Source organism: Dactylosporangium cerinum, assembly GCF_042653625.1.
Lineage (GTDB): Bacteria > Actinomycetota > Actinomycetes > Mycobacteriales > Micromonosporaceae > Dactylosporangium > Dactylosporangium cerinum.
This window is the reverse complement of record NZ_JBHSIU010000010.1, coordinates 252,264-306,854: the sequence shown is the minus strand read 5'-3', so window position 1 is coordinate 306,854 and position 54,591 is coordinate 252,264. Positions and strand designations below refer to the sequence as shown.

Sequence of the window (54,591 nt, the reverse complement as noted above, 5' to 3'; positions counted from 1 at the left end):
GACGATCCGCGCGTGCAGCGGCGCCGCGGCCAGGACGCCGTCGATCATGCCGGGCACGCCGACGCACTCGAACACCACGGGACGCTTCGGGCTGGTCGCGCCGACCTTGTCGAGGACCCGCCACGCCGCCCACCACGGCACCGGCAGCCGCGCCAGGCCCTCCATGGCGTCGATGCCGGCGGTGTACTCGGCGGGCATGTCCGTCACGAACCCGTGCCCGCCGATCGCGTCCCACGGCGAGCCGGTGGCCGGGTCGACGACGACGTCGGCGCCGCACCGCTGCGCCAGGGCGCGCCGGGCCGCGGAGTAGTCGCTGGCGACCACCAGCGCCACCCCGCGGGCCTTCAGCACGGCGATGACGGCGAGCCCGACCGGCCCGCAGCCGAGCACGACCGCGACGTCCTTGCGCGTCACCTCGCCCCGGTTGACGGCGTGCCAGGCCACGGCGAGGGGTTCGGTGAGCGCGGCGAGGTCCGGCGCGAGCCCGTTCGGCACCGGCATGGTCAGCGACTCCTGGACCACGACGTGCTCGGCGTACCCGCCGGGGGCGTGCTCCGACAGGCCGATGCCGTCCACCTGGCCGTCGCGGCGCACCAGCGGAACGGCGACGACGGCGGTGCCCGGCCGGAGCCGGCCGGTCGTCGCGGGTCCCCGCTCGACGACCTCGCCGTAGATCTCGTGGCCCAGCACCACCCGTTGCCCGGACCGCAGGTACCTCGGATAGCCGCAGACGTCGAGCACGTCGGCGAGTTCGTCGGCGTGCCGGCGGGCGTGCAGGTCCGAGCCGCAGATGCCGCACCGCCGGACCTGGACGAGCAGCTGGCCGGGGCCGGGCCGCGGGGTGGGCAGGTCGGCGAGTTCGAGCCGGCCGCCGGTCAGGGTCACCGCCTTCATCGGGTCTCCCCCGCGCCCGTCAGGTCGTAGGCCCGCGGTCGCCAGCGGACGGCCTTGCGGCGGAACCGGAACGTCCAGTCGGGGTAGATCGTCGCGTTGCGGCCGTTGGCATCCTGATAGAAGGTGCGGCAGCCGCCCAGTTCCCACACGGTTCTGGCCATTTTGCGGTCGAGTTCGCAGTTGTACGCGTCGTGCACGTCCCGGCGTACCTCGATCGATGTGGCACCGGCCCGGTCCAGCGCGAGGACGGCATTCTTCACGTGCTCGGCCTGCGCCTCGATCATGTACACCATCGAGCTGTGCCCCAGGCCGGAGTTGGGGCCGAGCAGCATGAAGAAGTTCGGGAAGCCGGGCATGGCCACGCCGAGGTACGCGCGGGGCGAGCCCGCCCACACGTCGCTGAGCAGCGCGCCGTCCCGGCCGCGGACCTTGCCGGCGAACGGGATGTCGGTGACGTGGAAGCCGGTCCCGAAAACGATGACGTCGACGTCGCGCGCCACGCCGTCGGCGTCCACGACGCTGTGCTCGCGGATCTCGCGCAGCGCCAGCGGCACCAGCTCGACGTTGGGCCGCTGCAGCGCCGGGTACCAGTCGTTGGACGGCACGATCCGTTTGCACCCCAACGTGTAGTCGGGGGTGACGGCGCGGCGCAGCCCGGGGTTGGCGACCTGCCGCTCCATGTGTTTGCGCGCGACGCCTTCGAGCAGCCGCATCAGCCGTGGGTACTTCGCCATGCCGAGGACCAGCAGCTCCTTGCCGACGTACACCTTGCCGCGCTCGACCTTCTGCCGCCACGGCTGGCTACGAAATCGATTCCGTTCGGCGTCGCTGATCGGCCGCTTGTCGTGCGGCGTGATCCACGGCGCGCTGCGCTGGAACACGTAGAGCGTGCCCGCCTGCCTGGCGAGGTGCGGCACGTACTGGATCGCCGAGGCGCCGGTGCCGACGGACGCGACCCGCTTGCCGGTGAGGTCGTAGCCGTGGTCCCAGCGCGCCGAGTGCATCATCGCGCCGCGGAACCGCTCGATGCCCGGCACGTCCGGCAGCTTCGGCTCGGTCAGCGGCCCCATGGCGCTCACCAGCACCTGCGCCGTCCACGTCCCGTGGTTCGTGGTGACGTGCCAGCGCTGTCCGTCCTCGTCCCACCTGGCCTCCTCGACCTCGACCCCGGTGCGCAGATGCGGGCGCAGGCCGAACTGGTCCACGCAGCGCCGCAGGTACGCGCGGATCTCCGGCTGGGGAGAGTAGGTGGAGGACCAGTCGGGGTTGGGCGCGAACGAGAACGAGTACAGGTGCGATGGCACGTCACAGGTGCAGCCCGGGTAGGTGTTGGTCTGCCAGACCCCGCCGGTGTCGGGTTCGCGTTCGAGGATGACGAAATCGGTTTCGCCCGACGTCCGCAGCGCCCGGCCCAGCGCGATGCCGGAGAACCCGCCGCCGACGATGACGACCGTTGCATGCTGTTCCTCCGTCATGCCTGTGCCCCGGCCAGCATCGCGTCGCGGTCGGCCTTGACGAACCGGGCGGCGAGCAGCATTCCCGCCGCCGCGACCGCCAGCGCGAGTGGCACGGCGATCAGCATCGCGGTCTTGAGCCCCTGCGCCTCGGCTGCCGCCCCGCCGGCTTCTCCGCCGGCCAGGGCGTCGGAGACGATGCCGACCACGATCGGGCCGCCCGCGCCACCGAGGAGGTAGCCGACCGCGCCCATCAGCCCGATCGCGCCGGAGCGCTGCGCGGGCCGGATCACGTCGGCCATGACCGGGACGGCCGCGGCGAGGTAGATGACGCCGAGCAGGTAGCCGAGGCTCAGGAACAGCACCAGCTGCCACAGCGCGTCCCGGCCCGCCGCGAGCCCGGCCGCGGTGAGCACCGCGGCGCCGGCCAGGCTGAGCACGGCCACCTGGACCCGGGCGGTGGGCGACCTGCGCGCCGCCGCGTCGAGGGTCCGGCCGCCGATCAGCAGGCCGACCAGCCCCGTGATGCCGATGACGACCCCGCCGACGGCGCCGGCCTGCACCAGGTCGAGGCCGTAGTACCGCTGCAGCACCGGGGTGAGGAACGTCCCGATGGCATACGCGGCGAAGTTGTATCCGGCGAACGCGAGGATCAGCCCGTACACCGACCTCACCTTCCACACGCTCGGGCCTTTCGTGGTGGCCTCCACGCTCACCGGCTCGGCGGCGCCCCGCTCCGGTTCCCGGATGCGCAGGACGAGGAAGGCGACGACGATCCCGGGCACGGCGGCGATGAGGAACGGCGCCCGCCAGCTGTCGAACGCGACGGCGAGACCACCGGCGGTGAAGAACGCCAGCAGCGTGCCGATCGGGAAGCCCAGCATGAACACGGCGTTGGCCCGGGAGCGGCGTTCGCTCGGGTACAGGTCCGACAGCAGCGAACCGGTCGCCGGCGCATAGCTGGACTCGCCCACGCCGACCCCGACCCGCGAAGCGAGGAAGCCCCAGAAGCTGGTCAGTACCCCACCCGCCGCGGTGAACACACTCCACGCGAACAGACCCCATCCCGCCACGGTCCGGCGCGGGATCCGGTCCGCCAGCCGCCCCAGCGGCACCCCCGCGATCGCCGCGACGAGCACGAACGCCGACGCGAGGATGCCGACCTGGGTGTCGTCGAGGCCGTACTCCTCCTTGATCGGCTCCAGCACGACCGCGGGCAACGCCCGGTCGTAGAAGTTCAGGAGGTTGCCGGCGAACAACAGCGCGAGCACATACGCCGCCGATGACCGCTCCTTGACCGGACCTGCCACCTGGGCCGCCTTTCACTGGATGGCGTACGCAACAAACGCCGCCATGAGGTGCATCACAGTGTGGCGGCGCAGCGGCAGCGCAGCTACGGCGTGCAAACCAAGCTCGATGCCCCGACTTTGTGCTGGATTCCAAAGTCGTGCCCTACGCTGGACCGATGACCAGCCCGTTTCCGTTTGCGTGGCCGGCCCGTCGCGGCATGCCGGACCTCGCCAGCCTCGACGAGCCGACCCGCCGCACCATCGCCAGGGCCGTCGAGCTGCTGCGCGCCAAGCAGGACGCGTTCGGCCACCGGTTCCTCAAGCTCGCCCGCGCCCACCTCCCCGGCTACGGCGTCCTCACCGACGAGGAGATCCGCGCCACCGCCCAGCTGTTCATGGACACCCTGGTGTCGGAGCTGTCCTTCCTGCGCGTCCCCGACGGCGCGCTGCGGGAGCTGCTCAACCGGTTCGCCGTCGAGCGGGGCGCCCGCGGTATCCCGCCCGAGGTCCTGGCGGCCGGATACCAGATGGGCTCCCGGGAGATGCTCACCCTCCTCGACGAGGTCGGCCTCGAGGTCGGGCTGCCGGCGGACCTGCTGCTCGCCGTGCACGACAGCACCTGGGAGTTCTCCAACGAGGCATCGTCGGTCTTCGCCCGCGTCCAGCACGACCTCGCCCTGGAGCGCGCCCACTTCGACGCCGAACGCCGCTCCACCTTCGCCGCCGGCGTCCTCAGCGGCGCCTTCCCCGCCGAGCAGATCAACCGCGACGCGCACCTGTTCGGCCTGGATCCCCGGGCGCGCCACGTCCCCCTCGCCGCGCGGGCCCCGGCGCCGGCCTCCCCGGACGGCGCCGACGCCATCCGCCGCGGGATCGCCGCGGCGCTGCGCATGCCGGCGGACCGGCTGCTCTTCGCCGAAATCGGCACCTGCCTGGGGTTCATCGCCCCGGCGCCGCCGGACCAGCTCACCGGTCACCTCGTCGCCGCCGGCCCGCCGACCGTGCTCGACCAGTTGCACGACGGTTTCCAGGAGGCGGTGCTCGCCCTGGCCACCGCCGAGCAGTTCCGCCAGTCGGGCCTGGTCCGCCTCGCCGACCTCGGCCCGCGCCCCCTCGTCCTGTCCGGCACCCGCATCGCCGCCGGCCTGGCCGCCCGCCACCTGCACGCCCTGGACGCCCAGGCCCGGGCGACCACCGACATCGAGGAGACCACCCGCGTCTACCTCGAATGCGACCAGCAGGTCCGCGAGGTCGCCCAGCGCCTCGCCGTGCACCAGAACACGGTGCGGTACCGGGTGCACCGCTTCGAGGAGCTCACCGGCCTCGACCTGCACCACACCGAGGACCTCGTCACCGCCTGGTGGCTCCTGAACCGCCGCCGCCCACCCGCTGTCATGCTCAAGGAGTGAGGGAGCGGCACAGCATCAGACGCATCAAGCCCCCGGACCTGCGCCCCCTCGCCGCCCACGAGGCCACCGTCATCCTGGACGCGGCCGTCTTCGCCGATCCCGCGCCGGTTGCCGCGCTGCTGGCGCCGCGGCCCGACGTCGCGGTCCAGGTGAATCTGGGCTGGGACGCGACGGACCTGTCCGGCCTCGCCCAGCTGCCGCCCCTGCGCCGGCTCACGGTCCTGTTCGCCGAGGAGGTCCGGGACCTGGCGGGCCTTGACCGGCACGCCGACAGCCTCGTCTCCCTGCATCTGGAGCTCGGCGAGCACCGCGTCCCGCTCGCCCCGCTGGGTCAGCTCACCCGGCTGCGGCAGTTGTACCTGCGCAAGCCCGGCCGGCACCGGGATCTCGAGCCGGCTGGAGGACCTCACCCTGCACAACGTCACCCTGGCCGGCACCGCCTGCCTGTCCGGCCTGCCGAGCCCGCGCGGCCTGGCCCTCAAGCTCGGCGCGACCCGGGACCTGTCCGTCCTGCCCGGCCTCCCCGGCCTTGAGTTCGTCGAGCTGTGGCAGGTCCGGGCGCTGGACTCGATCGACGTCCTCGGCGCCTGCCCCCGGCTCACCACGGTGTTCCTGCAGGCGCTGGCCCGGGTGCAGCACCTGCCCGACCTGTCCGGCACCCGGCTGGCGCACCTGCACCTGGAACGCCTGACCGGGCTGAGCGACCTCACCCCGCTGCGCAGCGCCCCACTGCAGACCCTCTGGCTCATCGACATGAACCACCTGCGGCGGCCGCATCTTGAGCCCCTGATCGGTCATCCCACGTTGGGTGCGGCCGTCTTCGGCCTCGGCTCCGTCGCGCGCAACGACGAGGCCGAACGCCTGCTGGGACTGCCCGAGCCGGACCACGCCCCATTCACCCGGCACGCGGCCGGCGCGATGGCCCTGCCTCCCCTGCGGGACGAGCCTGAGACGGTCGGCTGAACGCCCGTCCGCTTACTGCTCAAGAACGGTGGACCGCTTACGAACGGTGGACCGCGCAGCGTCCTCCACCGGTCGCCACCCCGCACGGCGTCCCGCGTTTGGTGGGCGCGCCGCACAGCACGGCCGGATCGTGAACGTGGCACAGCCCGGACGGCCGCGCCGCGATCGGGCACGGCTTGCCGGACTTCGTGGTGGACTGACAAAGCCCGTCGCCGCCAGGCGAAGCGGGCCGCGTCGAAGCGGGCCGTGATGCGGCAGGGCGTGGTGCGGCGGGCTTTTCGGCCACGCCCAGCGCCTCCCGCAATCCCTTCGCCGCGAGCCGGTCGGCTCGCTCGTTCTCCACGTGCCCGGCGTGCCCCTTGACCCAGTGCCACACGACCTCGTGCCGGCCGACCGCGGCGTCCAGCTCCCGCCACAGGTCCTCGTTCTTGACGGGCTCACCGGCCGCGGTCCGCCAACCGTTGCGCTTCCACTTCGCGACCCACGACATGATGCCGTTGCGGACATACGTGCTGTCGGTGTGCAGATCGACCACCGAGGTGCGGGTCAGCGCGGCCAGGGCCCGGATCGGCGCCGTCAGCTCCATCCGGTTGTTCGTCGTCGGGGTGGCCTCGCCGCCGCAGAGTTCCTTCTCCACCTCGCCGTAGCGCAGCAACGCCCCCCAGCCACCGGGGCCAGGATTGCCGCTGCAGGCGCCATCGGTCCAGATCTCCACCCGGGACGTCATCCAGCGAACCTACGCCACAGTCCCGGTCTGTCCGGTCCCGGCACCGCGGCCGACGATTTCTGTCGTACCGCGCTGGCATGCTGTCAGCCATGACACCGTTGACCATCATCAAAGGCGACGCGACCAGCCCGCAGGCACGCGGGCCCAAAATCATCACCCACGTCTGCAACGACCAGGGCCACTGGGGCGCCGGATTCGTCCTTGCCGTGTCGCGGCGCTGGCCCGAGCCGGAGCGGGATTACCGGCGGTGGCATCGGGAACGCGCCGGCAACGACTTCGCCCTGGGGGCGGTGCGTCTCCTGGAGGTCCAGCCGTCGATGTGGGTCGCCAACATGATCGGGCAGCACGGCATCAAGACGGGCAGTTCCGGCCCACCGGTGCGATATGAGGCGATCGGCCGTGCCCTGACGACGGTCGGCGACCGGGCCCTGGAGCTGGGCGCGTCGGTGCACATGCCGAGGATCGGTTGCGGCCTCGCCGGCGGCCGCTGGGACCGGATCGAGCCGCTCGTGGTCGCGGCGTTGAGCGGTCGCAACGTGCCCGTGACGGTCTATGACCTGTGATTTTCGTTGCGCATGGGGGTGTACGGGGTAAGCCCGCCCTCTGACGTGCCCGGCGCGAAGGGGTGACCGGCTGCCGCGGCGGCGACCTGGACGGGTCGCCACCGCGGGATGCCACCCGCCCTGGTCATTGGCGTGGTGTGGTCGCCAGCGGCGCGGTCATGAACGAGACCAGCAACGGGACGTCGGCAACCGCCGTGCTCGTCGAGGTGGTGGACTCGACCGCGGTGGGCCCGGCCGCTTCGAGCGCTGCCGCTACGGGCGGCGTTGCCGCACGCGGCGTCGTTGCCGCGGCCGCTGCCGTTTCGAGCGCTGCCGCTTCGGGCGTCGTTGCCGCGGGCGCTGCCGTTTCGAGCGCTGCCGCTTCGGGCGTCGTTGCCGCGGGCGCTGCCGCTTCGGGCGCTTTCGCTACGGGCGTCGTTGTCGCGGGCGCGGGTGGCGGGGCGGTCGGGTCGATGCCGTCGATGAAGGCGGTGGCCTGGCGGGCGAGTGCCGCCGCGCCGATCGCGGTGGCCCACCGGGCGATCTCGGTGGCAAGGGCGACCGCGCCCGCCTCGTTGCCCACGGCCCGGGCGAGGACGGCCAGGAGGAGCTGCTGTGACAGCGTGCCAGGGACGTTGCCAGCCGCGGCGCCGAGTTCGGTCGCACGGCGCCACCGGTCGAGGGCGACCTCATCGCGGCCGGCGTCATGGTCGTGGCCGCCGAGGTGGCGCAGCGCTTCCCGGGCGAGCAGCCCGTCGCCGCGATCAGGCCCGGCCCCGGCCCGGAGTGCGGCGTGATAGTGGTCAGGGGCCACGTCAGGCTGGTCGAGGAGGTTGTCCGCGATCAGGCCCTGATACATCGCCGCCCAGCCCTGGCGCACCGCGTCCGGTGCCGTGGCGCGCAGATCGGCCGCGAGACCTTGGACCGCTTCGGGGGACGTGCGAGCCGATCCGTCCGCCATCAGCAGCGTCCGGTACCCGTGCCGCAGCTCGACGAACGCGAGATCCCAACGTCCCGCATCGTCGAGACCCGCGGCGAGCCGGGTGGCGGTGATGAGCCGGTCGGCGGTGGTGGACGTGCCGGCGAACCAGTCCGACTCGACGGACACCTGCGCGGCAGTGAGGGCCAGCAGTGGGTCTTCGGGTGGTGCGGCGGCGAGCAGGGCCGCCGCGTCGTGCCACCGCCCGGCGTGGGCAAGGGCACGTGCCGCGGCGGCCAGGGCCTGCCGGGAAACTGCGATGTCGGTCATGATGGTGACAGTAGTAATCGAAAAAACTATTATCAAGAAAACTATCTGGCACAGCGGGAGCGGCGATGAAGGACGACGTCGAGCAGCACATCGGCATCTGGGAGCGGGAGCTGCCCTGGCTCGACCCGGTCAAGGAGGCCATCTTCATGCGGCTGAGCATCCTCGCCCGGCACACCCAGCAGCTGCGCCGCGACACCCTGGCGGAGGACGGCCTGCCGCACTGGCAGTACAAGATTCTGATGAAACTGCGGCGGTTGGGTCCACCGTACGCCGCCAGCCCGTCCGAACTCGCCGACGAACTCGGGCTGACCCGGGGCGCGCTGTCCGCGCGACTGGCGCCGATGGAGGAGGCCGGACTGATCACCCGCGCCGGCGACACCACCGACCGGCGGCGGGTCCACGTGCGGCTGACGGAGGCAGGCAGCGCCGCGTTCGAGCAGCAGGCGGGCCGGGAGGACCACGGCGAGGCAGCCCTGCTGGAGGCGCTCACCGCCGACGAGCGTCTCGTGCTGGCGGACCTCCTGCGCCGGCTGGTCCTCGCGGCCGAGGAACGGTGACCCTCACCACCGGACAGCGTGCCCGAGGAGCCGTGACCCCCACCACCGGACAGCGCGCCCGAGGGCCGGTCCAGCGACGCCCGGCCCAACCTCGCAGCGCCCACCTCCTGCGGATGCCCCTGTCATGGATCCGGCCAGCTGTAAGCGAAAGACAGCGAGAAGGTCCGACCGATCCAGTCCCTGGCCGGCTCTCCCTGCGCCGGCCCCGGCGTCGTGTCGGCAAGGCGCCGGCGCACCTCGGCAAGCTCGGCCGACCGGTCGGCTGCCGCGGTCAACCGACCTTCGTCGAAGGCCAGCTCCCAGACCCGGGCAAAGCCGTAGGCAGGGCGAAACCCCATGTGGAGCCGGCCGATGTCAACCACCTCGGCACCAACCAGGAGCCGCCCCGTAAAGTCAACCGGCGCACCGATATCCACATAGGACAACCGCCCGCGGAACACCTTCGGATACGCCGAGCGTCCAGGCTCGACACCGAACAACGCGACGGGGGCCGTTCCTGCCGGGGCACCGATCTCCGCGGCGTCCAGCACCAGCCGCCGCCCCTCGAGCCGGTATCGGCAGACGCTGCCCCGGTAGCACGCCGTGCTGATGACCGTGGGCTCGAAGCCGTGCGCGGCGACGTCGAAGAGACCGGTCCCCTCAACGGCGGTGATGCTGTGCCAATCACCGTCGTGCATGACCTCGTCGGCAATCTGTCCCGTCACCGCCCCATCTTCCCCGACCGCCACCAACTCATCCCCACGCAGGCCACACCCACCGAACGCCGCCAGCCCGAAGGCGACTACGCCCCGCGGCACTGCTGGGGCCGGCACGCGCGGGGTCGCGTCCGCTGACGTGATGGACGTCCGGCCGGGCCGCTGCACGGGGCGAGAACACCCCGAAAGCGGCCAGGCCGCGGGCCGTCAGGCATTGTCGGTCACCCCACCAGGTACGTCAGGTGGGTGGCGTCGGTGGTGTGCTGCGGCTCGAGTGGGGTCAGCGCGACCGGGCCGCCGAGATGCGCGAACAGTGGCGTGCCCGCGCCCAGCAGGACCGGTGCCACGTGCAGGCTGAGCCGGTCGACGAGGCCCGCCCGCAGGGCCTGCTGGATGATGCTCGCCCCGCCCATGACGTGCACGCGGCGGTCGCCGGCGACCGCCGCCGCGGCACGGATCGCCGGCGGGACCCCGCCGGTGACGAACGTGAACGTCGTCGTGCCGCGGGTCACGGGCTCGTGCGGCCGGTGCGTGACGACGAAGACCGGCATGCCGTAGAGGCCGTCCTCGCGCTCCCAGCCGCCGGTGGCGTCATAGACGCGACGGCTCGTCACGACGGCGCCCGACGCGGCGAACGTGTCCGCGAGCAGCGCCCTGCCCGCGTCCGTCCAGACCCAGGTGTGCAGGCGCTCGCCGCCCGCGCCCAGCCCCGGGTGCCCGTCCAGGTCGGGACCGGTGACGTACCCGTCGACTGACATCGAGATGTTCGCTTCGACCACGGCCATGGTGTCCGGTGTACCGACGCCGGGGCACGACGAAACATGTCGCGGCGGGACCGATGAGTCCGGCACCCGCCTGTCGTCAGTACGAGGGCACATGACCGAAGGACACGACGGAAGGACCGCGCGTTGAACAAGATCATCTTTATGATGTCAGTGTCGCTGGACGGCTATTTCGAGACGGGTGGGCACAGTCTCGCCTGGCAGAGCATCTCCGAGGAGCTGCACACCCACTTCAACGAGGAGCTGGGCGCGGCCGGGGCCATGCTCAACGGCCGGGTCACCTACGAGCTCATGGCAAAGGCCTGGCCGAGCGCCGACGAGGACCCGGCCGCGCCGAAGTTCGTGGCGGAGTTCGCCCGCATCTGGCGTGACATGCCGAAGGTCGCATACTCCCGCACCCTGCGGGAAGCCGGCTGGAACACCACGATCGCCCGTGAGGTCGTGCCTGCCGAGGTCGAGGCGCTCAGATCAAATGCCGGAGGGGACCTGTTCATCGGCGGGCCCGACCTGCTGACCACGTTCCAGCGCCTCGACCTCGTGGACGAGTACCGCATCTACGTGCACCCCACCGTCATCGGCGCGGGCAACCCCCTCTTCCGCCCCGGCACGACCCTTGACCTCGCCCTGACCGGGTCGCGCCAGTTCGCCAACGGGGTGGTGCTGCTGCGGTACCGGCCGGCTCAGGCCGAATAGCCACCGTCGGCGTTCAGCGTCGCACCGGTGACGTAGGACGACTCGGGCCCGGCGAGGTAGGCGACGAGACTCGCCACCTCGGCCGGGCTGCCGTACCGGTCGACGGCGATGTGCGGGCGGGTGAACCCGGCGAACGGCCCGTCCGCCGGGTTCATGGCCGTGTCGACGGGGCCGGGCTGCACGGTGTTGACGGTGATGCCGCGCGGCCCGACCTCGCGCGCCGGGGCTCTGGTGAATCCCGCGATGCCGGCCTTCGTGAGGGCGTACACGCTGCCGCCGCCGAAATGCACGCGGTCGGCGTTGACGCTGCCGATCGTGATGATCCGCCCGCCGGCCCCGAGGTGTCGCAGCGCCTCCTGGCTGGCGGTGAAGACGCCGGTCAGGTTCACCGCGACCGAACGGTCGTAGACCTCGTCGGGAAGGTCCCCGATCGGCGCGACGACGGCGACGCCCGCGTTGTTGACCAGGATGTCGAGCCGGCCGAAGCGGTCCACCACCTGCCGCACCCCCTCGCGGACCGCCGCCCGGTCGCCGGAGTCCACCCGCAGCGCCACCGCCCGGCCGCCGGAGCCGGTGATCTCCTTCGCGACGAGTTCCGCGGTTTCATTGCTGCTGTGGTACGTCAATGCCACCGCTGCCCCTTCGGCGGCGAGTCGTCGGGCGATGCCTTCGCCGATGCCGCGTGAGCCACCGGTCACGATCGCGACCTTGCCGTCGAGCTGTCCCATGGCCGTACCCCCTCCTAGTTTTTGAATGCCCACTCAACATGTCACGCGGAGCGCCGCCCTGTCAGTGATATATTGATCACACGTTCAAGAAATGGGGTGGCGGGTCATGGCGATGGGCAGGCCGCGCGGGTTCGACCCCGACGCGGTGGTCGACGCGGCCGTCGAGGTGTTCTGGCGCAAGGGCTACGAGGGCGCGAGCATGGCCGACCTGTGCGCCGCCACCGGCCTGCGACCCGGAAGCGTCTACGCGGCGTACGGCTCGAAGCTCGGCCTCTTCAGTGCCGCCGTCGACCGGTACGTCGACACCGTCTTCGCCTACGGGATGAGCGCCCTCGAGGCACCGACGGCCGCCGAGGTCGTGCGCACGTGGCTGCTCGGGTCCGTGGCGGCGACGACCGGCGCGACGACCCCGGCCGGGTGCCTGCTGGTCCAGGGCGCGCTCGCCACGGGCGAGTCGGCCGCCGAGGCGCAGGAGGTCCTGGCGGCGAAACGCCGGGCCGGCGAGCACGTCCTGGCGCAGCGGCTGGCCAGGGCGCGCACCTGCGGGGATCTGCCGGCGGACGCCGATCCGGAGCTCATCGCGCGGTTCGTGCTGACGGTCGCGGAGGGTATTGCGGTGCAGGCGGCGTCGGGGGTGGACCGGGCCGCGCTGCTGGCAGTGGTTGACCTGGTGACGGCGCGGCTGCCGTGGTGAGCGGGTCCACCGGTGGCCGGGCACGGGTCAGCAGGGCGGCGGCCAGCAGCAGGGCGACGCTCTCGGCGGCGAGGATGAGCCGGTAGTCGAGGACGGCGAGGAGCGCCGCCCCAGCCGCAAGGCCGGCCGTCTGCGGGCCCGTGACACAGACCTCGAAGGCGGCGTACACCCGGCCCTGCAGCTGCAACGGTGCCAGGCGCTGCAGCAGTGAGATGATCGCGATGACGATCCATGGCACGGCGGCCCCGGCGACCACGTTGCCGGCGAGCACGACGGGCAGCGACGACGTCGATACCAGCAGCGGCGCGGCGGCGAAGACCGCCAGCGCGACGACGGTCGTGCGGACCTCGCCGAGCCGGCGGATCGCGGCCGCCGCGGACAGGCCACCGGCGATGGCGCCGATGCCCTGGACCATCTGGGTCACCCCGGCGAACTGCGGTGGGCGGTGCAACCCGAGACCGATCACCGCGTACATCGTGGAACCGCCGAGACCGACGGCGAGGGTGGCGACGGCACTGGCGACGGTGAGCCGCCGCAGCTGCGAGGTCGCGGTGACGAACCGGAACCCCGCGCCGATGCTGCCCGTGACGCCTCGGGTCCGGGCTTCGGTGTGCCGCAAGGTCGCGACGAGCACGGCGGCGACGACGAAGGTGGCCATGTCCAGCAGTGCCACCGCACGGCCGCCGAGCAGGCCGAACAGCCCGGCGCCGGCGAGCGGGGCGAGGACCCGCAGCCCTTCCTGCGTGGTGCGTAGCGCGGCGTTCGCGTCCGTGCGCAGCTCCGCCGGCAGCAGCGTGACCAGCAGCGCCGACTGCGCGGGCGCAATCAGCATGGAGAGCCCGCCGTGCAGGACCATCACCACGTAGATGAGCCAGACGTCCTCGCGGCCGTCGACGAACAGCAGCGGGACGAGCATCGCCGCACCCGCGAGATTCGCCCAGACCAGCAGCGGCCCGCGGCGCACCCGGTCCACGAGCAGCCCCAACGGCGGCGCCAGCAACGCCGGCGCGGAGAAGCACAGAAACGTCAGCGCCGCCGCGGTGTTGCTGCCGGTCAGGGTCTTCACCCAGATGCCGCAGGCCAGCCACATCGCGCTGTCGCCGAGCAGGGACAGCGCCTGCGCGGACAGGTACCGCCGGGCGTCGCGATGCCGCAGCAGCCGCCTCATGATCCCTCCCGCCGCGGCCCGTCGACCGGATACACCCCGTAGAACGTCTCGACGGGCAGGGCCCCCTCGGGCTGCTCGGTGCGCCCCGCCCACCGGGTCCGGAACCGCTCGGTGACCTCCTGGTAGGCAGCCGCGAGCTCGGCCGTCTCCGCCGCGGTCAGGTGCAGGATCGACGTGTGCCCCCGCGCCGCCGCCTGCCACTGCGGTGAGTACGTCGGCACCGCGTCGATGAACCGCCGCATCCGCGCCACCTGCCGGTCCAGCAGCACGTGGTCGAGGACCTGCACCGCGCGGGTGAACTCCGGGTCGTCGGGCCGCGCGGGCGCGCTCCAGCCGACGTGGGTGAGCTGCCACGGTCTGGCCCGCCCGCGCCCGCCGCCGGTCTCCTCGACGAAGCCGTATCGCGCCAGCTGCCGCAGGTGGAACGAGCAGGTGGTCGGCGACTCGTCGATCAGTTCGCCGGCCTGCGTGGCGGTCAGCGGTCCGGCCAGCAGCGCCTCGAGCAGCGCCAGGCGGACGGGGTGGCTCAGCGCGCGCAGGCTCCGCGCATCGGACAGCGTGCGACTCTTCTCCTCGGCCATGACTTCGAGAGTAGTCTCTCGACACTTTTCTGTCGAGAGAAGTCTCTCATCACGGGTGCAGCAGCCGCAGCGCGGCCTGGTCGGGGGTGTCCGGGTCCGCCTGGAACGTGACGAACCGCTGCCCGTCGACCGCGGTCAGGATCTCCGACGTCAGCTCGAGCCGGCCGGCCCGCGGATGCTGGAACGTCCGCCGCGCACCGCTCTTCTCCCGCACGTCGTAGTGCGCCCACAGGTCCGCGAACTGCGCGCTGTCCCGGTTGAGCTCCGCCACCAGCGCGGCCCGCGCCGGGCTGTCGTCGATCGACCGCAGGTGCGCCACGCAGTCCTCCGCCATCCGCTGCCACGACACGAACACCTCGCGGGCGTTCGGGTGCGTGAACACGTACCTGACCAGGTTCCCCGGCACGGTCAGGCCGGCGAGCAGGCTCCCGCCCTCGGGGTTGGCGGCGAGCAGGTCACTGGTCTGGCTCAGCACGTACGCCGGCGTCGGCCGCACCATCTCCAGCAGCCGGGCGAGGGCGGGCCGGACCACCGCCGGCTCCGCTGCGCCGGCCTTTCGGGGCCCGTCGGCGTGCGCCAGCCGGTGCAGGTGGGACCGCTCGTCGTCGTCGAGTCGCAGCACCGTGGCGAGCGCGTCGAGCACGGCCCGCCCCGGATTGGTGTCCCGCCCCCGCTCCAGCCGCGTGTAGTAGTCGACGCTCACCCCGGCGAGCGCGGCCAGCTCCTCCCGGCGCAGTCCCGGCGTCTGCCGCCGCCCCGCCCCTGCGGGCAGCCCGACCTCCGCGGGGGTGACCCGGCCACGACGGTTGCGCAGGAAGTCCCCGAGAGCCACCAGCCCATTCTGCAACGACGCACGCCCGTCGGGGGTGGCCCTGGCAGGGCCCCTCCTGAGCCGGTTCTCCCGCCCGCGCCGCGGACGCATGAGGCTGATGGACATGACAAACCAGCACGTACTCGTGATCGGCGGCAGCTCCGGGATGGGCCTGGCCCTCGCCGCCCGCCTGCTGCACACCGGCCACCGGGTGACCATCGCCGGCCGCTCCGCCGCCCGCCTCGCCACCGCCCACCGTGAGCTCGTCGCCCCGGACGGCGCGGCGGCCGGGCGGCTGGCGACGGCCCAGGTCGACGTCGGGGTGGAGGACCAGGTCGCGGCACTCGCGGCGCCCGCCGGTGCGCCTTACGACCACGTGGTCGTGACCGCTGTCGACGCGGTCGGCGCGTACGCACCGCTGCCCGAGTTCACCTTCGAGGCGGCCCGCGCGGTGCTCACCACGAAGATCCTGGGCCCCTGGCTCGTGGCGAAACACCTCGGCACCGCCCTCCCGGCCGGCGGCTCGCTGGTCTTCACCTCGGGCGCCGCCGCGTACCGCCCCGGGCCGGGCGCCAGCATGATCGCCACGGCCAACGGGGCCCTGGAGTCCCTGGCCCGGTCGCTCGCGCTGGAACTGGCACCGGTCCGGGTCAACGTCGTCTCGCCCGGCTGGGTCGACACGCCCATATGGGACACCCTCGCCGGCACCGCGAAGGGCGACCGGTTCGCCGCGATGGCGGCCCGCCTGCCCACCGGCCGGGTCGGCACCCCCGACGACATCGCCCAGGCCATGGTCGCCCTGATGGACAACGGTTTCATCACCGGCACCGTCCTGCACGTCGACGGCGGCCACCGCCTCGTCTGACCGTGCGCCGCCCCTGACGCCTCGCCGGTGATCGAAGTCGCGTGCCGGCCACCCACACAGCCGGCACACGACTTCGATCACAGGATGCGACGGCGGCCGGCACGGACCGGTGGGGGCAGGTCAGGTCGGGGATGCCGGGACGTTGAGCAGGCCGAGCAACGCCCGGCGTTCCGCGCCGAAGCCAGGGGCGTCCACGGCCCGCGGCGCGGGCAGGGTCACCGGCCGGTCCTCCGCGATCCGGCCGCCGTCCAGGACCAGGACCCGGTCGGCGAGCAGCAGCGCCTCGTCGACGTCGTGCGTGACGAACAGGGCGGCGAAGCCGTGTGTCGCGCGCAGCCGGCCGAACAAGGCCTGCATCCGCAGGCGGGTGAGCGCGTCGAGGGCGCCGAACGGCTCGTCGAGCAGGAGCAGGTCGGGCTCGCGGACCAGGGCCCGGGCGAACGCGACCCGCTGCGCCTGCCCGCCGGAGAGTTCGGCCGGCCAGGCGTCGCGGCGGTCGGCGAGACCGACCTCGGTCAGGGCGGCGTCGACACGTTCGCGCAGGGAGCCGCCGCGCACGCCGAGGGCGACGTTGGCGGCGACGCGCTTCCACGGCAGCAGCCGGTGCTCCTGGAAGACCACGGCCGTCGAGCCGGTCGTGGTGACCGCGCCGGTCGCGTCGCCGTCGAGGCCCGCGAGGATGCGCAGCAGGGTGCTCTTGCCGGAGCCGCTGCCGCCGAGGAGCGCGACGACCTCGCCTGCGCCGATGGTGAGGTCGACGCCGTCCAGGACGACGGTGTCGCCGAAGGAACGCCGGACGCCCTGAGCAACGCTCACCTGGCTCGCAGTCCGTGTCGCCATGCCAGGAGCCTCCTCTCGCCGAGTCGCAGCAGCAGGTCGGAGAGCAGGCCGAGCAGCGCATACGTGACCAGGCCCAGCACCACCACGTCGGTCTGGCTGAACTCGCGGGCCTCCATCATCATGAACCCGAGGCCGCCCTGCCCGTTGACCTGCTCGCCGACCACGAGGCTGAGCCAGCCGGCGGCGAAGGCGAGCCGCACGCCGAGGAACAGCGACGGCAGCGCGCCCGGCACCACGACGTGCCGGACCCGTTCCAGGGCGGTCAGTCCACAGGTGCGGGCGGCCTCGACGAGCCGCTCGTCGATGTTGCGGATGCCGGAGTACGTGTTGAGGTAGATCGGGAAGAACGCACCGAGCGCCACGAGGGTCACCTTCAGCGACTCGCCGATGCCGACCCAGATGATGAGCAGCGGGACCAGGCCGAGGTGCGGCAGCATCCGGGCCATCTGCACGGTCGGGTCGACCAGGTCGTCGCCGAGCCGGACGAGCCCCGCGAGGGTGCCCAGCGCGAGGCCGAGCAGCCCGCCGATGAGCAGCCCGAGGACGGCCCGCTGGACGGAGTCGAGCAGGTACTCGCCGAGGGTGCCCTCCAGCGCCAGCCGCCAGCCGGTGGCGAGCACCGTGCTCGGGGCGGGCAGCTTGTCCGGGTCGAGCAGCCCGCCGCGGACGCCGCCCTCCCACGCGGCGAGCAGCACCAGCGGGGTCACCGCCCGGAGCCAGCGCCGACGGGAGACGACCTGCCGGGCCGGCTTCACAAGAACAGGGCGGTCCAGCAGTGCAGTCACCGCAGGATGTCCGAGAACTGCTCGTCGATGCGGCCCTTGATGTCCACCTTGCCGGGGATCAGCTGCAGCTCGGTGAACCCGTCGGCGATCTGCTGCAGCTCGTCGCCGATGGCCGCGTCGATCGCGGCCAGGGGCTGGGCGCTGCGGTCCAGAGCCCGGCGGGCGACGTCCTCGGGGATGTTGAGCTCCGGCGCGAGGATCTTCACGCGCTCCTCGGGGTGACCGATGCCCCAGTCGGTGACCTCGCGGTAGGTCTTGAGGAACTCGCGGATCTTGCCCGGCTTCGACTTCAGCGCCTGCGGCGACACCAGCAGGTACTCACGGTTGTTGGCCAGGCCGGTCGCGTCGACGAGCACCTTCACGCCGGGCGTCTCGGCGAGGGAGAAGTACGGGTCCCAGATGATCCACGCGTCGACCTGGTCGTTGTCGAACGCGGGACGGGCGTCGGCGGGCTTGAGGTACTGCACGTCGATGTCCTTGATGGTCATGCCGTTCGCCTCGAGCAGGCGCACGAGCAGCCAGTTGACGTTCGAGCCCTTGTTCAGCGCGACCTTCTTGCCCTTGAGGTCCTTGAAGGAGTTGTACCCCTTGCTCGCCTTGACCAGGACGGCCTCGCCCTTGGGCACCGGCTTCGAGGTACCGATGATCTTGAAGTCGATCTTCCCGGCGGCGGCGAAGATCGGCGGGGCCTCGCCCACCTGGCCGATGTCGATGGCGCCGGCCTTGATCCCCTCGGTGAGCGCCGGGCCGCTCTCGAACAGCGACCACGTGGTGCCGGCGGCCTCGGCCTTGCGTGCCTTGACCAGGCTCAGCCCGCCGAAGCGCTGGTAGCCGACCTTCAGCGGCTCCTCGGCCGCGCCGGGCTTCGCGGCGGCCGGCTCCTTGTCGGCGGCACACCCCGCAGCCAGGGTGGTGCCGAGCAGGACCAGGACACCGGTCAGGACGACCGAGAGCCGACGCATCGATGACGCTCCTCATTGACGGACTTGTGTGGCGGCACTATACCCACTACACCTACTGATTGACTAGGATTAGCTTGAACGCCTTGCCGGACTGCCGCACACTGCGACCATGACCTCACTCGCCGCACCGGGCAGCGCACAGCGGAGACGAACGGCCGCCGTCACTGTGGCGGTCATGGCGGCGGCGGTACTGGTATGGCTGGCCGCGGCGTGGCAATGGCACGACGCGTGGCTGGCCAGCCCGGCGCTCGAAGCCATCTACTTCCTGCCGCCCATCGCGTTGCCCGTGGTCGCGATAGTCCATTACCTGCGGTACTTCATCCGCCGGCGACCCGTGGAATTCGAGGTGCGCGACGGCGCCTTCGTCGCGCCACCGGCCGATCAGGCGCTGGCGGGGATGGCCATGTCGCTGCTGGCCAGCGGCGCCGTGTCCGCCGGGTTCTTCCTGTGGCCACCGTCCACCAACGTCTCCCAGCACCTGCTCGCGTTCGGACGGATCGGCCTGGTGTTCGTCCTGTTCGCGTGGCTGCTGTGGATCATCGCGTTCGCCCGTGGCACCGGACGGATCCTGTTGCGCCCCGAGGGCCTGCGGATCACGTACGCGTACGGCACCCGTGACATCCCGTGGGACGCCGTGTCCGCCGGCCCGCCACGGTCGGCGTCGGTCGTGGAGCCGACGGTGCGGATCGGCCGGCCCGACCTCGTGCACTCCACCGGCCTCGCCCGCCGCCACCCCGGGAAGGCGTTCCTGCCGGCCGGCCACGCCTGGATCCGGCGCGAGTTCCTGCTCGACGCCATCACCTACTACCTGGCGACCCCCGGCGCGCGGCACACCATCGGCACCAGCGAGGGGTACACGCACCTGCGCCGCGTTCTGCAGGCCGACTGATGGACGACGCCGTCGCGGCGGTCATCGCCAGGATGGAGGACGGGCTGGCGCGGATGAAGCCCGAGGACGCCCGCCGCCATTTCCACGGCACGTATCTGCGCACCACCCGCGCCGTCGCCGAGGAGATCGACCGGGGTGGCTTCCTCGACGCCGCCTGGCTCAACCGGTGGGACGTCGCGTTCGCCGACCTGTACCTGGATGCCCTGGACGCCGAAATCGCCGGCGGGCCGGTCCCCCGGCCGTGGCGGATCGCGTTCGACACCGCCCGGGACCGGCCCGACCTGCCGGCGCTGCGGCACGTCCTGCTCGGCATGAACGCGCACATCAACTACGACCTGCCGCAGTCGCTGATCGCGGTGATCGACCCGGCCGAGTTCGACGACCCGGCCGTGCGCGCCGCCCGCGAGCGCGACCACACCCACATCGACACGGTCCTGCTCGCCAGGGTCGGCGCCGAGGAGGCCGAGGGCCGCGCCGTCAACCGCCCCGGCCTCCTGGACCGGATCCTCGCGCCGGCGAACCGGGCCGCGACCCGGCGGCTGCTCACCGAGGCGCGGGCGAAGGTGTGGCGCAACACCACGGTGCTGGATGCGGCCCGTCGGGCGGGAGCTTCGTCGTACACGGGAGCCATCCGCCAACTCGAGGACGCCTCGGCGGCGAAACTCGCCACGCTCGTCGCACCGGGGCAGGTCCTGCTGCGGCTGGCCCGGACGGGATTCGGCGTCCTCATCCCCGGCGCCTAGGACCGGGTCAGGGCAAACTCAGGGTCGACCGGCAGAAAAGCCCTGACGCGGTGGACGGGCTCGCGGATCACACTGATGCCATGACCGTTCGCCGTACCTTGCAGGCCGTCGGCGCCGCGCTCGCCGGGGCCGTCAGCGCGCCCGACGCCGCCGCGCCGCCCGCCGACCCGCGCGCGGTGCGCGCCCTCCTCGCCGACATCGGCCTGCTGCACCCTCGCTCCCCCGAGTCCGACGTGCCGCTCACGCTGTGCCGCTTCCAGGCCAGGGCCGGGCTCACCATCGACGGGGTCGCCGGGCCGCGGACCGTGCAGGCGCTCACCCGCGCCGCCCAGGAGGCCCGCCACATCCGGTCCCTGGGCCTGGCCGCCTGAGTTCTGCCTATCGCGTCGGTGATCGCCGGGACGCCTTGGGGAGCGGGAAGAACCCGTTGGTCCGTTCCACATAGTCGGCGTAGCCCGGCTTGGTGCGGCGCAGCTGCTCCTCGAGGAGGGGCTTGCCCGTCTTGCGGGTCAGGAACCAGGTCATCAGCAGCGGCGACAGCACGGTCAGCCAGCCCTGCCACTGGAGGCAGGCCAGGGCGAACAGGCCCCACCAGACGCAGGCGTCCCTGAAATAGTTCGGATGGCGGGTGTACCGCCAGAATGGGCGATCGGGGAGGCCGCCCGGCGCCTGCCCGGCGTCCCCGTCCTGCTCATCGGACACTCGATGGGCGGGCGCACCGCGCTGCGGCTCTCGCCCCGGGTGGCCGGCGTGTGCGCCCTGGCGCCGTGGATCGAACCCAAACGAGCCGTGTTCGTGGCAGACGGCCGGCACGGTCGTCCTCGCGCACGGGGACCAGGACCGGATCACGGATCCGGCGATGTCGGCGCGGTACGCCGCGAGCACCGGCGCGTCGTTCATCCTGGTCGCGAGGGAGGGTCATGCCATGCTGCGCCGCCCGACCCGGTGGACCCGGATCGTCCTCGACTTCGTGGCCGCCGCGCGTCGATCGCGCGAAGATGGGTATCAGTGACGCAGGCCAACTGGAGAAGGCCGACAGGTATGCGATGTGTTGAGACCGGCGGCGCGCGGCTGTGCGTCGAGACGTTCGGCGACCCCGCCGATCCCACGATCCTGCTCGTCCACGGCGCGTCCGCGTCGATGCTCTGGTGGGACGAGGAGCTGTGCGAGCTGCTCGCGGCGGGCGGCCGGCACGTGGTGCGCTACGACAACCGCGACACCGGCCGCTCCACCGCGTATCCGCCGGGGCGGCCCGGGTACACGATGCGGGACATGGGGCTCGACGCAATCGGGATCCTCGACGGGCTCGGCATCGGCGCCGCGCACCTCGTCGGGCGTTCGATGGCCGGCGGGATCGTCACCGTCGCCGCCGCGGAGCACCCGTCGCGGGTCGTCACGCTGACCCTCGTCACCACCACCCCGGGCCTGCCGGGGCTGCCGCCGATGTCGCCCGCGTTCCTCGACTTCACCGGTAGCGGCGGCCCTGACCCCGCGGATCCGTCTGCCGTCGTCGAGTTCATCGTCGGGCTCATGCGGGTGTACGGCGGCGGCTCCCCCTACTTCGACGAGCCCGCGGTGCGCCGGCTCGCCGAACGGGACGTCGCCCGCACCGCCGACATCGCCTCCTGCCTGGTGAACCACTTCGTCATCGACACCGGCGGGGCCGGCCCGCAACTGCTCGCCGGCCTGCGGGCGCCGACCCTGGTCGTCCACGGCGAGCACGACCCCGTCTTCCCGCTCGAGCACGGCACCGCCCTGCGCGACGCGATCCCCGGCGCGTCGCTGCTGGTCCTGCCCAAGGCGGGACACGAACTGCCCCGCGCGCTGTGGCCGCTGTTCACCGCCGCGCTGCTCGAACACACCGCCCGGCCGCTACCGTGAGGGAGTGCTGTCGGAGTACGTGGGCCGGCCCGCCGGGGTGCGGGTGCGATCGTTCGCCAGCCGGTACACCGGCTATCGCGACGAAGACGTCGCGCCTGCCGTGCACCGGGGGCTCCCGTCGCCGTTCCTGACGCTCATCGTCACCCTCGACGACCCGTTGCAGGTCGCGACGCATCCCGATCCCCGGACCCCGCCCGGGCGGTACGACACCCTGCTCGGCGGGCTGCACACCACGCCGGCGACGATCGTGCACCAGGGGCGGCAGTCCGGGATCCAGATCGCGCTGTCGCCGCTGGGCGCCCGGTCGCTGCTCGGCCTGCCCGCCGGTGAGCTCGCCAACCTCGACGTGACCGCCTCCGACGTGCTGGGCCCGTTCATCGACGAGCTGCGCGACCGGGTCCGCGCGGCGCCAGGCTGGCCGGAACGGTTCCGGATCGTCGATGCGATGCTCGCCGCCCGGTGCGCGGCGCCGGTCCTTCCGCCGCCCGAGGTCGTGCACGCGTGGCGGCTGCTGCAGGCGTCCGGCGGCACCGTTTCCACGGTCGAGCTCGCCCGGGAGGTCGGGTGGAGCGGCCGGTACCTGAGCCGCCGGTTCAACGTCGAGATCGGCCTGTCCCCGAAGGCGGCGGCCCGGGTCGCCCGCTTCGACCGCGCCCGCCACGTCATCCAGCGCGGCGCCTCCCTCGCCGCCGTCGCCGCCGGCTGCGGCTACTACGACCAGGCGCACCTGACCCGCGAGTTCGGCGCCCTCGCGGGCTGCCCGCCGGCGCGGTGGCTCGCCGAGGAGGACCTGCCGCCGCTCCGAACCATCCAAGACCCCGCCGCGGAGGACCTGCCACCGTTGCGGAACATCCAAGACCCCGCCGCGGAGGACCTGCCGCCGTTCCGAAACGTCCAAGACCCCGGCGGGCCGGTGCCGGAAGACTGGGCGGCATGACACCTCCACCACAGGTCTGGCCGACCCTCCGCGCCACCGACGCCCGCGCCCTGATCCGGTTCCTGGTCGACGCGTTCGGCTTCCGGGAGACCGTCGTGCACGGCGACGGCGACCGGGTCGACCACGCCCAGCTCTCCTGGCCGCTCGGCGGCGGCATCATGCTCGGCAGCACCCGCGACGAGGACGGCCCGGGCTGGCCGCTGCGCCCCGGCACCTTCGGCGCCTACGTGGTCACCGACGACCCAGATGGCCTCTACGCCCGTGCGGTCGCCGCCGGCGCGGTCGTGCACATGGAGCTCAAGGACACCGACTACGGCTCCCGCGACTGCGCCTTCCGCGACCCCGAGGGCAACCTGTGGTCCTTCGGCACCTACCGCGGCGAACCCGTCTGACCCGGTCGCCGCGTGCCGGGGCGCCACGGGGGCGTTACCGGATCTTCGGCGAACCTCAGGCGGAGCGGCGGCGGTCGGCGTTCATCGGCCACGGGGTGGTCGCGGACTGGGCCGCCGCATCCGCGTCGGTGACGAGCGCCTGCGGGTCGGCGGCGAGAGCGCTTTCCAGGGTCCGGTAGGTCTGGATCGTGGAAAGGGTGCCGCCTTCACGCAGCGTGTGGACCACCGACGGGGCCGGCTGCGCCAGGACGAGCGATCCGCCCTGCTCAAGGGCGATACCCGCAGTGACGCGCAGCATCATGATGCCGGTGCAGTCGATGGCGGTGACCTTGGCCAGGTCGATGATGATCCTGGGCTCGGTGCGGAGCAGCAGCTGAGAGAGCGCGGTCTCCAGCTGCATCGCGCTGGCCGCGACCAGCGCGCCGTGACAGGTCAGCACCGTCGCGGCAGCCAGTCGGTCCACTGCGAACGTGAGGGCTGCCATGCTGCGACGATACGGTCAGCCGTGACGGTCCGTGAACCCCTGACCAGGTGGAGGGACCGTCCGACCGGCCGGTGGCCGGACAGCCGGTCGTCGCTGCGGGTGATCCGACAAGCGGGCGTGGCACTGGTCGGCCGGGTGTTCATGGAGGAACCCGGGTGGGTACGCAACCAGAAGCCCCCGCAAGACGTCAGGCCCCGACGAAAGGGGCGTTTCCGGTGCAACTGGACTCCCGGCCGGCGGTCGTCGACTGTGCGTTGCATGTCGGCGGGGTCCGCCAATCGGACGACCTGCCCCTCGCCGAGCTGTACCGGTATCTGCCACACGGAGAACTGACGGACACGAGCGAGGTCATCGACACCGGGTCGATCCGGATGTTCTTCGGCCAGCACTTCGTTGTCACGGTCCGTCACGGCGAGGCCGGGGAGCTGCGGCATCGAGCCGATCATGTCGCTGGGTCGCTGCGGGCCTCCAGCCGCTCGTAGCGCTGCCGGGCCGCTTGCGGGGTGCCCAGGCCGAGGCTCAGCGCGATGTCCTGCCAGGTCATCGCGCGGGCGCGGGCGGTTCTGAGCAGGTAGAGCTCCGTGGCGTCCACTTCCGCCCGCACCTCGGGCAGCAGGGTCAGCGCTGCGACCAGGTCGGACGTGTCCAGCGGGGGCTCGTCCGGGGCCGGCGGGATCGACCCGGCGGCCATCGCCGCGGCGACGCGGACCACCTCGTGCGGGGCGGCTACGTCCGCGTGGGTGTGCCGCGAGCGCAGCTCGGGCGATCCGGCGTGGCGCTCGGTGAGGTGGACCAGCGCGGCATACACCCGCTCCGCGCGCCGCGCCTCGGGATCGGGGAACGTCAGCATCTCCGTCATACCTTCGGAGCATGCCACCTAAACGATCCGTTTTCAACAGAATGTTCAAAACGCCCCAGCATCAGGAAACCGCGTGGAGGCGATCCAGGAGGCGTTTGAGTTCGGCGAGGTGTTCGGAGGGGTACACCCGGCCGGCCGGATCCACGACCCGCTGCACCGGTTGCAGCAGGCGCCAGGCCTCCGCCACCTCGCCCAGCTGCGCCAGGGCCTGGGCGTCCAGCCAGTCGCAGTAGTCCCGGGCCACGCCGGCGCCGCGCAGCTGGGCGGTCAGCACCAGCACCGCCTCGTCCATGCCGGCGCCGAGCAGCAGCCGGGCCAGGGCGTCGGTGCCGAGGATCCACTGCCGGGTTCCGGGCGCCAGCTCGCGCAGCGTCTCGAACGCGTCGACGGCGTCCTGGGTGCGGCCCGCCCCGACGAGGCTGCGGCCGAGGTCCAGCAGCGTGTCCGCGACCTGGCCGGCGGGCGCGGACCCGTCGGCGATGCCGTCGAGGATCGACTGGGCCAGCTCGACGTTGCGCTCGGCCTTGCTGCGGCGTTCCTCGGGATCGGCGTACCCCTGGTGCTCCAGGCGGATCGCATCGCGCGGCGCCGCCGGCCACTCCGCGATCCCGATCCCCTGCACCGCACCGGTCCCGTGGCCCGGGCCGACGCTCGTGCCGTGGCCCCGGTCGACGAAGACGTCGGGCGCGCTGCCGCGGCCGGTGATGTGCACCAGGTGCTCGTGCACCCGGCCCTGCCACCGCAGTTGCGTCGGGCGGAACAGCCGGGCGGTGCGGAACGTGTACGGCAGCTCGTCGTGCGCGTTGTCGATGTCGACCAGCAGCGCGTCGGTGGTCGTCGCGGCGAGGACCTCCCGCAGCTTGCCGGGTGCGGCGACGGCCCGGTCGTCGGCGTCGATGCTGAGCACCCAGTCCGCCGCCGCCCACGGCCGCCCCCGCGCCACGGCCGCCTCGGCGAGCGCGGCGTTGCGGGCGGCGGCGAAGTCACCGGTCCAGGTGCCGTGGCTGACGGTGGCGCCGAGGTCGCCGGCCAGGGCCGGGGTGTCGTCCTTGGAGCCGGTGTCGTGGACGTGGATCGTGTCGACGACCCCGCTCAGCGACGTCAGACACCGGGACAGCATGGTGGCCGAGTCACGCACGATCAGCACCGCGGCAAGGTTCACCTCCGCCCGATCGGCGGCCGTCCAACCGACCTGAGCGTTTGTCCGGCCGCGTCACGACAGACCCGCGCGGCACCATGGACACGCGCGGCACCATAGACATATGGCGATCGAAAGCGTCGACTCCCCCGGCGAGCTCGTCGATCCCGGCGATGAGCTCGCGGTCCCCTACTGGCTCACCGCCACCGCCGAGGCCGCTTCCGCGTCGTTCGGCCGGATGGTGCGCCGGCTGCCGGGGCTGCTGCTGCAGGCGTGGCGGCTCGCGTGGCGGACCGACCGGCGCAGCACCCTGGCCGTCGCCGGGTTCAACCTGGCCGCCGGGGTCGCCTCCGGCGTCGGCCTGGTCAACGTCGTCGGCGTCCTGGACGGGCTGCTGCAGGCCGGACCGACCCCGGAGCGGATCCGGGCCGCCGTGCCGTCGCTGCTGATCATGATCGCCGCCGGCGCCGCCCGCACCCTGCTGTCCTCCGCCGCGACCGCCGCGCAGGGCCGGCTGTCGCCGCAGGTGAGCCAGGCCGCGGAGCTGCGCCTGCTGGCGCTGACCACCCGGGTCGACCTGGCCACGTTCGACGACGCCGACTGGCGGGACCGGATGCAGCGGGCCCGCGACCGGGGCATCGACGCCGCGCAGCGGGTCGTCGACCACGCCATCGAGCTGGGCACCAACGTGGTGTCCCTGGCCGCGGCCGCCGGGGTCCTCGCCGTGCTCCACCCGGTGCTGCTGCCGCTGCTGGTGCTCGCGGTCGTGCCGAACTTCTGGGCCTCGGTGCGCTCCGCCCGGCTCGGGTACCGCCAGCAGCTGCGCATCATCGCGGTGCTGCGGCGCAAGTGGATGCTGTCGGACCTGCTCGCCGAGCGGGATCAGGCCGGCGAGCTGCGGGCGTTCACGCTGCAGCGGTACCTCCTGGCGGAGGTCCGGCGGCTGCTCGACGCCGCGACCCGCGAGCAGGTGAAGGTGTCCGCCGCGCAGGTGCGCACGAACCTCGTCGGCCACGCGCTCGGCTCCCTGGCCACCGGCGCCGCGTACGCCGCCCTCCTCGGGCTGCTGCTGTCCGGCCGGATGGACATCGCGGTCGGCGGCGCCGCGGCGTACGCGATCAGCACCGGCATCAACGCGCTCACCCAGGTCGCGTTCTCGGTGAACCACCTGTACGAACAGGGCCTCTACTTCGGCGACTACGAGTCCTTCTGCGCGCTCGCCACCGCCCGCTCCGAGCCCCTGGACCAGCCCGCGGCCCCGGCCGGCTTCTCGCTGCTGAGCCTGGACGACGTCACCTTCACCTACCCCGGCGCGCAGCGGCCCGCCGTCAACGGGGTGAGCCTGAGCATCCGCCGCGGGCAGACGATCGCGCTCGTCGGCGAGAACGGCTCCGGCAAGTCGACCCTCGCCAAGCTCCTCGCCGCGCTGTACCGCCCCGACCGCGGGGTGATCGCCTGGGACGGCGTCGACCTGGCCGGGCGCGACCCCGACAGCGTCCGCGACCAGGTCGCCGTCGTCATGCAGGACCCGACGAACTGGCCGCTGTCCGCGGCGGAGAACATCACGACCGGCCGGCACGACCGGGTCACCACCCAGGCCGAGATCGAGGCGGCGGCCGACCGCGGCGACGCCCACGGGTTCATCGTCGAGCTGCCCCGCCAGTACCAGACGCTGCTCTCCCGGCACTTCAACGACGGCGCGGAACTGTCCGGCGGCCAGTGGCAGCGGCTCGCGATCGCCCGCGCGTTCTTCCGCGACGCGCCCCTGCTCATCTGCGACGAACCGACCGCCAACCTCGACGCCCGCGCCGAGCACGCCGTCTACGGCCGGCTGCGCGAACTCGCCGCCGGGCGCACCGTGGTGCTCATCACCCACCGCATGGCCAGCGTCCGCGAGGTCGACCGGATCTACGTCCTGGACCACGGCGTGCTCGTCGAGGAGGGCACCCACGACGAGCTGTTCGCAGCCGGTGGACTTTACGCCCAGTTGTACGCGTTGCAGGCGACCGCGTATCAGGACGGGAATGTTCCGGCTGATCAAACGCTTGACCATGGATTGTGACCGCAAATCCCGTCCGACTGGTATTGGTGCTCGGTTCGCTCATCGCGATCGGCCCGCTGACCATTGACATGTACCTGCCGGCCCTGCCGAGCATCACCGACGATCTGCACACCACGTCGACGGCGGTGCAACTCACCCTCACCGGCACGCTGGCGGGTCTCGCGCTGGGCCAGCTGGCGATCGGGCCCTGGTCCGACGCGGTCGGCCGGCGGGTGCCGCTGCTCGCCGGGCTCGTCCTGCACGTCCTGGCGTCCGTCGCCTGCGTGTTCGCCCCCGACGTGACCGTCCTCGGCGCGCTGCGCGTCCTGCAGGGCCTCGGCGTCGCCGCGTCCTCCGTCGTCGCGATGGCGGTCGTGCGGGACCTGTTCAGCGGCGCCGCGTTCGCCCGCCTGTTCTCCCGGCTGATGCTGGTCATGGGCGCCGCCCCGATCCTCGCGCCCACCCTCGGCAGCGCCGTGCTGCGCTGGACCGAGTGGCGCGGCGTCTTCGTCGTCCTCGCCGCGTTCGGCGTCCTGCTCACCACGCTTGCCGCGCTCGCCCTGCACGAGACGCTGCCACCGGCCCGCCGCCGCTCCGGTGGTGTCGGCGGGACGCTGCGCGTCTACGGCTCGCTGCTGCGGGACCGCGTGTTCGTCGGGCTGGTCCTGGTCGCGGGGTTCGCGATGGCGGCGCTCTTCGCCTACGTCGGCGGCTCGTCGTTCGTCCTTCAGGAGGTGTACGGCCTGAGCGAAGCCCAGTTCGGTCTGGCCTTCGGCGCCGGGGCGGTCGGACTGATCGGCGGCACGCAGTACAACGTGCGGCTGCTGCGCCGCTTCACCCCGCAGCGCATCCTCGCCTCGGCCCTGGCCGCGGGCACCGTGGCAGGTGGGCTCCTGGTCGCGCTCGCCGCCACCGGCCTCGGCGGCCTGCCCGCCCTGCTCGCCGCGCTGTGGGCGGTGCTGACCGCGGCCGGCCTGGCCCTGCCCAACGCCCCGGCCCTGGCCATGTCCCGCCACGGCGAGGCGGCGGGCACGGCGGCGGCGCTGCTCGGCGCGGTCCAGTTCGGCGTCGGCGCGGTCGCGGCCCCGCTGGTCGGCGTCCTGGGCACCGGCGCGACCGCGATGGCGGTCGTCATCGCCGGTGGCATGCTCACCGCGACGGCGACCCTGCTGATCGTCGTGCGGCCGGGTTCCCTGATCACCTCGGAGGACGACGCGTCCGGAATCACCCTGGACCCCACTCCCGCGGCGGCCTGAGCCCCCGCTGGGACGGCGGATCCGGTCTTCACGGCCGGATCCGCTGTCCGATCCCCGATCGGGTCAGTGGCTGCTGTGGTACTGGTCGACGATCTCCTGCTTGATCCGGCCCCGGTCGGAGACCTGGTAGCCGGCGCCCTGCGCCCATTCGCGGATGGCCCGGTTCTGGTCGCGGTCACCACGTGCCGCACCACGGCCCCGGGAGCTCGAGCGGGCCGCCGCGGCGACCGCGCCGCGGCCGACCTTCGTGCCGGCGGAAACATAGGGCTTCAACGCGGCGCGCAGTTTCTCGGCGTTCTTCTTCGACAGGTCGATCGCATACTGCACGCCGTCGAGACCGAACTGCACGCTCTCGTCGGCCGGCTTGCCGTCCAAGTCGTCGATCAGTTCTTGAATGACGCGCTTGGCCATGACGGCGCCTCCTCGGCAACGGTGCGGGTGACGGTGACGACCGAACGGCCCCCCGTCGGAGAAATAGTATCGCCCATTCTGCGGATTTGAAGTGCACTCTGTTTCAAATAGACACCATCACCGATCGTGTTGGTTCAATTACCACGGCCCGGCGGGGCGCGCATGATCCGAGCATCGGCGAGACTCTACCCATGGCGAACACTTCCACACCCGTTTGGAGCGAGCTGCTCATCGGCCAGTTGGCGTTCTACTGGGACGCCCACCTGCGCCCCCGGCTGGACGGGCTCACCGACGAGGAGTATTTCTGGGAACCGGTCGCGGGGTGCTGGTCGGTCCGGCCGGACGCTGCCGGGAATTACCGCCTCGACCTCGGCCAGGACGCCGACCCCGCGCCGGTGACGACGGTCGCCTGGCGCATGATGCACATCGCGGTCGGTTGTTTCGTGACCCGGAGCAGCACGTTCTTCGGCGACGGAAGTGTCGACGCGGACGCGGACATGTTCGACCCGCGGCACGAGCCGGCGGATCTGCCGCACACGGCGGCGGAAGCCGTCGCGTTCCTGGAGGACAGTTACCGAGCGTGGCACGGACACGTTTCCCAACTCGGTGACGCCGGACTGGGCATCCCTTTGGGACCGAAGGGCGCCTATTTCTCGGCGGAACCGATGGCGGCGCTGATCGTGCACCTCAACCGCGAGGTGATGCACCACGGCGGGGAGATCGGGCTGCTGCGGGATCTCTTCCGGGTCACCGGAGCGACCCGCCGCACCGATCACCTCACCACTGCCGCAACCTGACATCGACAACGGCCACCGTCTGGAAGACTTGCGGCCATGTCGACCATTGGTGGCCTTCTTTCCGTGCGCGCCGTGCTGCGGGCGCAGTATCTTGACCGGGACGCGCTCGATCGGGTGACCCTGGCCGGACTCCGGGGCGCACTGTCGCATGCCCGTGGGCGGGTATCGGCATACCGTGACGACACCCGCTACGACATCGGTCCAACTTGGGGCATTTCGGACTTCTCCCGGCTGCCGATGCTGCGCAAGGCCGAGGTGCTCGCGGCCGGCGCGGACCGGTTCCGCGACCCGGCGTTCACCCGCGACCGGGTCACCGTCTACACCACCAGCGGCACCAGCGGCCAGGTCCTCGAGGCGTGGCACGACCCGGGCAACTACGCCCACGACCGGGCCTGCAACATCCGCCGGTTCGCCGCCGCCGGTGGGCGCTACCGGCCGTGGTCGCGGCTCGTGCACTTCAAGCCGTTCCCCCTCGACACCGCCTGGTATCAGCGCCTCGGCATCTTCCGCCGGTCGGTCGTGTTCAGCGCGCTGCCGGTGCGCACCAGGATCGAGCAGCTGCTGCGCACCCGGCCGCACGCGATGATCGGCTACCCGGTGATGCTCCGGGACCTGCTGCGCGGCCTGCGCCCGGACGAGCTGGCGACGCTGCGGCGCACGCTGCGGGCGGTCTTCACCGAGTCGGAGCTGCTGACCCCGGAGATCCGCACGCAGCTCACGTCGGGCTTCGGCGTGCCGGTGTTCAACGAGTACTCCGCCTACGAGCTCATGCACATCGCGTACGACTGCACCGAGGGCCAGCTGCACGTCGCCGAGGACCGTGTCCACGTCGAGATCGTCGACGCCGACGGCCGTCCCGTGCCCGACGGCACCGAGGGCCATGTCGTGGTCACCGGCTGGCGGGAACGGGCGATGCCGCTGCTGCGGTACTGGCTCGGCGACCGCGCGACCCGCTTGACCGGGCGCTGCGGGTGCGGGCGGACGTTCGCCCGCCTGGAGCTGACCAAGGGCCGCGCCGACGACTACGTGGTCCTCCCCGACGGCGAGCGCATCTACGCCGGCACCTTCATCGGCATGGCGATCAGCACTCCAGGCGTCGCGGAGTGCATGGTCCGCCAGGACCCGGCCGGCAACATCACCGTGTGGCTCGTGCCGGACGTTGATGGTGCCGCCGGCCGCGGTTTCGACGACCTGGCCCGCGAGGCGCGCGCCTGGCTGCACGGCAGCGCCGGCCGCCCGTTCGACCTGGACGTGCGCCGGGCTTCCGCCCTGGAGCTGACGTCGGGCGGCAAGGGCCGCTTCGTCGTGTCGGAGTTCCGGGGCTGATTACAGGGTCACGGCGGCCTGTTGAGGCACCAGGCGGGCGCCGAGGCCCTGCTTCAGCTCGGCCATGCCCTTGCCGAGGATCATGCCGGTCGCGCCGCGGTCCACGACCCGCTCCACGAGGCGGCGGAACAGGTCGAAGTACAGGTGCCGGCGGCCGCCGTCGTCGACCGGCAGCGCGCCCCAGGACAGCCACAGGGGCCAGGTCGGGTGGTCCAGGATCGTCGCGGCGCCGAGCAGTCGTCCGGCGTTGTCGCGATACGCCACCGCATGCACGTCCGCACGACCGGCGACCGCTTCCTGCCACAGCTGCGAGCGGGGCCCGCTGCGCAGCTCGACGCCGCCGGCGGAGTGCTTGGTGACGCCGCCGGCCGAGTGCTTGGTAAAGCCGCCGGCCGAGTGCTTGGTGAAGTTGAGCCGGGCCAGGTGCGCCAGCTCGGCCGGGGTGACCACGTCGCCGATCGCGCCGCCGCGCACCCGCAGGTCGGGGTCGCTGGCGACGAGCCGCTGGGTGCGCCGCTCGTTGCCCCTACGTTTCTTGCTGAGGCCGGCCAGCCACGCGTCCAGGGACGCCGGCGCGTCGAGGACGGCGAGGGGTTCGGTGCTCCTGGCGTACCTCGGGCGCGGCAGCCAGGCGGCGTCGCCCTCGCCCAGCTGGCGCCACAGCACGCCGCCCACACCGGGGCCGAGGGCGCGCCGGGCCGCCCGGCGGAACGCCCGCGCGAGGTCCGCCCGCTCGTCCACTGTGGACGGCGCGGTCCACCACCCGGGCAGCGCGCTGCTCTGCGGGGCCTGGACGTGCAGGTATCCGATCCGCGGCCACCCCGTTCGTCCCGCCCCGCGGCGCAGCGGGACGACCGAGGCGGCGTACACACCGAGCGGCCGGTCCACATCGGACAGCACGGCGAGCAGCAGCGGGTCGGCGCCGGAGCGCACCCCGGCCCGCATCACCGGCCACGCCCAGTTGGCCCGCAGCCCGGCCGCGCAGCGCACGGCGTCCCACCCGGGCGGCTCCGGATCGGCGGCCGGATCGTGCAGCCGGACCGTGAGCCCAGCGGTCGTCACAGCGATCTCCACCATCATGGTCCCCCATGCCGCCGGGCCGGTCCTCGTCCACCGAGGCCGACATCGAGACTGATCGCGCTCGCTCCGGCCGACAGGAGCAGCGCCGCCATCGCGCCGCTGGATGCCGCGGCCGGCACCAGCACCACCGCAGCGACCGCAACGACGACCAGCCCGGTGCCGGCGGCGGCGGCCGTGAGCCGGGGTGAGCGCCCGTCGGTGTTCTCCACCAGGTAGGTGGCGTAGGCGACCAGCGCGAACAGCGGCGTCTCCAGGCCGGTCAGCAGGGCGAGCAGGAGCGTCCCCGGGGGCAGGACCAGCATGAGCGGCAGCCCCGGCAGGCACAGCAGCGCCGCGAACCGCAGGATCCGCCGCGCCTTCGCCCGGCCCGCCCGCCCGGCCGTCCCCCGCAGCCGCAGCGACGTCTCCGGCTGGCGCAGCCGGAACAGGTAGATCAGCGCCGCGCCGCAGAACCCGGACAGTGTCACCGCCACGTAGAACGGACCGCTCTCCGCACCGTGCCCGGCGATGCCGAGCACCAGGTAGCACACCGCAAGGCACAGGCTGGCCAGCAGCTCCGGCAGGCCGAGCAGCGCACAGGTCCGCAACACCAGCCAGGCCACCCGCCGCCGGCGCCCCTTCCCGGCCACGCCGCCCTCACCATCGATGGCGCCGTGCCGTGGGTAGCGCCGCTCGCCCTCCACCCGGCCGGCGCTCCCCGGCCCTCGTGATCCAAGGAGCGCAGCGGCCGCGCCCGCGACCGTCCGACGACTTCGATCACGGTCACCGGGCACAGGCTCCGCACCATCACCCACCGCCCGACCGGCGCCCACCGCCCCCCGTGATCCAAGGAGCGCAGCGGCCGCGCCCAGAACCGCCCAACGACTTCGATCACGGCCGTCCAGCCCGGGGCGCAGGTTCGGGTCCACGGCGCTGGGCACCCGCTCCTCACCACCACCCACCGCCCGACCGACGTCCACCGCCCCCCGTAATCCACGGAGCGCAGCGGCCGCGCCCACAACCGCCCAACGACTTCGATCACGAACCCCGGGCCCGATCATCACCCCTGGAGAAGCGTCACGGTCACCGGGCACAGGCTCCGCACCATCAGGGGCGCGGGGCTGCGGCCAGGAGGCGATGGACCAGCCCGGCGGCAGCCGCCACAGCAGGATCGCCGACGCGGTCAGGGCGGCCGTGGCGAGCAGGAGCAGCTGCCGCAGCGGCGACCACGCGAAGTGGAAGGTCAGCGCCGACAGGGCCAGCAGCACCCCCGTCATCACCGCGAACGTGACCGCGTCCGTGCCCACCCGCCCGCGCACCCGGTGCAGGCCCACGGCGAGCTGGAGCAGGCCGAGCGCCGCGGACCACAGCAGCGCCGCGGCGATCACCCGCCCGCGGTCCGCGACGGTCGCGGCGGCGAATGCGGTGGCGGCGGCGAGGACCGGCACGGCGGCGACCCGCAGCACGACCCGGGCGACGGCGCCGCCGAGCCGCCGGGCCCGGGGCACCAGCTTGAGGGCGGCCTTCTCGCCGCTGGCGGCGACGAACACCGTCCACGCCGACACCCCGACGGCGCCGGCGTAGTCGGCGAAGCGGGCCGCGCCCCACGGCACGGCGAGCGCGAGCGGCGTGAGCTGGATGGTCGCCCGGAACGCCCCGCGGCCGGCGAACAGGGCCAGCATCATCCGGCCGCCGGGCGTGGCGGTGCGTGGTTCAGCTCCCGGCGCGAGCAGCGTCATGACGGGCCGACGAGGAGTCCGCCGAGCGGCCCGGCCGGGACGGCCTGCGGGCGGGCCAGCACAGCACCGCCAGGGCGAGGGCGAGGTGCACGGCGATGAACACGTACGCCTCGGTGCGGCTGGCGACGTGGCCGAGCCGGACCGTCATGTGGTCGGCCCAGTCCCACCGCTGCGGCACCGGCTGCCCGCGCCACAGCCAGAACGACAGGTCCTCCAGTCCGGACAGCATGACGAGGATGCTCGCGTAGCTGATCCGCCGCACCGTGGCCGCGGGCGCGCCGCCGAGCCGCTGGTGCAGCGCGAACGCCAGGATCAGCAGCGGCGCGAGGACCCGCACCAGGGCGTAGAAGCCGTCGAAGTCCGCCGCGATGACCCGGTCGAACATCCGCGGGACGAAGCCGCAGAACACCGCGGTGAACGTGACGACCCCGATCACCTCCGGCAGCCGCCAGCGGCGCAGCCACTGCGGGTCGAGCGCGGCGATCGTCTCCGCGGCGAGGACGAACGGCACCAGGTACGCCAGGAACAGCCACAACGAGTCCAGCTGTTTGCCGTTCGGGGCGAGGGCGACCAGTAGCACCCCGGCGACCAGGGTGGCCAGGACGAGGGTGAAGAAGCGTTTCACGGGCGCACCTCGAAGCGGACGGTCGACAGCAGCCGGTCGGCCGTCTCCCGCAGCTGCGCGGGGGTGTCGGCGGCCAGCAGGGCATAGCCGAGCTTGCTGGTCAGGTCGATCGTGGCGGTGACGGGGCGGCCGGGCTCGGCGAGCAGCACGATGCGCACCACCTCGGGCCAGGCGCGGGCCTCCTCGACGCCGTGGACGGCGGTGAGGATGCCGGTGTCGGCCGCGTTGAGCAGCTGCACCATCACCGGTCGCGGCTCGGCCGGGGGCGGCATCGGGGGCAGTGGCGCGCCGACCGCGACGCTGATCGACGCCTCGATCGGGTTGATGCCGTAGCAGTGCCGGGCGAGCTCGCCCAGGGGGTCACCGCCGGTGCGTGCGCCCATCTCGATGAGGCGCGGCCGGCCGCCGGTGTCCACGACGAGGTCGAGGTTGAGCGGGCCGCGGCGGTACCCGAGCCGGGCGCAGAGCGCGTCGACGGCGGCCACGAGCTCGTCGTGGACGCTGCCGGCGACGGCGGCGGGCAGCACGTGTGCGGTGGTGGTCGCCTGCGGCGGCGGGGTGAGGTGGCGTTCGGTGAGGGCCATGAACACGACCCGCCCGTCGTCGATGACGCATTCACAGCCGCAGTGCTGACCCAGTACCTCCTCCTCGATGACGATGCCGGCGCCGTAGGAATGCTCCAGCGCGTCCGCAATCGCCGCGTCCACTGTGGACTCGTCGGGGCAGCGGGTGACACCGCGGCTGCTCTGCGCGTCGGCGGGCTTGACGACCAGCGGGAAACGCAGGCCGGCGGCGCGCCAGTCGGGGCCGTCGATCCAGCGGTACCCGGGCAGCCCGAGCTCGTCGCAGACCGCCCGGAACCGCCGCTTGTCCACCGACGCCTCGACCGTCGCCCCGGTCAGCCCGCACGGCAGGCCGAACCGCTCGGTCAGCGTGAGCTGCGTCGGCAGCGCGATGTCACTGCTTGGGGCGAGGATCCCGGCGACGTCGCTGCGGCCGCGCAGGATCGCGGTCAGGGCGGACACGTCGCGGGTGCTGACCGGCAGCAGCTCGTCGGCGAGGGCGACGGCCGGGGCGGTGTCGCGCAGGTCGACGGCGACGGTGCGGTAGCCCAGCGCCCGGGCGGTGCGGTAGGTGGCCATCGCACCGTCGGCGGCGCCGAGGATGAGCAGGCTCTTCATGCGGCGTCCTCACGCTGTGCGGGGATCAACAGCGCCGGTCCGGCGCCGGGGAACAGCTCGTCGGCGGGGTCGACCCGGATCGACGCCTCGCGGATGTAGAACATGGCCGGGCGCGGTTGCGCGTCGGCGACGAGCACCGTGTACCGCAGCAGCACCGCACCCCCGGCCAGCGCGAAGCACTGGGCGAGCAGCCCGCCGCCGAGCGCGGCCGCGACGCCGAGCCAGCCGGCGAACGCGGCGACGGCCAGACCGGCGGACGCGAGGGCGGCGAGCAGGAGCAGGACCGCGGCCCCGTGCACGGCGCGGCGGGAGAACGCGACGTAGAGCTCCAGCGCGTGACCGATGAGCCGGCCGAGCCGGAACTTCGACGTGCCGCGGGTGCGTGGCCGGTGCTCGACCGGCACGGTGGCGATCCTCGAGGTGAGCAGCGGGACGGTGGCCAGGAAGTACGGCGTGCCGAGCCGCAGCTCGACGACCCGCCGGGCGAGCTCGGTGCGCAGCACCCGGAACGTGGTCGCGCCCGCCGGGATCCGGAGGCGCAGCCGGCGGCCGAGCCAGTGGTACCCGGCCGCACCCCACCGGCGGTGCCACGGGTCGTGGCGGGCGCGGCGGACCCCGAACACGGCGTCGTAGCCTTCGAGCGCGCGCTCCACCAGGTGGTGCACCTCGGCGGGCGGGAACTGCAGGTCCGCGTCGAGGTGCACGAGCCAGGGCTTCCGGGCGTACTTGTACCCGGCCGAGAACGCCGCTTCGAACCCGAAGTTCCGGCTGAACGACAGGTACTGGACCCGCGGGTCGGCGGCGGCGAGCCGCCGGATCTCGGCAAGGGTGTCGTCGGCGCTGCCGTCGTCGACGAAGAGGAGCTCCAGGTCGTAGTCGCCGAGGGCGGCCACGATCTCGGCGTGGGTCTGCGCGACGCTGTCCGCCTCGTCGTAGCAGGGCACGACGGCGGTGAGGCCCAACCGGTGCATGCGGTGCCTCAGCGGGTGGCGAGCGCGAGGGGTGCGGTCCAGTGCTCGCCCTGGGTGGCGATGAACCAGTCCACGGTGCGCTCGAGGCCGGTCTCGAGCGACACCAGGTCGGCGGGGTCGATCCCGACGGCACGCAACGTCGTGGCGTCGGCGCTGACGACGGCGCCGGGCTGCTCGCCGGGGCGCATCGGCAGGTCCACGATCTCCGCCCGCGGGTGGCCCTTGCGCTCGCACAGGTCGATGACGATCTCGGCGGTGCGGCGGATCGTGGTCGACGCGACCGGGCCGCACTCCACCACGTGGTCCAGCACGGTGCCGGCCTCGGCGGCCTCGAACGCGGCGACGAGCGCCTTGGCGACGTCACCGACCCACACCATGTCGGAGACCTGGTGGCCGCCGCCGTAGAGCTCGACGGGCATCCCGCACAGGGCGCGGCAGATCACCGCGGGAGTGATCTTGCGGACCTTGCCGGGCCCGAACGGCGCGGCCGCGAGCTGTCGCGGCCCGTAGGCGTTGACGGCGCGCACGGTGTTGACCCGGCTGCCGCGGTCGGCGTTGAACATCGACACGAACCGCTCGACCGCGGTCTTGGAGATGGAGTAGCTGTTGTTCATCCAGTGGTTGCCGACCCCGATGTAGACGCCCGGCAGCTGGTACTGCGTGACGGCCTCGAGGAAGTTGAGCCCGCCGACGAGGTTCGTCTCGGCGGCCGGGCGCGGGTTGAGGATCGTCTCCTGGGTGCCGAGCACCGCGGCGAGGTGGATGATGCCGTCGCAGTGGGCGGCCAGCTCGACCATGGCGGTGGCGTCGCGGATGTCGCCGAGCATCACCTCGCGCTCGGGCGTCGCGTCCGGCCCGCGCCGGCCGTGCGCGTGGTGGTCGAACACCAGCACCTCATGCCCTCTGGATTCGATCTCCTCGCAGACGTATCGCCCGATAAACCCGTTGCCCCCGGTCACACCGATCTTCATTGGTTGTTTCCTTTCGCTGGAGCGGATCCTCGCCCTAAGCCGGTTTCAGGCAGGCCCGTCCCCCGGATGGTGATCCCAGGAAAAGCCCATCTGAACTGCACAAATACCACGTGATCTCGTCCTCACACGCCGGTCGCAATCTACCTTCCGCGCGCCATTGATCACAGTCCGAACGCAAAAATTTATTGACTGTGTCGTATGTGAGGCATCGTTTTGCCGACGTTGTCCGCCATCCGCCGGAATTTACGTGAAGCGATGCAGTTTGGGCCCGCCCGTTGGACGCCGTTGGACAGCGGGCGGCGGCCGGCAGCACCCGATCGGACGTCGCCGGCACCGGTGCCCGACTGCCAGGCTGCTGTGAACCCTGGCAAATCCCTGGCAAACACTCCGACCGGCGGGCAGGCGGTCGACGTTGACCCCGTCGGGCCGAACGGCGGCCCGGCAGCACGGCACCAGCCCAGCGACACACCCGCCGCCGTCTCGCGCGCCGCCACCTCGGCGGAGGAGGACGACGACGCGGCCGCCGAACAGATCGCGGCACAGAAGGGCCGGCCCGGCCCGCCGCCCGGCGGACCCCGCGGCGGCGCCGCCGGCCTGTCGGACGACACGAAACTGCAACAGCTCAGCACCCTGCTGGAGACCGACAGCGAGTCCCTGCGCGGCAGCAGCGCCACCGACGTCGTGAAACGCCTGCAGGACAAGGGCATCGACCTGTCCCAGCTACGCTCGGTCCTCAACAGCGGCGACCTGGTCGACTACGCCGCTTGAGGCCGCGGGGGTCGCACATGCCAGGCACGGACACCGGCGTGGTCGAGACGGCCACGCCGGTCCCCGTCACCGACGTCGCCCCGATAACCGTTGCGGGCGCGCCGATGTGGCTGCTGCTCGGTGACGACGGCCGGGTCGGCCGGTGGCACCCCGGGTCAGGCAGGTTCGAGCAGCCGGCTGCGGCGTCGGTACGCCCGGAGCCCGACCGCACGCCCCGCCCCGGCGGCGTGTTCCTCGAGCTGCGGGCCGGCACCGTGCTGACCTGGGCACAGGCTGTGACGACGACTTAATTGGAGACTTACTTTAACTATTAGGGTTCTTTACCTTGTGGTGGCGTCATCGATAGCTGATGATGCGAGGGGAGCGGATCCGCCCGTCCCTCCCGCCCTACCGAAGGACCCCTCGTGCTCAAGAAGCTCCCCTTGAGCGCGCGACGCCTCGTGCTCGCCGCGCTCGCCCTGGTGACCGCACTGGGGATAGGCCTGGTCATCAGGCCCACCCTGGCCCTGGCCGCCCCGTTCAAGGTGCTCGCCTTCTACAACGGCACCTGGGACGCGGCGCACATCGACTTCGACAAGGAGGCCAGGGAGTGGTTCCCGACGGCCGCCGCGCAGAACGGCTTCACCTGGGAGGCGACCACCGACTGGAGCCGGCTCAACACCGGTAGCCTGGCGCAGTACAAGGTCATCATGTTCCTGGACGACGCGCCGCCATCGGGCCAGCGGGCCGCGTTCCAGCAGTACATGAACAACGGCGGCGCCTGGATGGGCTTCCACGTCAGCGCGTTCACCACGGATCCCAACTCGTGGAGCTGGTACTACAACACGTTCCTGGGCTCGGGCGCGTTCCGGACCAACACGTGGGGGCCGACCGCGGTGACGCTGAAGGTCGAGGACCGGGCGCACCCGTCGACGGTACGGCTGCCGGCGACGCTCCGCTCCGCTGTCAGCGAGTGGTACTCGTGGAGCAACGACCTGCGGCAGAACCCGGCCATCGACATCCTCGCTTCGGTCGACGCGAGCAGCTTCCCGGTCGGCACCGACCCCAACCAGTCGTGGTACAGCGGCTACTACCCGATCCTGTGGACGAACCGTAACTACAAGATGCTGTACGCCAACTTCGGCCACAACGGCATGAACTACTCGACCAACACCCGCACGTCGTCCACGTTCGCCAGCGCCGATCAGAACAAGTGGCTGATCGACGGCATCCTGTGGCTCGCCGGCCAGAGCACCACCCCGCCGACGTCCCAGCCGCCCTCGTCGCCGCCCGCGTCGTCGGGGCCGATCTCGCCGACGGCGTGGTACACCGTCATCAACAAGAACTCGTCGAAGTGCGTCGACGCGCGGGCCGCGGGCACCACCAACGGCACGCCCATCCAGCAGTACACGTGCAACGCCAGCAACGCGCAGCAGTACCAGTTCCAGCCGACCAGCGGCGGGTTCGTGCGGATCAACAACCGCGGCAACAGCGCGCAGGCCCTCGACATCACCAACGTGTCGAGCGCCGACAACGCGCCGATCCAGACCTGGACCTACGGCGGCGGCACCAACCAGCAGTGGCAGCCGGTGTCCGAGGGCGGTGGCTGGTATCACTTCGTCAGCCGCCTGTCCGGCAAGTGCCTCGACGTGCCGGCCGCGTCCACCGCCAACAGCGTGCAGCTGGTCCAGTACACCTGCAACGGCACGGCGGCGCAGTCGTTCCGCCTGGCGCAGCAACCGTGAAAGTTTCGGCCTCGGCGGACCGTTCGCCGCATTGACATGGAGTGATGCGTTGCCCGACCTGGGGCCCGGGGCTACGGTTCCGCCGTCCCGGGTCGGGCACGTTCTCGTTGCGCGACCCGCCTTTCGCACAGCGAGGAGCGGATCGTGCGCTACTTCGAACACCGGCGGCGGGTCGTCGCCGCGCTCGCGGTCGGGATGGCGGTCGTCGCCGTCGCCGCGGTCGGCGTGACGGTCGCGTCGGCGGCGGCATCCGGCTGCCGCATCACGTACACCGTGACCAACTCATGGCAGGGCGGCTTCGGCGCCAACGTCGACGTGACGAACCTCGGCGATCCCGTCAACGGCTGGACCCTGGCGTGGACGTTCCCGGCCGGGCAGACCGTCACCCAGGCGTGGAACGCGACCGTCACCACCAGCGGCGGGCAGACCCGGGCCACGGACGCCGGCTACAACGCGCCGATCGCCACCGGCGCCACGGTGTCGTTCGGGTTCAACGGATCGTGGACCGGTTCGAACCCGTCCCCGACATCGTTTACGCTCAACGGCGTCACGTGTACCGGTGCCGCGTCTTCTCCTTCTCCTTCTGTTTCTCCTTCTGCTTCTTCTTCGGCGACGCCCCCGCCTTCGGGCAATGCCAAGCAGATGGAGGATCTCGACCGCGGGCTCATCTCCGTGCGGTCGGGCAGCGGCAACCTCGTCTCGTGGCGCCTGCTCGGCACCGAGGCGCTGGCGACGGCCTTCAACCTGTACCGCGGCAGCACCCGGATCGCCACGGTCACCACCGGCACGAACTATCTGGACTCCGGCGCCACCGCCGACGCGTCCTACACCGTGCGGGCCGTCGTCGGTGGCGCCGAGCAGGCCGCGTCCGGCGCGTCGCTGCGGTTCTCATCCGGCTATCTCGATGTGCCGATCTCCTCGCCCGGCTCCGGCTACACCGCCAACGACGCCTCGGTCGGCGACCTGGACGGCGACGGGCGCTACGAGCTCGTCCTGAAATGGGACCCCGCCGACGCCAAGGACAACTCGCAGTCGGGTGTCACCGGCGTGGTGTACGTAGACGCCTACCGCCTCGACGGCCAGCGGCTGTGGCGGATCAACCTCGGCCGGAACATCCGCGCCGGGGCGCACTACACGCAGTTCCAGGTGTACGACTACGACGGCGACGGGCGCGCCGAGGTCGCCATGAAGACCGCGGACGCCACCGTCGACGGCACAGGCCGCGTCATCGGCAGCGCCTCGGCCGACTACCGCAACAGCTCCGGCTACGTGCTCAGCGGGCCCGAGTACCTCACCATGTTCAACGGGCTCACCGGCGCCGCGATGTCCACAGTGGACTACGTGCCGTTGCGGGGCACGGTGTCGTCGTGGGGCGACAGCTACGGCAACCGCGTCGACCGGTTCCTGGCCGGCACCGCGTATCTCGACGGGCAGCGGCCCAGTCTGGTCATGGCCCGCGGGTACTACACCCGGTCGGTCATCGTCGCGTGGGACTTCCGCAACGGTTCGCTGACCCGGCGCTGGACGTTCGACAGCAACAGCTCCGGCAACAGCGCCTACGCCGGACAGGGCAACCACCAGCTCTCCGTCGCCGACGTCGATCTCGACGGACGCGACGAAATCGTTTACGGGTCCATGGCCGTCGACGACAACGGTGCCCGCCTGTGGAACACCGGCAACGGCCACGGCGACGCCATGCACGTCGGCGACCTCGACCCGTCCCGCCCCGGCCTGGAGGAGTTCAAGGTCGACGAGGACGGCAGCAAGCCGTCGTCGTGGATGGCCGACGCCCGCACCGGGCAGGTCCTGTGGACCACCCCCGCCAACGGCGACAACGGCCGCGGCGTGTCCGGCGACATCTGGGCCGGCAGCGCCGGCGCCGAGTCGTGGTCCTCGGCCGCCGACGGCGTGCGCAACCCCCGCGGCACGGTCGTGTCCTCCCGCAAGCCCGGCTCGACGAACTTCCTGGCCTGGTGGGACGGCGACCCGACCCGGGAGCTCCTGGACGGCACCCACGTCGACAAGTACGGCACCTCCGGCGACACCCGCCTGCTGACCGCCTCCGGCGTGCACTCCAACAACAGCACGAAGGCCACGCCGTCACTGTCCGGCGACATCCTCGGCGACTGGCGCGAGGAGATCGTCTGGCCGACGTCGGACAACACCGCGCTGCGCATCTACAGCACGCCCGACCCGACGTCGACGCGGCTGTTCACGCTGATGCACGACCCGCAGTACCGGTGTGCGATCGCGTGGCAGAACACCGCCTACAACCAGCCGCCGCATCCGTCGTACTTCATCGGCAGCGGCATGTCGACCCCGCCGGCACCGCAGATCTACGTCCGGTAGGTCCCCGTTTGCCGGGTCTTACCTCGTCTTTGGGGGACTCGGAACTGTCATACGGGGACGGTAGGTTGTTGCGCATGAGCATTGGTGTCACCCGCAGGGTGGACCGCTGCCTGCTCGTCGGCGACGTGCCGACGGTGCCGGTGGTGCCCGACGGGTGGCTGGCCGTGCTGGTCGCCCCGGACCTCGAGGTGACCGCCGACGACCTCGCCGAGCCGGTGCGGGCCGGGCTCGGCGGCGACAGCGTCCTGCTGCTCGCCGCCGGGCCGCTCGGTGCGGATCTCGCCGCCGCGCTTGACCGGCCCGTCGTCGCGCCGGACGGGCCGGTCGTGCAGACCCCCGGCGGCATCCTCGTCACCACCGACATCGCCGGCGGCTGGTGGCGGCACCGCCCCGGTCGCGCGCCGGAGCCCCTCGGCCCGCGCTGGCCCTCCCCCGACTGGCAGGCCCTCGTGCCGCCGGTGCCCTCGTGGCCCGCCGTGGTCATCGCCCAGCCCGTGCCCGCCGGGTGGCTGCTCTCCCCCGGCCCGGTCGGTGCCGCGGCCGCCTATGACGGGGTCGAGTTCGCCGTCGCCGTCGATCCCGAGCGCCCCCGCCTCCTGCTCGACCCGACCCTCACCGCCGACCCGCTCGCCCAGGCCATGGCCGCCCTGCCCACCAGGGTCCGCCGGGTCGCCGACCTCGTGCCGCTCGGCGCCGGCCAGGGCGCGGGCCGCCTCCTGGCTTCGTCGGTGGCCCGCCTGCTCGGCGAGCCGGTCCACCTGGTCAACGGGGTGCCGCTGCACCCTCCCACCGGGCCGATCACGGTGTTCGCCCTCGACGCGCACCGCCGCCCGGTCTGGGCCGAGCCGGCCTGGCTGCTGCGGGTCACGCCGGACGGGGCGGAGGAGGTCGTCGCGTCGTCGCCGCCGCACGCGTCGCTGCGGCCGCTTGACCCGGCCACGTATTCGATGGACCTGGGCTGGCAGGTGCGGTTGAGCGGGGGCGGCATCCACGCGTTCCCGGGCCCGCCACTGCCACCGGCGAAGGGCCGGGCGTCGCTGCCCGAGCCGCTCGGCACGGGCCGGTCGCTGTCGTTCACCGTCACTGCGCCCGGGGCACTCGTTCTGGACAGCTCCCCCGACGCGCCCGACTCCGGCCTGCCCGGCTCTGCCGCGGCTGGCTCCGGCGCGCCCGGCTCCGGCGTGGCTGGCTCCGGCGCGTCTGGCTTTGATGGGGTCTCGACGGGTGACGACCTTCCGGGCCATGTTGCGTCAGCGGCCGGCAGCCTCGCGGACGGCGCAACACCGACAGGCGGTGGCATCACCACCGGCGCCGCTTCGACGGGCGGCGGCATCACCACCAGCGCCGCCTCGGCTGGCGGAGGCAGCGCAGCCGTCGCCACGTCGACGGGCGGTGGCAGCACCACCAGCACCGCTTCGACGGGCGGCGGCATCACCACCAGCGCCGCCTCGGCTGGCGGAGGCAGCGCAGCCGTCGCCACGTCGACGGGCGGTGGCACGGGGCCGGGGCCCGACGATCGCGCCGGGGTCTACCGGGTCGTCGTCGGCAGTCGTGACGAAACGATCGACGATCTGGTGTGGCCACCGCTGTCGGCGATGTTCACCGCGCTGCTCACCGACATCCCCGCCGCCGTCGACCTGGTCGTCGAGGGCAAGTCGTCCGCGTGGGGCGGGGCGGCCGAGCGGGAGCTCGCCGAGCGCCACCCGGGCAACGGCGTGACCAGCGGGCAGGCCCGTGAGTTCCAGCGCTGCGACCTGCTGCCGGTGCAGCTCCCGCCGGCGCCGGCGGACCCGACCGCAGTGGTCCGGCACGCCCGCAACGGGCTGGCGCTGCTGGCTGCCGCGGCGGTGGTCGTCCTGCTGCTCGCCGTTGCCGGCGCCGTCACGTTCTGGCCGCGCGGGGGCCACGGTGCCGACCTCGCCGGCGGGAGCGAGCCGCAGACCGCGACCGTCCCCGGCACCGCACCCGGCTCGGCGGCCGGTTCGGCGGCGATCGCGAGCGGCAGCGCCTCGCCGAGGCCCAGCGCGTCGGCGTCGCCGCGACCGAGCGCGTCCACGCAGGCATCGGCGTCCGCCAGCCCGGGTGCCCCGTCGACGGTGGCGAGCAATCCGCCGCTACCCCTCGACACCACCACCAACGTCGCGGCGGGCCGCGCCACCTCGGAGAGCAGCCACACCCAGGCGTACCGGTCGGATCGGGTCACCGACGGTGATCCCATGAGCTACTGGGAGAGCCGCAACAACGCGTTGCCGCAGTGGGTCCAGGTCGACCTGGGCGGACCGGTCGCGGTGCGGCGCATCGTCCTGCGCCTGCCCCCGTCGTCAGATTGGCCGGCAAGGACCCAGACGGTGACGGTGCTCGGCAGCCTCGACGGCTCCACGTTCTCCACCATCGCCGGCGGTTCGTGCCGCTTCGACGCCGGCAACGGCCAGCGTGCCACGCTCGGTGTCAGCTCCGGCGAGCATCGATACGTCCGCATCCTCATCTCGTCGAACTCGATCCAGCCAGCCGGGCAACTGTCGTCCGTCGAGGTCTACCGCGGCTGACCCGCCCGTACCTTCCGCCGCGCCACCTGCCGATGTCCCAAGCGGCCACATTCGCATGCCTGCCAGGCCGGGGCGGCACGGAAACACAACCCAGCCGAGCCGGCCCGTGTCGCGCGACCTCAGATCCAGCACAGCCGATGTCCAGCCAGATCTCTATGCACGGTTTGTCCTGTTCCTGGAGTGGATCTCACTGGTGATCGAAGGACGGCCCTGGCCGTTCACACAGCCAACCAACGACTTGGATCAACGACACGACGACGCAGAAGCGAAACAGGTCCGGCAGGGAGAGCGACGGCGTCCGAATCCGGGGTGGAGCGGCCCGCGGTTCGGTTGGGTTCGGGGCCGGGCCGCGGGCAACGCGAAGCTGCGACGTCGTGTGGGGCGCCGATATGTGCGCGCGCTCGTAGAGTTGCCGGTGTGCGGATCCGGATTGAGGGCAGCGACCTGCCGGGGCGGCGGGCCGGAGCGGAGGCCGACGCGCTGCGGCTCGGGGGTGTCCACGTGGGTGTCCAGCGCAAGGCCGAGGTGGTCGACCGGGTGGCGGCCGACGCGGCGCAGGCGGCGTGGGAGTTCGAGGTGACCAGCCGGGAGGTCGACGGGCTGCTCGACGTCGGCGGGCCGTGGGTGCACGGCCGTCCCGGCGCGAGGTTCCTCTACCTCAGCTGGGGCGCGGTGACCGGCGAGGAGTTCGCGATGTTCCGCCGGGCGAAGCTGATGTTCGGCGACATCCCCACGGATCTCCTGCGCGCCGCGCACGAGGCCGCCAGCCAAGACACCAAAGGCCAAACGCTCGTCGGGCGGCTCGGGCTGACCGACGCGGTGGGCGGGCCGGTGTGTGCGCGGGTCCGGCCGCCCGCCATCACCTGGACCCTGGAGTAGGGCTCACAGGGCGGCGATCGAGTCCGGGGCGCGCTCGCGCCGGGCGAGAGCGCGGATCACCGGGAGGGGGCCGTGCCGCCAGGTCGCGAGCCGGCCGAGCAGTTCGACCGTGGCGGCGGTCGCGGCGGGTGACGGGGCCGGGGTCGGCAGGTCCAGGCTGACCGCCAGGTCGTCGGTGTGCACTACCAGCTCCAGGACCCGGGTCAGCAGGAAGTCGTCGACCTGGAGCCCCCAGTCGCCGAGGTCGACGACGCGGTCCTCGGACTGGGCCGGCACCGCGCTACGCAGTTCAGACAGTGCCGCGTCCACCTCGGCGGCGAGGTCGGTGGGGGTGGTCTGGGCGGCGGCGGTCTCGCCCCGCTCGATGATGCCCCGGTTGTCAGCGCTGTCCACGCCGGAAGTGACCCAGCCCGCGCCGGTGAAGTGGTCCAGGACCGGGATCGCGGTGCCGCCCGGCGGGGCGGACAGCAGCCTGAGGGTGCGGGTGACCTGGTTGGCCAGGTGGCGGGCCAGCCCGCCGACGGTGAAGCCGGGCAGTGCGCTCGGTGTGGACCACGAAGCGGCTACGGCGGGGTCGCGCAACAGCGTCGCCGCCGCCGCCGAGGAATCGATGAAGGCTTGTCGGATCACCCCGACGACAGTAGCCGCACAGCGTGAGGCCCAGGGGGCCGTCAGCACCCCCTGGGCCTCATCCATCCGCTGGTTCGCGTCCCGCCCCGGACCACGCACCAGGGAAACCACCCGGAAAACTCAGCGCGACCGGCCGGCGCGGCGCTTCGCCCAGACGTCGAAGGCGACCGCGGCCAGCAGGACCAGGCCCTTGACGAGCATGACGCGTTCGCTGGGTGAGCCGATCAGCGACATGCCGTTGTTGATGACGGCCATGATGAGGCCGCCGGTGATGGCGCCGACGACCTTGCCGACGCCGCCCTGGACGGCGGCGCCGCCGATGAACGCGGCGGCGATCGCGTCGAGTTCGAAGGCGTTGCCGGCGGTGGGGCCGGCCTGGTTGAGGCGGCCGGCGAAGATGATGCCGGCGATCGAGGCGAGCAGGCCCATGTTCACGAAGATCCAGAACGTGACCGACTTGACCTTCACGCCCGAGAGTCCCGCGGCCTGCAGGTTGCCGCCGACGGCATAGATGTGCCGGCCGAAGACGGTGCGCTGGGAGATCAGGGTGTACGCGAGCACGAGCGCTGCCAGCAGCACCAGCACCCAGGGCAGGTTCTTGAACCGGGCCAGCTGGACGACGATGAACATCAGCACCAGGGCGGCACCGGCGATCTTCGCGACGAACACCGGCAGACCGTCGACGGTCTGGCCGTAGCCGATGCGGGCGCGGCGGGCCCGCCACTGCACGGCCACGATGCCGGCGACGGCGGCGAGGCCGACCAGCAGGGTGAAGAGGTCGGCGCCGCCGAGGACGCCGAGGCCGACGTTGTTGAGGAAGCCGGGCGTGAAGCCGTTGGCGAGGGTCCGCACGTCGTCGGGGAAGGGGCCGATGCCCTGGTTGCCCAGGACCGTCATGGTGAGCGCCCGGAAGACGAGCATGCCGGCGAGGGTGACGATGAACGCGGGGATGCCGAAGTACGCGATCCAGAAGCCCTGCCACGCGCCGATCAGCGCGCCCACGACCAGGGTCGCCAGGATGGCGAGGGGCCACGGCACGTCCAGGTCGACCATGAGGACCGCGGCGACGGCGCCGGTGACGGCGACGACGGAGCCCGCGGACAGGTCGATGTGCCCGGCGATGATGATCAGGATCATGCCGATGGCGAGGATCAGGATGTAGGAGTTCTGCACGACGATGTTCGAGATGTTCTGCGGTTCCAGCAACGAGCCGGACGTCAGGATCTCGAACAGCACCACGATCGCGGCGAACGCGATGTAGATGCCGCTCTGGCGCAGGTTGACCGAGAACCGGGTCGGCGCCGTGACCGCGGTCTCCGGGTCGGCCTCCACGATGGTCGTCATGAGCGTTCCTTCAAGCTGGTCATGAGCTGCATGAGCCGCTCGGGGGTCGCGTCGGCGCGGGACAGCTCGCCGGTGACCCGGCCCGCCGACAGGGCGTAGATGCGGTCGCAGATACCGAGCAGCTCCGGCAGCTCGGAGGAGATGACGAGGATCGCCTTGCCCTCGTCGGCGAGCCGGTTGATGATCGTGTAGATCTCGTACTTGGCGCCGATGTCGATGCCGCGGGTCGGCTCGTCCAGGATCAGCACGTCCGGGTTGGTGAAGATCCATTTGGCGAGGACGACCTTCTGCTGGTTGCCGCCGCTGAGGGTGCCGGTGACCGCACCGACGCCGGGTGCCTTGATGTTGAGGCTGTGCCGGTACTCCTCGGCGACCTGGAACTCGCGGTTGTCGTCGACCCAACCGCCCTTGGCGATGCGGGACAGCGCGGCTCCGGAGACGTTGCGCTGGATGTCCTCGATGAGGTTGAGGCCGTAGCGTTTGCGGTCTTCGGTGGCGTACGCGATACCGTGCGCGATCGCGTCGCCGACGGTGCGCAGCTGCACCGGGACACCGTCCTTGTACACCTGGCCGGTGATGCCGGTGCCGTAGCTGCGGCCGAAGACGCTCATCGCCAGCTCGGTGCGCCCGGCGCCCATGAGCCCGGCGAGCCCGACGATCTCCCCGCGCCGCACGGACAGATTCGCCCGGTCGACGATCATCCGCCCGTGCTGCGTCGGGCTGTGCACGGTCCAGTCCTCGATGCGCAGCGCTTCCGCGCCGATGGAGGACGTGTGCGGCGGGAACCGGTGCGACAGGTCCCGGCCGACCATGCCCGAGATGATCCGGTCCTCGGACACGTCCTTGGCGCGCATGTCGAGGGTCTCGATGGTGCGGCCGTCGCGCAGGATCGTGGTGGTGTCGGCGACCGCCTCGATCTCGTTGAGCTTGTGCGAGATGATCACGCAGGTGATGCCGCGCTCGCGGAACTCGAGGAGCAGGTCGAGCAGGTGCCGGGAGTCCGACTCGTTGAGCGCCGCGGTCGGCTCGTCGAGGATGAGCAGCCGCACCTCCTTCGACAGCGCCTTGGCGATCTCGACGAGCTGCTGCTTGCCGACGCCGAGGTCCATCGCCGGGGTGACCGGGTTGTCCCGCAGGCCGACCCGGCGCAGGAGCGCGCCGGCGTCGGCGTTGGTGCGGTTCCAGTCGATCAGGCCCCGGTGGACCCGCTCGTTGCCGAGGAAGATGTTCTCCGCGATCGACAGGTGCGGGATGAGCGCCAGCTCCTGGTGGATGATGACGATCCCGCGCCGCTCGCTGTCCCGGATCCCGCCGAAATGGCAGGGCTCCCCGTCGAACTCGATCTCACCGGTGTAGGAGCCGTGCGGGTACACCCCGGACAGCACCTTCATGAGGGTCGACTTCCCGGCGCCGTTCTCGCCGCAGATCGCGTGGATCTCTCCGCGGCGCACCTCGAGGTTCACATCCTGCAGCGCGGCAACGCCGGGAAAGGTCTTGGTGATGCCGCGCATCCGCAGAATTACGTCGGTCATGGTTACTTGAGGTCGCTCTCGGTGTAGTAGCCGGAGTCGATGAGGACCGTCTTGTAGTTGCTCTTGTAGACGATCACCGGTTCGAGCAGGTACGACGGGACGACCTTGTTGCCGTTGTCGTAGTCCTTGGTGTTGTTGGTCTCCGGCTTGCCGCCCTTGAGCACCGCATCGGCCATCTTGACCGTGACGTCGGCGAGCTTGCGGGTGTCCTTGTAGATCGTCGCGTACTGCTCACCGGCGATGATCGACTTGACCGACGCCTTCTCCGCGTCCTGACCGGTGACGATCGGGTACGCCTGGCCGGCCGTGCCGTAGCCGCTGCTCTTCAGCGCGGAGAGGATGCCGATCGACAGGCCGTCGTACGGCGACAGGACACCCTGGACCTTGGTGCCGCCGACGTACGTCTTGGTGATGATGTCCTCCATGCGCTTCTGCGCCGTGGCGGGGTCCCACCGCAGGATCGCGACGGTCTTGAAGTCGACCTGGCCGGACTTCACAACGAGCGTGCCCTTGTCGATGTACGGCTTGAGCGTCGCCATCGCGCCGTTGAAGAAGAACGTGGCGTTGTTGTCGTCCGGCGAACCGGCGAACAGCTCGATGTTGAACGGCCCGGTGGCGGTGCCGTCGGAGCCGTCCTCCTTCTTCAGGCCGAGGCCGACCAGCAGCGACGTGGCCTGCTGCACGCCGACCTTGTAGTTGTCGAAGGTGGCGTAGTAGTCGACGTTCGGCGAGTTGCGGATCAGCCGGTCGTAGGCGATGACCGGGATCTTCTTGTCCGCCGCCTGCTGCAGCTGCGTGGTGATCGCGGTGCCGTCGATCGAGGCGACGACGAGCAGCTTCGCGCCCTTGGTGATCTGGTTCTCGATCTGGTTCACCTGCGTCGGGATGTCGTTCTCCGCGTACTGCAGGTCGACCTTGTAGCCGAGCTTCTCCAGCGCCGCCTTGACGTTGTTGCCGTCGGCGATCCACCGCTCCGAGGACTTGGTCGGCATGGTCACGCCGATGAGGCTGCCCGCCCCGGCGGCCTGCCCGGCCTCCTTGTCCGCGGTCTTCTCGGCCGAGCCACACGCGGTGACGCTCAGCGCCACGGCGAGGCCGAGGCCGGCGATCAGTGCTCTGGGGAACTTCATGGGATGTCCTCCACCTGTTACGCAGGGTGCAGCGACCGTCGAGGCGCGCCTGTGAGCGCTATCAACGGCCCTGGGCAGAAATCTGTGGGTGTCTTGGTTTTGAACGACTTGAAAGCAGGGGGACGTTTCAAGTCGGTGGCGGGGGTGTTGCTCGGGACAGTGTTAACGCTCACAAATGGAGGTGTCAAGACGGTGCCACATCACGAAATGGCACGATGGTGGCCATGCGCCTGATCGCCGGCAGCACCGGCCCGGAATCCGCCGACCGGCCCGACGCGGTGACCGTCGCCGGTCGCGCCCTGTCCTCCGAGGCCCTGCTGGGCGCGTCCCTCGCCGTCGCCGACGAGGTGCACGGCGCGACGGTCGTCGCCGTGGACGCTACCCCGACCCTCGAGACGGTGGTGGCGGTGCTCGGCGGGCTGCTCGCCGGCGCCGCGGTCGTGCCCGTGCCCGCAGACGCCGGCCCCGCCGAACGCGAGCACATCCTGCGCGACTCGGGCGCCCAGGTCACGCTGGCGACGGTCGACGTCACCCGCCGCTCGTCGAGCACCTACCCCGCGCCGGCCCCCGACGACGCGGCGCTCATCATGTACACCTCCGGCACGACCGGCGCGCCCAAGGGCGTCGTGCACACGCACGCGTCCGTCGAGGCGGGGGTCGACGCCGTCGCCGAGGCGTGGGACTGGACCCCCGACGACCGGTTGGTCCACGGGCTGCCACTGTTCCACGTGCACGGCCTGATCCTCGGGGTGCTGGGGGCGACCAGAGCCGGCTCGCCACTCGTACACACCGGAAAACCGCAACCGGAGCGCTATGCGGCCGCCGGTGGGACGCTCTACTTCGGCGTGCCGACCGTGTGGTCCCGGGTGTGCGCGCAGCCGGCTGCGGCCCGTGCCCTGGCGCGCGCCCGGCTCCTCGTGTCCGGCAGCGCCGCACTGCCCGTGCCCGTGTTCGAGCGGCTGCACGCGCTGACCGGGCACCGGGCAGTCGAGCGCTACGGGATGACCGAAACCCTGATCACGATCAGCAGCCGCGCCGACGGCCCGCGCCGCGCCGGTCACGTCGGCTTCCCCGTGCGCGGCGTGCAGACCCGCGTCGACGCCGAGGACGGCGCCATCGGTGAGCTCTGGGTGCGCGGTCCGATGCTGCTGCGGCGGTACGTCCATCAGCCCGCCGATCTCGTCGACGGCTGGTTCCGCACCGGGGACATCGCCCGGAAGGACCCCGACGGCTGGCACCGCATCGTCGGGCGGGCCTCCACCGACCTCATCAAGTCCGGCGGCTACCGCATCGGCGCCGGCGAGGTCGAGGACGCGCTCCTGGCGCATCCGGCGGTGCGGGAGGCGGCCGTGATCGGCACTCCGCACGCGGACCTCGGTGAGGCCGTGACCGCGTACGTCGTCGTGTCGACCACCGTCAGTGAGGGTGAGCTCGCGGATTTCGTAGCCCGGCACCTTTCGATCCACAAACGCCCCCGGATCGTGCACCTGGTCGAGGCGCTACCGCGCAACGCCATGGGCAAGGTGCAGAAGAAGCGCCTCGGGAGTCCTATGCTCTGAGTGCCGGGCCCCGCGGCCGCGGGACGGTTCGATGGGTTGGTGGTGGTCGTGGTGGAGACAGGCAGGATCCTGCGGTTCGACGAGGTGCGCGGTTACGGGTTCATCGCACCCAACGCGGGCGGCGAGGACGTATTCGTCCACGCCAACGACTTCGGTGAGCAGCGGCACCTCGTGCATCCCGGTATGCGGGTCGAATACGAGGTCGAGGAGGGCGAGCGCGGGCTGAAGGTCGCCACCGTGCGCATCCTGGACGCCCCGGCCCGCCGCGAGCACACCCGGCCGCCCCGGCCCGCTTCGAGCGAGGAAGAGGCCGGCGAGGACGACGGTCTCTGCGACGTGCTCAGCAGCCGCGAGTTCTCCGCCGAGGTGACCGAGCTGCTCATCCAGCACGTTCCGTCACTGACCGGCAGCCAGATCGCGCAGGCCCGGCAGCACCTGGTGAGCTTCGCGCGCACGCACGGATGGGTGGAGAGCTGAGTTGAAGGTCCTGTTCATCGGCGGCAGCGGCATCATCAGCTCCGCCTGCACCGCCCTGGCCGTGCGGCGCGGCATCGACCTGCACGTGCTCAACCGCGGTGAGAGCACCACCCGCCCGCTCCCGCCGGAGGTCACCGTCCTGCGCGGCGACATCCGGGACCCCGCGTCGGCGCGGGCCGCGCTGGCCGGCCACACGTTCGACGCCGTCGTGGACTGGGTCGCCTTCACCCCGTCGCACGTGCTGGCCGACATCGAGTTGTTCCGCGGGCGCACCGGGCAGTACGTGTTCATCAGCTCCGCCTCGGCGTACCAGACCCCGCCGGCCCGGCTGCCCGTCGTCGAGTCCTCGCCGCTGCGCAACCCGTTCTGGCAGTACAGCCGCGACAAGATCGCCTGTGAGGACCTCCTCGTGCAGGTGTACCGCGACAAGGGTTTCCCGGCCACGATCGTGCGCCCCTCGCACACCTACGACCGCACCCTCGTGCCGTTCGACGGCGGCTGGACGGCCATGGCCCGCATGCGCCAGGGCCGCGAGGTCGTCATCCACGGCGACGGCACGTCCCTGTGGACCCTCACCCACCACGAGGACTTCGCCAAGGGCTTCGTGCCGCTGCTCGGCCACCCCCGCGCCATCGGTGACGTCTTCCAGATCACCAGCGACGACGTCCTGACGTGGAACCAGATCGCCGAGCACATGGCGGCGGCGTTGGGCGTGACGGCAAAGCTCGTGCACGTGCCCTCCGACGCGATCGCCGCCGCCGACCCGGAATGGGGTGCCGGCCTGCTCGGCGACAAGACCCACTCGATGGTCTTCGACAACAGCAAGCTGCGCTCCCTGGTGCCCGACTACGTCGCCACGATCCCGTTCCATGCTGGAGCGCGGGAGATCGTCGCCTGGTTCGACGAGGACCCGGCCCGCCAGGTCATCGACGAGCGTCTCGACAAGGTGATGGACGACCTGGTCGCCCGCTACCGCGTCTGAACCCTCGTCCGCCCCGCCCGCACCGCACGACGCGGCGTTGCGGGCGGGCGCTTACCGCACGACGCGGCGTTGCGGGCGGGGCGGGTCACCGCCATCGGCTCGGCGTTGAGGGCGGGCGCGCTCACCGCACGGCGCGGCGTTACGGGCAGGCGCGCTCACCGCACAACGCGGCGTTGCGGGCGGGGCGGGTCACCGCCATCGGCACGGCGTTGAAGGCGGGCGCGCTCACCGCACGACACGGCGTTACGGGCAGGCGCGCTCACCGCACAACGCGGCGTTACGG

57 protein-coding genes (1 of these 57 cut by a window edge) are annotated in these 54,591 nt (G+C 72.1%); 28 read left to right on the top strand and 29 right to left on the bottom strand.

The features are described 5' to 3' along the window. The 3 genes in view from ACFPIJ_RS07785 to ACFPIJ_RS07775 are tightly spaced (each overlapping or abutting the next) and all read right to left on the bottom strand, a layout consistent with a single transcriptional unit that may run on beyond the window. Positions 1-894: the 5' portion of a zinc-binding dehydrogenase gene (locus ACFPIJ_RS07785; protein WP_380113953.1), read on the bottom strand. 252 nt of this gene lie to the left of the window's left edge; 894 of the gene's 1,146 nt are visible here — the first part of the coding sequence; its start codon is at positions 892-894; its stop codon lies beyond the left edge, outside the window. Beyond that, entirely contained in the window at positions 891-2,369 is a 1,479-nt protein-coding gene (locus ACFPIJ_RS07780; protein ID WP_380113952.1) for a flavin-containing monooxygenase, read from the bottom strand. The genes ACFPIJ_RS07785 and ACFPIJ_RS07780 overlap by 4 nt, the downstream gene beginning before the upstream one ends. Further along, positions 2,366-3,658, bottom strand: a complete 1,293-nt coding sequence (locus ACFPIJ_RS07775) for a spinster family MFS transporter (RefSeq protein ID WP_380113951.1) — start codon at positions 3,656-3,658, stop codon at positions 2,366-2,368. The genes ACFPIJ_RS07780 and ACFPIJ_RS07775 overlap by 4 nt, the downstream gene beginning before the upstream one ends. Before the next feature lie 155 nt (positions 3,659-3,813). Between ACFPIJ_RS07775 and ACFPIJ_RS07770 the strand changes: the two genes are divergently transcribed. Both ACFPIJ_RS07770 and ACFPIJ_RS07765 read left to right on the top strand, forming a co-directional pair. After that, positions 3,814-5,046 (top strand): PucR family transcriptional regulator, encoded by a 1,233-nt coding sequence (locus tag ACFPIJ_RS07770; RefSeq protein ID WP_380113950.1) that lies wholly within the window; start codon positions 3,814-3,816, stop codon positions 5,044-5,046. 255 nt (positions 5,047-5,301) lie between these two features. Continuing rightward, positions 5,302-6,009, top strand: a complete 708-nt coding sequence (locus ACFPIJ_RS07765) for a hypothetical protein (protein WP_380113949.1) — start codon at positions 5,302-5,304, stop codon at positions 6,007-6,009. A gap of 37 nt (positions 6,010-6,046) precedes the next feature. On the opposite strand, the gene rnhA is transcribed toward ACFPIJ_RS07765, so the two are convergent. Next, positions 6,047-6,736: a ribonuclease HI gene (rnhA, locus tag ACFPIJ_RS07760; RefSeq protein WP_380113948.1), complete on the bottom strand. Its 690-nt coding sequence runs from the start codon at positions 6,734-6,736 to the stop codon at positions 6,047-6,049. An 89-nt stretch (positions 6,737-6,825) separates the two neighbouring features. Here rnhA and ACFPIJ_RS07755 point away from each other — a divergent pair, with 89 nt between their 5' ends. Continuing rightward, positions 6,826-7,299 carry a macro domain-containing protein gene (locus ACFPIJ_RS07755; protein WP_380113947.1) on the top strand — a complete coding sequence of 158 codons (474 nt, stop codon included), beginning with the start codon at positions 6,826-6,828 and terminating at the stop codon, positions 7,297-7,299. A gap of 124 nt (positions 7,300-7,423) precedes the next feature. Here the strand turns inward: ACFPIJ_RS07755 and ACFPIJ_RS07750 are convergent, their stop codons facing one another. Then, the gene (locus ACFPIJ_RS07750; protein WP_380113946.1) at positions 7,424-8,527 is read right to left on the bottom strand and encodes a hypothetical protein; all 1,104 of its coding nucleotides are present in this window, start codon (positions 8,525-8,527) and stop codon (positions 7,424-7,426) included. A gap of 65 nt (positions 8,528-8,592) precedes the next feature. Between ACFPIJ_RS07750 and ACFPIJ_RS07745 the strand changes: the two genes are divergently transcribed. After that, positions 8,593-9,084, top strand: a complete 492-nt coding sequence (locus tag ACFPIJ_RS07745) for a MarR family winged helix-turn-helix transcriptional regulator (RefSeq protein WP_380113945.1) — start codon at positions 8,593-8,595, stop codon at positions 9,082-9,084. Between the two features lie 122 nt (positions 9,085-9,206). Here ACFPIJ_RS07745 and ACFPIJ_RS07740 read toward each other — a convergent pair whose 3' ends face one another. Then, positions 9,207-9,788, bottom strand: a complete 582-nt coding sequence (locus ACFPIJ_RS07740; RefSeq protein WP_380113944.1) for a hypothetical protein — start codon at positions 9,786-9,788, stop codon at positions 9,207-9,209. Positions 9,789-10,000: 212 nt separating this feature from the next. Then, entirely contained in the window at positions 10,001-10,564 is a 564-nt protein-coding gene (locus tag ACFPIJ_RS07735) for a dihydrofolate reductase family protein (RefSeq protein ID WP_380113943.1), read from the bottom strand. 123 nt (positions 10,565-10,687) lie between these two features. Between ACFPIJ_RS07735 and ACFPIJ_RS07730 the strand changes: the two genes are divergently transcribed. Continuing rightward, positions 10,688-11,254: a dihydrofolate reductase family protein gene (locus ACFPIJ_RS07730; RefSeq protein WP_380113942.1), complete on the top strand. Its 567-nt coding sequence runs from the start codon at positions 10,688-10,690 to the stop codon at positions 11,252-11,254. Here ACFPIJ_RS07730 and ACFPIJ_RS07725 read toward each other — a convergent pair. Beyond that, positions 11,242-11,982 (bottom strand): 3-oxoacyl-ACP reductase family protein, encoded by a 741-nt coding sequence (locus ACFPIJ_RS07725; RefSeq protein ID WP_380113941.1) that lies wholly within the window; start codon positions 11,980-11,982, stop codon positions 11,242-11,244. The genes ACFPIJ_RS07730 and ACFPIJ_RS07725 overlap by 13 nt on opposite strands. A 106-nt stretch (positions 11,983-12,088) precedes the next feature. On the opposite strand from ACFPIJ_RS07725, the gene ACFPIJ_RS07720 reads away from it, so the two are divergent. Continuing rightward, positions 12,089-12,676: a TetR/AcrR family transcriptional regulator gene (locus ACFPIJ_RS07720; protein WP_380113940.1), complete on the top strand. Its 588-nt coding sequence runs from the start codon at positions 12,089-12,091 to the stop codon at positions 12,674-12,676. Here the strand turns inward: ACFPIJ_RS07720 and ACFPIJ_RS07715 are convergent. From ACFPIJ_RS07715 to ACFPIJ_RS07705, 3 genes are read right to left on the bottom strand one after another with little or no spacing between them, the layout of a single operon-like run. Then, positions 12,558-13,844, bottom strand: coding sequence for an MFS transporter (locus ACFPIJ_RS07715; RefSeq protein WP_380113939.1), 1,287 nt, complete (start codon positions 13,842-13,844; stop codon positions 12,558-12,560). The two genes, ACFPIJ_RS07720 and ACFPIJ_RS07715, sit on opposite strands and share 119 nt — an antisense overlap. Beyond that, positions 13,841-14,425, bottom strand: coding sequence for a winged helix-turn-helix domain-containing protein (locus ACFPIJ_RS07710; protein WP_380113938.1), 585 nt, complete (start codon positions 14,423-14,425; stop codon positions 13,841-13,843). Before ACFPIJ_RS07710 ends, ACFPIJ_RS07715 begins: the two co-directional genes overlap by 4 nt. Before the next feature lie 49 nt (positions 14,426-14,474). Further along, positions 14,475-15,257, bottom strand: a complete 783-nt coding sequence (locus ACFPIJ_RS07705) for a helix-turn-helix transcriptional regulator (RefSeq protein WP_380113937.1) — start codon at positions 15,255-15,257, stop codon at positions 14,475-14,477. A 103-nt stretch (positions 15,258-15,360) separates the two neighbouring features. Between ACFPIJ_RS07705 and ACFPIJ_RS07700 the strand changes: the two genes are divergently transcribed. Further along, entirely contained in the window at positions 15,361-16,101 is a 741-nt protein-coding gene (locus ACFPIJ_RS07700; RefSeq protein ID WP_380113936.1) for an SDR family oxidoreductase, read from the top strand. 120 nt (positions 16,102-16,221) lie between these two features. Here ACFPIJ_RS07700 and ACFPIJ_RS07695 read toward each other — a convergent pair whose 3' ends face one another. From ACFPIJ_RS07695 to ACFPIJ_RS07685, 3 genes are read right to left on the bottom strand one after another with little or no spacing between them, the layout of a single operon-like run. After that, complete coding sequence (locus tag ACFPIJ_RS07695) at positions 16,222-16,941, bottom strand: ABC transporter ATP-binding protein (RefSeq protein ID WP_380113935.1); 720 nt, start codon at positions 16,939-16,941, stop codon at positions 16,222-16,224. Further along, a complete protein-coding gene (locus tag ACFPIJ_RS07690; protein WP_380113934.1) occupies positions 16,914-17,726 on the bottom strand; it encodes an ABC transporter permease in 813 nt (270 codons plus the stop codon). The genes ACFPIJ_RS07695 and ACFPIJ_RS07690 overlap by 28 nt, the downstream gene beginning before the upstream one ends. Next, positions 17,723-18,688, bottom strand: a complete 966-nt coding sequence (locus ACFPIJ_RS07685) for an aliphatic sulfonate ABC transporter substrate-binding protein (RefSeq protein WP_380113933.1) — start codon at positions 18,686-18,688, stop codon at positions 17,723-17,725. Before ACFPIJ_RS07685 ends, ACFPIJ_RS07690 begins: the two co-directional genes overlap by 4 nt. A gap of 109 nt (positions 18,689-18,797) precedes the next feature. On the opposite strand from ACFPIJ_RS07685, the gene ACFPIJ_RS07680 reads away from it, so the two are divergent. The 3 genes from ACFPIJ_RS07680 (at position 18,798) to ACFPIJ_RS07670 (ending at position 20,691) form a co-directional block, all read left to right on the top strand. Then, positions 18,798-19,577 (top strand): hypothetical protein, encoded by a 780-nt coding sequence (locus ACFPIJ_RS07680; RefSeq protein ID WP_380113932.1) that lies wholly within the window; start codon positions 18,798-18,800, stop codon positions 19,575-19,577. Beyond that, positions 19,577-20,320: a DUF5995 family protein gene (locus ACFPIJ_RS07675; RefSeq protein ID WP_380113931.1), complete on the top strand. Its 744-nt coding sequence runs from the start codon at positions 19,577-19,579 to the stop codon at positions 20,318-20,320. The genes ACFPIJ_RS07680 and ACFPIJ_RS07675 overlap by 1 nt, the downstream gene beginning before the upstream one ends. Positions 20,321-20,400: 80 nt before the next feature. Continuing rightward, on the top strand, positions 20,401-20,691 hold the full coding sequence (locus ACFPIJ_RS07670; RefSeq protein WP_380113930.1) for a peptidoglycan-binding protein: 291 nt from the start codon (positions 20,401-20,403) through the stop codon (positions 20,689-20,691). 7 nt (positions 20,692-20,698) lie between these two features. Here ACFPIJ_RS07670 and ACFPIJ_RS07665 read toward each other — a convergent pair whose 3' ends face one another. Next, the gene (locus ACFPIJ_RS07665; protein ID WP_380113929.1) at positions 20,699-21,022 is read right to left on the bottom strand and encodes a DUF1295 domain-containing protein; all 324 of its coding nucleotides are present in this window, start codon (positions 21,020-21,022) and stop codon (positions 20,699-20,701) included. A 157-nt stretch (positions 21,023-21,179) separates the two neighbouring features. Here ACFPIJ_RS07665 and ACFPIJ_RS07660 point away from each other — a divergent pair, with 157 nt between their 5' ends. The 4 genes from ACFPIJ_RS07660 to ACFPIJ_RS07645 are packed head-to-tail and all read left to right on the top strand — an operon-like array spanning position 21,180 to position 23,530. Then, positions 21,180-21,332: a hypothetical protein gene (locus tag ACFPIJ_RS07660; protein WP_380113928.1), complete on the top strand. Its 153-nt coding sequence runs from the start codon at positions 21,180-21,182 to the stop codon at positions 21,330-21,332. 29 nt (positions 21,333-21,361) lie between these two features. Then, positions 21,362-22,201 carry an alpha/beta fold hydrolase gene (locus ACFPIJ_RS07655; protein WP_380113927.1) on the top strand — a complete coding sequence of 280 codons (840 nt, stop codon included), beginning with the start codon at positions 21,362-21,364 and terminating at the stop codon, positions 22,199-22,201. A 4-nt stretch (positions 22,202-22,205) separates the two neighbouring features. Further along, a complete protein-coding gene (locus tag ACFPIJ_RS07650) occupies positions 22,206-23,138 on the top strand; it encodes a helix-turn-helix domain-containing protein (protein WP_380113926.1) in 933 nt (310 codons plus the stop codon). Then, positions 23,135-23,530: a VOC family protein gene (locus tag ACFPIJ_RS07645; RefSeq protein WP_380113925.1), complete on the top strand. Its 396-nt coding sequence runs from the start codon at positions 23,135-23,137 to the stop codon at positions 23,528-23,530. Before ACFPIJ_RS07650 ends, ACFPIJ_RS07645 begins: the two co-directional genes overlap by 4 nt. A gap of 55 nt (positions 23,531-23,585) precedes the next feature. On the opposite strand, the gene ACFPIJ_RS07640 is transcribed toward ACFPIJ_RS07645, so the two are convergent. Further along, positions 23,586-24,014 carry an STAS domain-containing protein gene (locus ACFPIJ_RS07640; protein ID WP_380113923.1) on the bottom strand — a complete coding sequence of 143 codons (429 nt, stop codon included), beginning with the start codon at positions 24,012-24,014 and terminating at the stop codon, positions 23,586-23,588. Between the two features lie 215 nt (positions 24,015-24,229). On the opposite strand from ACFPIJ_RS07640, the gene ACFPIJ_RS07635 reads away from it, so the two are divergent. Further along, positions 24,230-24,496, top strand: coding sequence for a hypothetical protein (locus ACFPIJ_RS07635; RefSeq protein WP_380113921.1), 267 nt, complete (start codon positions 24,230-24,232; stop codon positions 24,494-24,496). Here ACFPIJ_RS07635 and ACFPIJ_RS07630 read toward each other — a convergent pair. Together ACFPIJ_RS07630 and ACFPIJ_RS07625 are read right to left on the bottom strand one after the other, a co-directional pair. After that, a complete protein-coding gene (locus ACFPIJ_RS07630) occupies positions 24,457-24,873 on the bottom strand; it encodes a DNA-binding protein (RefSeq protein ID WP_380113920.1) in 417 nt (138 codons plus the stop codon). The genes ACFPIJ_RS07635 and ACFPIJ_RS07630 overlap by 40 nt on opposite strands. A gap of 61 nt (positions 24,874-24,934) precedes the next feature. Continuing rightward, positions 24,935-26,020 carry a glycosyltransferase gene (locus tag ACFPIJ_RS07625; RefSeq protein WP_380113919.1) on the bottom strand — a complete coding sequence of 362 codons (1,086 nt, stop codon included), beginning with the start codon at positions 26,018-26,020 and terminating at the stop codon, positions 24,935-24,937. 115 nt (positions 26,021-26,135) lie between these two features. Between ACFPIJ_RS07625 and ACFPIJ_RS07620 the strand changes: the two genes are divergently transcribed. Next, the gene (locus tag ACFPIJ_RS07620) at positions 26,136-28,073 is read left to right on the top strand and encodes an ABC transporter ATP-binding protein (RefSeq protein WP_380113918.1); all 1,938 of its coding nucleotides are present in this window, start codon (positions 26,136-26,138) and stop codon (positions 28,071-28,073) included. Then, positions 28,067-29,308: a multidrug effflux MFS transporter gene (locus ACFPIJ_RS07615; RefSeq protein ID WP_380114180.1), complete on the top strand. Its 1,242-nt coding sequence runs from the start codon at positions 28,067-28,069 to the stop codon at positions 29,306-29,308. Before ACFPIJ_RS07620 ends, ACFPIJ_RS07615 begins: the two co-directional genes overlap by 7 nt. A 63-nt stretch (positions 29,309-29,371) precedes the next feature. Here ACFPIJ_RS07615 and ACFPIJ_RS07610 read toward each other — a convergent pair whose 3' ends face one another. Further along, positions 29,372-29,719, bottom strand: coding sequence for a histone-like nucleoid-structuring protein Lsr2 (locus ACFPIJ_RS07610; protein ID WP_380113917.1), 348 nt, complete (start codon positions 29,717-29,719; stop codon positions 29,372-29,374). A gap of 191 nt (positions 29,720-29,910) precedes the next feature. Between ACFPIJ_RS07610 and ACFPIJ_RS07605 the strand changes: the two genes are divergently transcribed. Together ACFPIJ_RS07605 and ACFPIJ_RS07600 are read left to right on the top strand one after the other, a co-directional pair. Then, positions 29,911-30,516 (top strand): DinB family protein, encoded by a 606-nt coding sequence (locus ACFPIJ_RS07605; protein WP_380113916.1) that lies wholly within the window; start codon positions 29,911-29,913, stop codon positions 30,514-30,516. A gap of 36 nt (positions 30,517-30,552) precedes the next feature. After that, entirely contained in the window at positions 30,553-31,842 is a 1,290-nt protein-coding gene (locus ACFPIJ_RS07600; protein ID WP_380113915.1) for a phenylacetate--CoA ligase family protein, read from the top strand. Here the strand turns inward: ACFPIJ_RS07600 and ACFPIJ_RS07595 are convergent, their stop codons facing one another. The 6 genes from ACFPIJ_RS07595 to ACFPIJ_RS07570 are packed head-to-tail and all read right to left on the bottom strand — an operon-like array spanning position 31,843 to position 38,388. Then, positions 31,843-32,904, bottom strand: coding sequence for a GNAT family N-acetyltransferase (locus tag ACFPIJ_RS07595; RefSeq protein ID WP_380113914.1), 1,062 nt, complete (start codon positions 32,902-32,904; stop codon positions 31,843-31,845). 14 nt (positions 32,905-32,918) lie between these two features. Next, entirely contained in the window at positions 32,919-34,640 is a 1,722-nt protein-coding gene (locus ACFPIJ_RS07590; RefSeq protein WP_380113913.1) for a hypothetical protein, read from the bottom strand. Then, complete coding sequence (locus tag ACFPIJ_RS07585) at positions 34,615-35,265, bottom strand: hypothetical protein (protein WP_380113912.1); 651 nt, start codon at positions 35,263-35,265, stop codon at positions 34,615-34,617. The genes ACFPIJ_RS07590 and ACFPIJ_RS07585 overlap by 26 nt, the downstream gene beginning before the upstream one ends. Next, positions 35,262-36,446 (bottom strand): ATP-grasp domain-containing protein, encoded by a 1,185-nt coding sequence (locus ACFPIJ_RS07580; protein WP_380113911.1) that lies wholly within the window; start codon positions 36,444-36,446, stop codon positions 35,262-35,264. The genes ACFPIJ_RS07585 and ACFPIJ_RS07580 overlap by 4 nt, the downstream gene beginning before the upstream one ends. Continuing rightward, positions 36,443-37,417 carry a glycosyltransferase family 2 protein gene (locus ACFPIJ_RS07575; protein WP_380113910.1) on the bottom strand — a complete coding sequence of 325 codons (975 nt, stop codon included), beginning with the start codon at positions 37,415-37,417 and terminating at the stop codon, positions 36,443-36,445. Before ACFPIJ_RS07575 ends, ACFPIJ_RS07580 begins: the two co-directional genes overlap by 4 nt. Before the next feature lie 8 nt (positions 37,418-37,425). Further along, positions 37,426-38,388, bottom strand: a complete 963-nt coding sequence (locus tag ACFPIJ_RS07570; protein ID WP_380113909.1) for an NAD-dependent epimerase/dehydratase family protein — start codon at positions 38,386-38,388, stop codon at positions 37,426-37,428. A gap of 357 nt (positions 38,389-38,745) precedes the next feature. On the opposite strand from ACFPIJ_RS07570, the gene ACFPIJ_RS07565 reads away from it, so the two are divergent. From ACFPIJ_RS07565 to ACFPIJ_RS07540, 6 genes are all read left to right on the top strand, one after another. After that, a complete protein-coding gene (locus ACFPIJ_RS07565) occupies positions 38,746-39,156 on the top strand; it encodes a hypothetical protein (protein WP_380113907.1) in 411 nt (136 codons plus the stop codon). Between the two features lie 17 nt (positions 39,157-39,173). Further along, positions 39,174-39,446: a hypothetical protein gene (locus tag ACFPIJ_RS07560; protein ID WP_380113906.1), complete on the top strand. Its 273-nt coding sequence runs from the start codon at positions 39,174-39,176 to the stop codon at positions 39,444-39,446. A 132-nt stretch (positions 39,447-39,578) separates the two neighbouring features. Then, a complete protein-coding gene (locus ACFPIJ_RS07555; protein WP_380113905.1) occupies positions 39,579-40,880 on the top strand; it encodes a ThuA domain-containing protein in 1,302 nt (433 codons plus the stop codon). 195 nt (positions 40,881-41,075) lie between these two features. After that, positions 41,076-43,229 (top strand): rhamnogalacturonan lyase family protein, encoded by a 2,154-nt coding sequence (locus tag ACFPIJ_RS07550; RefSeq protein WP_380114179.1) that lies wholly within the window; start codon positions 41,076-41,078, stop codon positions 43,227-43,229. 74 nt (positions 43,230-43,303) lie between these two features. Then, a complete protein-coding gene (locus ACFPIJ_RS07545) occupies positions 43,304-45,775 on the top strand; it encodes a discoidin domain-containing protein (protein ID WP_380113904.1) in 2,472 nt (823 codons plus the stop codon). A 417-nt stretch (positions 45,776-46,192) separates the two neighbouring features. After that, positions 46,193-46,654, top strand: coding sequence for a DUF5990 family protein (locus ACFPIJ_RS07540; protein WP_380113903.1), 462 nt, complete (start codon positions 46,193-46,195; stop codon positions 46,652-46,654). 3 nt (positions 46,655-46,657) lie between these two features. Here the strand turns inward: ACFPIJ_RS07540 and ACFPIJ_RS07535 are convergent, their stop codons facing one another. The 4 genes from ACFPIJ_RS07535 to chvE all read right to left on the bottom strand — a co-directional run bounded on the left by ACFPIJ_RS07535 (position 46,658) and on the right by chvE (position 51,290). After that, positions 46,658-47,284, bottom strand: a complete 627-nt coding sequence (locus ACFPIJ_RS07535) for a maleylpyruvate isomerase N-terminal domain-containing protein (RefSeq protein WP_380113902.1) — start codon at positions 47,282-47,284, stop codon at positions 46,658-46,660. 120 nt (positions 47,285-47,404) lie between these two features. Then, positions 47,405-48,628 carry a multiple monosaccharide ABC transporter permease gene (mmsB, locus tag ACFPIJ_RS07530; protein WP_380113901.1) on the bottom strand — a complete coding sequence of 408 codons (1,224 nt, stop codon included), beginning with the start codon at positions 48,626-48,628 and terminating at the stop codon, positions 47,405-47,407. Further along, positions 48,625-50,160: a multiple monosaccharide ABC transporter ATP-binding protein gene (gene mmsA, locus ACFPIJ_RS07525; protein WP_380113900.1), complete on the bottom strand. Its 1,536-nt coding sequence runs from the start codon at positions 50,158-50,160 to the stop codon at positions 48,625-48,627. The genes mmsB and mmsA overlap by 4 nt, the downstream gene beginning before the upstream one ends. A 2-nt stretch (positions 50,161-50,162) precedes the next feature. Next, the gene (gene chvE / locus ACFPIJ_RS07520; RefSeq protein WP_380113899.1) at positions 50,163-51,290 is read right to left on the bottom strand and encodes a multiple monosaccharide ABC transporter substrate-binding protein; all 1,128 of its coding nucleotides are present in this window, start codon (positions 51,288-51,290) and stop codon (positions 50,163-50,165) included. A 224-nt stretch (positions 51,291-51,514) separates the two neighbouring features. Here chvE and ACFPIJ_RS07515 point away from each other — a divergent pair, with 224 nt between their 5' ends. From ACFPIJ_RS07515 to ACFPIJ_RS07505, 3 genes are read left to right on the top strand one after another with little or no spacing between them, the layout of a single operon-like run. Then, positions 51,515-52,849 (top strand): AMP-binding protein, encoded by a 1,335-nt coding sequence (locus ACFPIJ_RS07515; RefSeq protein WP_380113898.1) that lies wholly within the window; start codon positions 51,515-51,517, stop codon positions 52,847-52,849. A 48-nt stretch (positions 52,850-52,897) separates the two neighbouring features. Then, positions 52,898-53,326: a cold shock domain-containing protein gene (locus tag ACFPIJ_RS07510; protein ID WP_380113897.1), complete on the top strand. Its 429-nt coding sequence runs from the start codon at positions 52,898-52,900 to the stop codon at positions 53,324-53,326. Position 53,327: 1 nt separating this feature from the next. Continuing rightward, entirely contained in the window at positions 53,328-54,308 is a 981-nt protein-coding gene (locus ACFPIJ_RS07505) for an SDR family oxidoreductase (protein WP_380113896.1), read from the top strand. Positions 54,309-54,591: the final 283 nt, after the last annotated feature.

What these genes read in the sequence shown, in the direction of transcription:
- ACFPIJ_RS07755 (WP_380113947.1), top strand. Translation starts at nt 6,826, where the DNA reads ATGACACCGTTGACCATCATCAAAGGCGACGCGACCAGCCCGCAGGCA.
- ACFPIJ_RS07700 (WP_380113936.1), top strand. Translation starts at nt 15,361, where the DNA reads ATGACAAACCAGCACGTACTCGTGATCGGCGGCAGCTCCGGGATGGGC.
- ACFPIJ_RS07545 (WP_380113904.1), top strand. Translation starts at nt 43,304, where the DNA reads ATGAGCATTGGTGTCACCCGCAGGGTGGACCGCTGCCTGCTCGTCGGC.
- ACFPIJ_RS07735 (WP_380113943.1), bottom strand. Translation starts at nt 10,564, where the DNA reads ATGGCCGTGGTCGAAGCGAACATCTCGATGTCAGTCGACGGGTACGTC.
- ACFPIJ_RS07515 (WP_380113898.1), top strand. Translation starts at nt 51,515, where the DNA reads ATGCGCCTGATCGCCGGCAGCACCGGCCCGGAATCCGCCGACCGGCCC.
- ACFPIJ_RS07675 (WP_380113931.1), top strand. Translation starts at nt 19,577, where the DNA reads ATGGACGACGCCGTCGCGGCGGTCATCGCCAGGATGGAGGACGGGCTG.
- ACFPIJ_RS07590 (WP_380113913.1), bottom strand. Translation starts at nt 34,640, where the DNA reads ATGACGCTGCTCGCGCCGGGAGCTGAACCACGCACCGCCACGCCCGGC.
- chvE (WP_380113899.1), bottom strand. Translation starts at nt 51,290, where the DNA reads ATGAAGTTCCCCAGAGCACTGATCGCCGGCCTCGGCCTCGCCGTGGCG.
- ACFPIJ_RS07670 (WP_380113930.1), top strand. Translation starts at nt 20,401, where the DNA reads ATGACCGTTCGCCGTACCTTGCAGGCCGTCGGCGCCGCGCTCGCCGGG.
- ACFPIJ_RS07570 (WP_380113909.1), bottom strand. Translation starts at nt 38,388, where the DNA reads ATGAAGATCGGTGTGACCGGGGGCAACGGGTTTATCGGGCGATACGTC.
- ACFPIJ_RS07710 (WP_380113938.1), bottom strand. Translation starts at nt 14,425, where the DNA reads ATGGCCGAGGAGAAGAGTCGCACGCTGTCCGATGCGCGGAGCCTGCGC.
- ACFPIJ_RS07655 (WP_380113927.1), top strand. Translation starts at nt 21,362, where the DNA reads ATGCGATGTGTTGAGACCGGCGGCGCGCGGCTGTGCGTCGAGACGTTC.
- ACFPIJ_RS07660 (WP_380113928.1), top strand. Translation starts at nt 21,180, where the DNA reads ATGTCGGCGCGGTACGCCGCGAGCACCGGCGCGTCGTTCATCCTGGTC.
- rnhA (WP_380113948.1), bottom strand. Translation starts at nt 6,736, where the DNA reads ATGACGTCCCGGGTGGAGATCTGGACCGATGGCGCCTGCAGCGGCAAT.
- ACFPIJ_RS07605 (WP_380113916.1), top strand. Translation starts at nt 29,911, where the DNA reads ATGGCGAACACTTCCACACCCGTTTGGAGCGAGCTGCTCATCGGCCAG.
- ACFPIJ_RS07600 (WP_380113915.1), top strand. Translation starts at nt 30,553, where the DNA reads ATGTCGACCATTGGTGGCCTTCTTTCCGTGCGCGCCGTGCTGCGGGCG.
- ACFPIJ_RS07630 (WP_380113920.1), bottom strand. Translation starts at nt 24,873, where the DNA reads ATGACGGAGATGCTGACGTTCCCCGATCCCGAGGCGCGGCGCGCGGAG.
- ACFPIJ_RS07780 (WP_380113952.1), bottom strand. Translation starts at nt 2,369, where the DNA reads ATGACGGAGGAACAGCATGCAACGGTCGTCATCGTCGGCGGCGGGTTC.
- ACFPIJ_RS07770 (WP_380113950.1), top strand. Translation starts at nt 3,814, where the DNA reads ATGACCAGCCCGTTTCCGTTTGCGTGGCCGGCCCGTCGCGGCATGCCG.
- ACFPIJ_RS07560 (WP_380113906.1), top strand. Translation starts at nt 39,174, where the DNA reads ATGCCAGGCACGGACACCGGCGTGGTCGAGACGGCCACGCCGGTCCCC.
- mmsA (WP_380113900.1), bottom strand. Translation starts at nt 50,160, where the DNA reads ATGACCGACGTAATTCTGCGGATGCGCGGCATCACCAAGACCTTTCCC.
- ACFPIJ_RS07645 (WP_380113925.1), top strand. Translation starts at nt 23,135, where the DNA reads ATGACACCTCCACCACAGGTCTGGCCGACCCTCCGCGCCACCGACGCC.
- ACFPIJ_RS07580 (WP_380113911.1), bottom strand. Translation starts at nt 36,446, where the DNA reads ATGAAGAGCCTGCTCATCCTCGGCGCCGCCGACGGTGCGATGGCCACC.
- ACFPIJ_RS07575 (WP_380113910.1), bottom strand. Translation starts at nt 37,417, where the DNA reads ATGCACCGGTTGGGCCTCACCGCCGTCGTGCCCTGCTACGACGAGGCG.
- ACFPIJ_RS07720 (WP_380113940.1), top strand. Translation starts at nt 12,089, where the DNA reads ATGGCGATGGGCAGGCCGCGCGGGTTCGACCCCGACGCGGTGGTCGAC.
- ACFPIJ_RS07550 (WP_380114179.1), top strand. Translation starts at nt 41,076, where the DNA reads ATGGCGGTCGTCGCCGTCGCCGCGGTCGGCGTGACGGTCGCGTCGGCG.
- mmsB (WP_380113901.1), bottom strand. Translation starts at nt 48,628, where the DNA reads ATGACGACCATCGTGGAGGCCGACCCGGAGACCGCGGTCACGGCGCCG.
- ACFPIJ_RS07750 (WP_380113946.1), bottom strand. Translation starts at nt 8,527, where the DNA reads ATGACCGACATCGCAGTTTCCCGGCAGGCCCTGGCCGCCGCGGCACGT.
- ACFPIJ_RS07725 (WP_380113941.1), bottom strand. Translation starts at nt 11,982, where the DNA reads ATGGGACAGCTCGACGGCAAGGTCGCGATCGTGACCGGTGGCTCACGC.
- ACFPIJ_RS07715 (WP_380113939.1), bottom strand. Translation starts at nt 13,844, where the DNA reads ATGAGGCGGCTGCTGCGGCATCGCGACGCCCGGCGGTACCTGTCCGCG.
- ACFPIJ_RS07640 (WP_380113923.1), bottom strand. Translation starts at nt 24,014, where the DNA reads ATGGCAGCCCTCACGTTCGCAGTGGACCGACTGGCTGCCGCGACGGTG.
- ACFPIJ_RS07680 (WP_380113932.1), top strand. Translation starts at nt 18,798, where the DNA reads ATGACCTCACTCGCCGCACCGGGCAGCGCACAGCGGAGACGAACGGCC.
- ACFPIJ_RS07610 (WP_380113917.1), bottom strand. Translation starts at nt 29,719, where the DNA reads ATGGCCAAGCGCGTCATTCAAGAACTGATCGACGACTTGGACGGCAAG.
- ACFPIJ_RS07685 (WP_380113933.1), bottom strand. Translation starts at nt 18,688, where the DNA reads ATGCGTCGGCTCTCGGTCGTCCTGACCGGTGTCCTGGTCCTGCTCGGC.
- ACFPIJ_RS07620 (WP_380113918.1), top strand. Translation starts at nt 26,136, where the DNA reads ATGGCGATCGAAAGCGTCGACTCCCCCGGCGAGCTCGTCGATCCCGGC.
- ACFPIJ_RS07695 (WP_380113935.1), bottom strand. Translation starts at nt 16,941, where the DNA reads ATGGCGACACGGACTGCGAGCCAGGTGAGCGTTGCTCAGGGCGTCCGG.
- ACFPIJ_RS07745 (WP_380113945.1), top strand. Translation starts at nt 8,593, where the DNA reads ATGAAGGACGACGTCGAGCAGCACATCGGCATCTGGGAGCGGGAGCTG.